Genomic DNA, 57,671 nt, shown 5'->3' with positions numbered 1-57,671 from the left:
ATCCATTTTACCGCACAACGGATCAATCATAAAAATGAACAATTTCAATATACACCGGTAGCGCGCTATGCACTGCTGCCAGTGGCCAATTCCCATAGCAGCTACGCTGCGAAACCCCTGACGGTAGACGCACTGCGTACATTGTATTTCAAAGAGGAAGGAGCAGCAGCCACACCGGAAAAAGCAGTGGTATATAACCGCCGCGAGAAATCCTGCGCCCCGGTTACCTTCGCCGCTTTCTACGGCGCCGCCTTTGAAGATATCAAAGGGAAACAGGTGCCGGGCGACGACCAGCAACTACTGAAAGCCGTACAGGAAGATCCCGCTGCGATATCCTTTAATAATCCGGGTTTCATCTATGATCTGCGCAACCGTAAACCGGTACACGATATCACCGTGATACCGCTCGACCTGAACGGGAACGGACAGCTCGAAAGCACGGAAGAATTCTACACCGATCTGGATATATTGATCAACCGGCTGGAAACAGCACCCCCGCCGGGTATTCCCATCGAGGAGGTCGTGCTGAGTTATGACCGCTCCCTGAATAAACAGAAACCCGTGATACAAGCCTGGGTGCAATACATCCAGACCGCAGGGCAAGGCCAGTTACATCATTTCGGTTTCCTGGCTACCCAGCCGGCAACCGCCAGCAGATAACAACGGAAGCTATATACTCCGGTAAAGAGGCGTTATCCCGAACAATACTGGTGGGTGTTGTAGGATGACCGCCTCGCCAGCCGGAGATCATTACCTGACTTTATTTGTCCTATGAGAACGCCTGTTGCTCATCAGGGAACAACTAATGAGAAAAGGCGTAGTAACGTAAACGCTTATACTTTTTTCGGAAAGCCTAATTTTATCATGAAGGAACCATCTGTTTTCAGGTAAGGCTCCCAGTGCCAGCAAGTCCCGGTCGCGCACCGGGGCTTCTTTTTTTACAACGTTATGTGAACGATTTAAATCCCCGGTGCTATGACCTTGTCTGGAATGCCATCTGCAGCAACAGTGTACTGGTGAATGCACATAATTCAATCTGAGTATAAATTTATCAGCCGCTGAAAAAAAATATAACGGTATGGTATATACGAAATCTGTTCCCTGCCGTTATTATGACAATATAACTTGCCGGTTACCTTGTTGTTCCCTGTTAGCCACGCCCGGTCATCTCGCGCCGGGAAAATTTTTTTTCATTTTGTTATGGAAAATATTTTGCTGCGCCATCTAACTAATAAACACATTTACCATGGACTCAGCTAAAATCCCGGGGAATGATTTCCTCGACATCCTTTTCGAAGGAAGAAACAAAGACTATGGGGCTTATGCATTACGCAACCGTTATGACCGGCGTGTACGCAATGCCGTTATGGGCACCGCTTCTATTGTATTGGTAGTGATGGGTGGATATGTGCTGAATAATACATTAATGGCGCGGGACATCGTGGACAAACCCCTTAGTCTTGTGCACGAACTCCCTAACATGATTGACGTGGAAAAGCCGCTTCCAGATCCGGTTTTACCGCCACCGCCGCCGGTACAGGCAGTACCGCCCCCAGCCGCGCCCACTGTGGATTTCGCCAGCCTGGTGGTGGCGCCTGACAAAGACGTAAGCCCAGACGAACAACCGCCGCGCATCAAAGACATCGGTGACAAGGCCATCGGTTTTGAAAACAAGGATGGAGACCCGAATGGCCGCCCCGAAGGATTGGATGATCTCAGAGGTCCCACCACAGGCGTTGTAGATGTGCCGGTAGCTCCAGAACGAGAAGAGAGGTTCACTTTTGTGGAGTTTATGCCGGAGTTTCCTGGTGGTGAAGCGGCGTTGATGAAGTACCTGAGCAAGAACTTACGGTACCCGAATATGGCACAGGAAAGTGGTATTCAGGGAAGCATATTCGTTCAGTTTGTGGTGAACAAAGACGGTAGCATTTCAGAAGTAAAGACAGTGGGTGCCCATAAAGGTGCTGGTCTGGAGGAAGAAGCTGTCCGCGTAGTGAGTAAAATGCCTAGCTGGAAACCAGGCAAACAAAACGGAAAGGCGGTAACCGTCATCTTTAATCTGCCGGTCACTTTTAGACTCGATAATCAATAGCACCGGCCTGCCATCCATTTAACCTGAACACCTATACGCTCCGTTACCCGATTCCATCATTTTTTATTCATTTAACCTTAAAAAAAATTGCAATCGACTGATTGTACGGGCACCGCCATGACCATGTACGTCAGTTTCCTTTCCGCTGTTCTCATACCTATGCGTGTCCCGGCCTGTATTTTGCGATCTGCTTAATGCGGCCGGGATTTTTAGTTTTCTTATTAGAAAATATTCAAACATTTTTGTTTTGTGTAAAATAATAATCAAAAAATAAAGCGTTTGATATATAAACAACTAAACAAAATAATTATTAATTTAACGGCCGCTTAGTTCTCTTCTTCAGCACTATAAACGGATTTTTAGTATGGAAGCGCCGGTAAACAACTCGTTGCAGCAGTTTAAGAACCTTGTTGGCACAAAGTTCCAGCTGTATAACAGTCTCTTCACCTCTTTGCCCTTTCACCGGGTAGAGAAGACGGGCATCTTTCTTTCCCTTTTCCTCCTCCACTGCGAGGAAGGATATGCCCGCGGGAATAGTCCCCAGACCATTATGGACTCCTTCTTTGAACAGTATACTACGTATACGGACGAGCAGCAACGGACGGACCTGCTGTTTCGCTTCGTACAGTACGCAGAAAGGCAGGTGGTACTGTTCGACGCCCTGGAAGATGCCGCATTCCGCTATATCCGCGACCTGGAAGGCGCCGGCACCCTGCGCCACCTGCAATCGGAAGTCATCCAGGAGCAGGCACAGGCCAAACTGAAGGAAAAACTGAAGCATTTCTCCGTCCGCCTTGTGCTGACGGCCCACCCTACCCAGTTCTATCCCGGCGAAGTGCTCGGTATCATCAACGACCTGGCCCGGGCGCTTGTGGAGGAAAATACCTCCGAGGTGAACATGTACCTGCAACAGCTGGGCAAAACACCCTTCTTCAAAAAAGAGAAGCCCACACCCTATGATGAAGCCATCAGCCTGGTGTGGTTCCTCGAAAATATATTCTATCGCGCCGGTGGCCGTATCCTTTCTTTCCTGAAAGCACAGTTCCCCGGGGCCGTCAGCAGCAGCAACCCGGTTATCCGCATGGGCTTCTGGCCCGGTGGCGACCGTGACGGCAATCCCTTTGTGAATGCCGCTACCACCGTGGAAGTGGCCGCAGCCCTCCGTGCTTCGATCATGCGCTGTTACTTCAGGGAGGTACGCAACCTGAAACGCCGCCTCACCTTCAAGGGCGTGGAAAACGTGGTGGCCGCACTGGAAGACAAACTGTCGCGCAACCTCTTCACCGCCGGCCATAAAGCGGATATCAGCCGCCAGGAAATACTGGACACGCTGGCGGATATACGAAAAACAATCGTGGAGCAGCACAACGGACTATTTGTACACCTGGTGGATAACCTGGCCAGTAAAGTGGAAATCTTCGGCCTCTACTTCACCTCCCTGGATGTCCGCCAGGACAGCTCTGTCCATGAGGCGCTCATAGCCGCCGTGGTCGACAAAACCGATGCGCTCCCGAAAGATTATGCGTCCCTCAACGATGCAGGCAAAATCAAAGCCCTGCTTAATATCAGCAAGGCCGTTGACCCGGCGTTGCTGGACACGCCCCTGCATCAGGACAGCCTGCGCACCGTGGCCGCCATCAAACAGATACAGGAGGCCAACGGCGAAGAAGGCTGCCACCGCTATATTATCAGTCATTCTACCAGCGAGCTCAATGTAATGGAAGTATATGGCATGTTCCTGCTCAGCGGCTGGCAACGGGAGTCCATGACCATCGATATTGTGCCGTTGTTTGAAACCATCGATGACCTGCGCCACGCCGGACGAGTGATGAAAGCGCTGTATGAAAATGCGGAATACCGCGAGCACCTGCGCCGCCGGCAATGCAAACAAACCATCATGCTGGGTTTCTCCGACGGCACTAAAGACGGCGGATACCTCATGGCCAACTGGAGCATTTATAAAGCCAAAGAAGAACTGACACGCATCTCCAAAGAATACGACGTGGACGTGGTGTTCTTCGACGGCAGGGGAGGTCCTCCCGCCCGTGGCGGAGGAAAAACCCACCAGTTCTATGCCTCTATGGGCCGCAACATCGCCAACCGGGAAATACAACAGACCATACAGGGGCAGACCATCAGCTCCAACTTCGGTACCGTGGACGCCGCCCAGTTCAATATGGAGCAGCTGGTACACGCCGGTATTACAAATGAGCTGTTCTCTTCCCGCGAGGTGACCCTCACCGAAGCGGAGGAAGACCTGCTGCAGTCCCTTGCTGATGCCGGGTATGCGTCTTACAACAAACTGAAGAACCATCCTTATTTTCTGGAATACCTGGACCATGCCAGCCCGCTGCGGTATTATGCTGAAGCCAATATCGGCAGCCGTCCAAGTAAACGTAACGCCAATGCAAAGCTCAACCTCAATGATCTGAGGGCCGTGCCTTATGTCGGCGCCTGGAGCCAGTTGAAACAAAATGTGCCCGGTTACTATGGTGTGGGCAGCGCGCTCAAACACCTTGATGAACAAGGCAGATGGCCGGAGCTGGAGCACCTGTACCAGCATTCGCTGTTCTTCCGCACCCTGCTCGATAACTGCGAAATGGCCATGAAAAAGAGCTATTTCCCGCTTACCGCCTATCTGGCCAAACATCCGCAGTACGGGGAGGTATGGCAGGCGATTTATGATGAGTTCGAGCTGACCAAAAAGTTCCTGCTCCGCCTGACCGGCGAATCAGAACTGATGGAAGCCAGCCCGATCGACCAGTTGTCTATCCAGATGCGGGAGCGGATCGTACTGCCTTTGCTCACCACGCAGCAATACGCGCTGACACGCCTGCGTGAGCTGGACGCTGATCCCAATAACGGCCATGGCCGTGAAACGTATGAAAAACTGATCATGCGTTGCTCCTTCGGTATCATCAACGCCGGCCGTAATTCAGCCTAAGAATTACGAATTACAAATTACGAATTACGAATTGAGGGCTTGCTTATGGGTAGTTTACTTGTTAAATCTGCCAGAAAGCGGGCCCTCAATTCGTAATTCGTAATTTGTAATTCGTAATTGTTCCCTACTTTTACATCTCCTTTAGCTTAACTACACTTCAATATGGCAAACAGCTTATATGACTTTGGAATGATTGGCCTGGGGGTAATGGGCCGGAACCTGTTACTCAACATGGCGGATCATGGCTTTTCCGTGATCGGCTTTGATAAAGACGCTGCTAAAAATGCCGCGCTGGAATCTGCCGCAACTCCCGGAACAACCGTGAAAGGAGTTGCAGAGCTGGCTACCATGGTACAACTGCTGGAACGTCCGCGCAAGCTGATGATGCTGGTACCTGCTGGTCAGCCGGTGGATGATGTAATTGAATCCCTCATCCCGCTGCTGGAGCAGGGCGATGTGGTGATAGACGGGGGGAACTCCCATTATACTGACACTTTACGCCGGGTCCAGTACCTCCGCGAAAAAGGCATCCACTTTATGGGGATGGGCGTTTCCGGTGGAGAGCAGGGCGCCCGTACAGGCCCAAGCATTATGCCGGGCGGCGATCTCGACGCGTATGCCAAGGTGAGGCCCATGCTGGAAGCCATTGCGGCCAAAGTAAAAGACACTCCCTGCGTGGCCTACCTCGGTAAAGAAGGTGCCGGCCACTACGTTAAAATGGTGCACAACGGTATTGAATATGCCATTATGCAACTGATCAGTGAAAGTTATGCCCTGTTGCAGAAAGGCGCAGGACTCAATAACGACGAGCTGCACCAGGTATTTGCAGAATGGAACAATGGCGCATTGCAGTCATTCCTCGTGGAAATCACCGCAGACATCTTCAAACAACAGGATGATAAAACATCCGCCCGTTTGCTGGACGTGATCTCTGATAAAGCCGGCTCCAAAGGCACCGGCAAGTGGACTTCACAAGACGCGATGGAACTGCCGGTGGCAGTACCGGTGATAGACACAGCGGTAGCGATGCGTACACTCTCGGGCTACAAAGACCAGCGCCTGGAAGCTGAAAAGCTGTACACCGCGCCGGACCAGACCATTCATGTAAGCCGTGACATGTGGATCAAACAGGTGCATGATGCCCTGTATTTCGCCACTATCCTGAGCTATGCACAGGGACTAGCCATGCTGCACGAAGCTTCCCGCGACCTGCAGATGGAAATCCCGCTGCCGGAAGTAGTGAAAGTATGGAGAGGCGGTTGTATTATCCGCTCTTCCCTCCTGGAAGTGTTCACACAGGCCTACCAGCAAGACGCCAACCTGGCCAATATCCTGCTGGACAAAGGCGTGGCCTACCTCGTACAGTCTGTGGAAGCCAACACCCGCAGCGTGGTGGCACAGGCGGCACAAGCCGGTATACAGGCCGCAGGCTTCATGTCTGCCCTGTCTTACTTCGACGCGTTCCGTACCGGCAGAATGGCGACCAACCTGATACAGGCCCAGCGCGACTATTTCGGTGCGCATACTTACCAGCGGACAGACATCCCTGGTACTTTCCACACCGAATGGCAGCGTAACAACTAATAAAGTTCATTATTAATTTAATATATGCAGATCCATAAACGCCCTCCTGCTTCCATCCTCTTTATTTTCGGGGGCAGCGGCGATTTAAACTACCGAAAACTAACACCTGCGTTATACAATCTTTTCCTCGACGATTGGATGCCCGAGCAATTCGCTATTGCCGGTTTGGGCCGCAGCCCGTATTCCGACGACGATTACCGTACCCACCTGCTGGACGGTATCACCAAATTCTCCCGCAGAAAAGGTGAACAAAACGGCCACTGGAAAGATTTTAGTCAACATGTGACTTATCTCCAGATGGACGCGGAAGATGCTGCTGCCTATTCCAAGCTGGCCGATTTCGTGAAGCAGAAAGAAGAGGAATGGGGCGTACATCCTAACGTTATCTTTTACCTGGCGGTAGCGCCGCAGCTGGTGCCCAATATCGCCACCCGCCTCGGTAACCTCAACCTGTGCAGTGACAAGCACTGTACCCGCATCGTGGTCGAAAAACCATTCGGCCATGACCTGCAAAGCGCTCACGAGCTGAATGAGCTGCTGGCTTCTAAATTTACCGAAGAACAGATTTTCCGTATAGACCACTACCTGGGCAAGGAAACCATCCAGAATATCCTGGCTTTCCGCTTTGCCAATGCGCTCTTCGAGCCGGTATGGAACCGTAACTTCATTGATAACATCCAGATCACGGCAGCAGAAAGCGTAGGCCTCGAAGGCCGTGGCGGTTATTATGAAAGGGCCGGCGCCCTGCGTGATATGGTGCAGAACCACATCCTGCAGGTCCTCTGTATGATCGGTATGGAAGCCCCCGTGTCTTTCGACGCCAATGAAATCCGGAATAAAAAAGTGGACGTGCTTAACGCCATCCGCCGTATTACACCGGATAAAGTGCACGAATTCGCAGTACGCGGTCAATATTCTTCCGGTTGGAAAAGAGGGGAAAAAGTAGTCGGTTACCGCGAAGAGAAAGGAGTAGACCCTAAATCCAACGTGGAAACCTACGCGGCAGTGAAATTCTACATCGACAACTGGCGGTGGCAGGGTGTGCCTATCTATGTGCGCACCGGTAAATACCTGAACCAGAAAGCGACCAATATCATCCTGCAGTTCAAGGAAGCGCCTCACTACGCGTTTCCGCAGGAAGCAGCCCAGACATGGCGCCCCAACAGGCTCACGATCAGCATTCAGCCGGAAATGGATATCCGTATCCGCTTCCAGGCCAAACGTGCCGGTCAGACCATGACACTGGACCCTGTAGATATGACCTTCAATTATGAAGACGCCAATGGCGAACATGCACCGGAAGCATACGAAACCCTGCTGCTCGACGTGATGGAAGGTGATGCCACCCTCTTCATGCGCGGCGATCAGGTAGATGCTGCCTGGAAAGTGATCATGCCTATCCTGGAGACATGGGAAAACCGCACCCCGCAAGACTTTCCGAATTATGCCCCGGATTCATGGGGACCGGACGACGCGGACGCCCTTATCGCCAGAGACGGACATACATGGATTAATTTACCTTCTAAATAATTACGAATTACGAATTACAAATTACGAATTGAGGAGCCGTTTTCAGGCAGTTACTTAGTAACCATTTCAAAAGTGGACCCTCAATTCGTAATTTGTAATTCGTAATTCGTAATTCCTGATTTTATGGAACTACACATCGCCAAAGATCCCGCCCAGCTCAGTGAAAACGTGGCTGCCTGGATCAGCAACTATATACAGGAAGTATTACAGGACCAGGAAAAGTTCACCTTTGTACTGTCCGGCGGTAATACCCCCAAACAGTTATACTCGCTGCTGGCAAAACCTCCTTATGCCGAAATTATTCCGTGGGAAAAAATACATTTCTTCTGGGGCGATGAACGTGCTGTGCCCTTTGAAGACGAACGCAACAACGCCCGCATGGCTTATGACGTGCTGCTGGACAAAGTGCCGGTAAATCCTGATAATATCCATGTAATGCGCACAGACATTGGCCCTGAGCAGTCTGCCCTTGAGTATGAACAAATACTGCGTAAATATTTCAAGGATGAAGAGCTGACCTTTGACCTGGTGTTATTGGGAATGGGTGACGACGGTCATACCTTGTCCCTCTTCCCCGGTATGCCGGTGGTGCATGAAGAGGAAGCCTGGGTGAAAGCATTTTTCCTGCCTGCGCAGGACATGTACCGTATCACGCTCACTGCTCCGGTAGTGAACGATGCGGCCTGTGTGCTGTTCCTGACTACGGGCGCTAATAAGGCGCTCACGCTGAAGAGCGTAATAGAAGGCACTTTCGACGCTGATAAATTCCCTTCCCAGCTGATCCGTCCGCAGGAGGGTGAGCTGCACTGGTTTGTGGACGAGGCAGCTGCTTCCGCCATGGAACTATGATAATATAATGCCTGCTGATTCGCCTGATATGTTTGTTGCAGGAAGATAATTTTGACTTGGAGAGATTTATATATTGCACCAAACAAATTATTTTTTATTCAGTAATTAACCGTTACTTTAATGCGATAAACGCATCAGGCGAATAAGTAGTAATCATGTTATTCTCAGTTTTATGTTTGATAAGCCCATATATGATGCACATTTGCACATTATTGACCCCAGGTATCCTTTGATCCCCAACAACGGATACGTTCCCCCTACCTTTACTGTTGACGATTACCGCGAAAGAGTGGCAGCGCTTCATTTGAATGTAACCGGCGGCGCAGTGGTGTCCGGCTCTTTTCAGGGTTTTGACCAACAATACCTGCTGGCGGCCTTAAACGCATTGGGGCCGGGTTTTGCAGGCGTTACACAAATCCCTGCCAATACAACCGACGAGGAAATCGTCGCACTGCACCATGCGGGCGTACGCGCTGTACGCTTCAATATTCAGCGGGGCGGATCAGAAAGCATTCAATACCTGGAACAACTGGGTAAAAGGGTGTATGACCTTGTTAAATGGCATGTGGAGCTGTACGTTGATTCCCGGCAACTGCCCGGTATTTCCACCACGCTGCATAAGCTCCCTAAGATCGTGATCGATCACCTGGGCTTGTCAAAAGCAGGCTTCAAACACCTGCTGCCATTGGTGGAAAAGGGCGCGATCGTTAAAGCTACCGGCTTTAGCCGCTGCGATTTTGATGTGGTCACCGCCATGCGGCAAATCACCGCTATCAATCCGGCTGCACTGGTATTTGGTACAGACCTGCCATCAACGAGGGCGCCTAAACCCTTCGCACTGGCAGATCTGGAGCTGATTACCAAAAATTTCCCGCTTTCACTGGCAGAGAAAATTTGTCGCGATAACGCCCGCGCCCTGTATCAGTCATAAGTTTCCTGATTATTTAATTCGGACAGGCCGGAAATACGCTATATCCCGAAATTCCAGGTGTCTGTCGTCACGGTGTCCAGCTGTTCCTTCAGATGGGCAGGTATCTGGCCTTCCAGCAGGAAACCCTGCGGGGTGCTGGGATAGATATCTTCAAAAGTGCGGATCTGGTTCATGAACACCCGGCGGAAGATATGCCGGCGGGTAATTTTATGCGGGTCGGGAAGACCGATGGCAGCTGTCAGTTCCACGGCGCTCTCAATGGTGTCGCGGTGATAGTTGGCCACCCGTTGTTTTTTGTCATCCACTACAAGGCCGGCGGCCAGCCATTTGTCCTGTGTGGCTACGCCGGTAGGACAGCGGTTGGTATTGCACAGTAACGCCTGTATGCAGCCAAGGGCCATCATCATGGCGCGGGCGCTGTTGCAGGTGTCTGCCCCTAAAGCCAGTGCCCGCAGCAAGTGGAAGCCTGTCAGCACTTTACCGGATGCAATGATTTTTATATGGTGACGGATGTTGAAACCTGTCAGCGTATCATGCACAAAAGCCAGTCCGTCCATCAGCGGCATGCCCACGGAGTTGGAGAATTCCGGCGGCGCAGCGCCGGTACCGCCTTCTCCGCCATCTACCGTAATAAAATCAGGGTAGATGTCTGCCTCCATCATCGCTTTACAGATGGCGTAGAACTCCCGGTGCTGGCCGATGCACAGCTTGAAACCGATTGGTTTGCCGTTGCTCAGCTCACGCAGCTTTTTGATGAAAAGCATCATCTCCCGCGGACTGTTGAAGGCCTTGTGGAAAGGAGGGGAGTAGACGGTGGTATGTGGTTTTACGTGGCGGATAGCGGCTATCTCAGGAGTGTTTTTAGCTGCCGGTAAGATACCGCCATGGCCAGGCTTGGCGCCCTGTGAGAGTTTTAACTCAATCATTTTTATCTGTGGCAGCACGCTTTTTTCTGCAAACAGTTTGTCAGAGAAATTACCATCTTCATCGCGGCAACCGAAATAACCGGTACCAATCTGCCAGATAATATCGCCTCCCTGTTTCAGATGGAAATCGCTGATGCCACCTTCACCGGTGTTATGCGCAAAATTGCCGATTTTGGCACCTCCGTTCAATGCCTCTACTGCATTGGAACTGAGCGATCCGTAGCTCATGGCGCTCACATTGAAGATGCTGGCTGAATAAGGCTGGCGGCAATCACGGCCACCAATGACCACCCGCGGGTCTTTATTCATCGTGTCAAAATCGTGCGGCTGTATGGAATGGGCCATCCATTCATACCCTTCCGCATATACGTTGAACTGTGTACCGAAAGGCTGCGAGTCCAGTTCCCGCTTGGCCCGTTGATAAATAGTGGACCGGTCTACCCGGTTCACCGGGCTGCCGTCAATATCACTCTCCACAAAGTACTGGTAGATCTTAGGACGCAGAGCCTCCATCCAGTAACGCATACGCCCGAAAATGGGGTAGTTGCGGATGATAGCATGTTTTGTCTGCATCATGTCCATGGCCCCCATAATAATGAGCGGCAAGACAAGAATGAGCAACCAGTAAACCCAGGGAAAAAAGAAACCAAGACCAATGATGAGAATCAAGCTTGCAATCGAACATCCAATAAACGCTTTTGCCATAAAATAAATCGTTTAATCGTTAGGCTACTAAAGTTAAATAAAATATCCTCAGAACGGTGCCGTCATACTGCAATCGATTAACAAAAGCATCCGGCCTATTGTTGCAGCCAGGGGCCTGCTGTACGCTTATTTGTATTTATGGCGGATAGGTTTTATATTACACGGATGCTATGGAGGGTGATAGACACGACCGGTACCAATGCCATTTTCATCCACCTGTATTCATAACCATTGTAGCATTCATTTTTATCGTTTTTTAATTTATTCAAAACATGATCAGGCATAAGTTTTTAGGGAAACTCATGACAACGGGACTGTTGCTCGCCGGCACCTCCGTTTTTGCCCAGACCAAAAAAGCTGCTCCGTTTGACGCTACCCGCTTGAAAACCAGCTGGGAAGTGGGGGAAAACAATTACCAGGGAAAAGCCAATTTCCTGTCTACCTTCACGTTTGTCAACACCAGCGACAAACCCTTTCCAGCCAAAGGCTGGGAGTTGTATTTCAACTTCGTGCGTACGGTAAAGGATGGCGTTTTGCCGGGGAATATAAAAGTGGAGGGCATCAACGGCGACCTGTACCGCTTTACGCCCACAGCGGATTTTGCCGGCATCAAACCGGGAGATTCCCTGAAGCTGGGCATCGTAGGCGACGCCTGGGCTGTTAACTTCACGGATGCCCCGGCTGGCCTGTACCTCGTATGGGACGATCAGAAAGAAACGGGCCTGCCCATAAAGGACTATACTATCCGCCCTTCTACTACCGCGAAACAACTTATGCGTTATCCCGGCGATAAAACAGCCGTTATAACGCCAACGGATATATTTAAACAGAATGCTGCCATTAAGGACATACCTGCTTCGCAGCTGCCATTGATTTTCCCCACACCGGTGTCTGTTACCGCCTCCGGCGGGACGCTGGTGCTGGATGCTCCCCCGGTGGTCAGGGCAGATGCCGGCCTGGAGGCAACAGGCAAATTCCTCGAAAACGAAATGACGGTTTTGCTGGGCAAACGCGCTCCCGGTAAAAAAACGGTGACCTTCCAGCTGGATAAAAGCCTGGCCGCCAACGCCTATACACTGAAAGTGACGCCTGAAGGCGCTGCCATCACCGCTGGTAGCGACGAAGGCGCTTTTTATGCCATTCAGTCCCTCAAATCCCTGATAGCACCTGCTGCATGGTCTGCGGTGCAGAAATCTGTCAGCATTCCCGCTGTACAGGTGAGCGACCACCCGCGCTTCAACTACCGCGCATTCATGATAGATGTGGCCCGTAACTACCATAGTAAACGTGACCTGCTGCGTATCCTCGATGTAATGGCGCTGTATAAACTGAACGTATTGCACTACCACTTCAGCGATGATGAAGGCTGGCGCCTGGAAATACCTTCCCTGCCGGAGTTAACGCAGGTCGGCGCCAAACGTGGCCACAGCACCGACTGGAAAAATATGCTGCCGCCATCTTATGGTTCCGGCCCAGACACCAGCAACGCTGCCGGCTCCGGTTACCTCACCCGCGCCGATTTTATAGAAGTGCTGCGTTATGCAACGGAAAGGCATATACGTGTACTGCCGGAAATAGAAACGCCGGGCCATGCCCGCGCTGCGGTAAAATCCATGGAGTCCCGCTACTATCGCCTCAAAGCGGCTGGTAAAGACAAAGAAGCCGCCGAATACCTGCTCTCTGACCTGGAAGATAAATCCGAATACCGCTCCGTACAGAACTGGAACGACAACGTGATGAACGTCGCCCTGCCTTCTACCTACCGTTTCCTGGAGAAAGTGGTGGATGAACTGCAGTCCATGTATAAAGAAGCCGGTGCGCCACTGACGGCTGTGCATATGGGCGGTGACGAAGTGCCTCATGGCGTGTTCGAAAAATCCCCTGCCTGCCTGGCCCTTATGCAGCAGGATAAAAGCATCAAAAATGTGAACGACCTGTGGTACTACTACTATCGTAAAGTGAATGACCTGCTGAAAGCCCGCGGACTGGAAACAGCCGGCTGGGAAGAAGCCGGTATGCGTAAAACCACGATCGATGGCGAAGCGGCCAGCATTCCCAATCCGGACTTTGCCAATGACAATTTCCAGCTCAACGTATGGAACAATGTTATCGGCGGCGGACAGGAAGATCTGTCCTATCGCCTGGCGAATGCAGGCTACAAAATTATCCTGTCCGGCGTGAGCAATTTCTATTTTGACATGGCCGCCATGAAATCCTTCGATGAACCGGGATTCTACTGGGGCGGTTTTGTGGATGTAGACAAACCATTCTATTTCATTCCTTTCGATTATTATAAAAACTCCAAGGTAGATGGCAGAGGTAATCCCGTAACACCTGCCATGTTCGTGGGCAAAGACAGGCTGACAGGCTTTGGGCAGTCCAATATCCGTGGCCTGCAGGGTTTGTTGTGGAGCGAAACCGTGACCACTTCCGACCGGATGGAATATATGATGCTGCCTAAGCTGCTCGGTCTTGCAGAAAGAGCATGGGCGCAGGACCCGGCATGGGCCACTGAAAAAGACACCGCCAGGGCTGATGCCATGTATGCACAGGCATGGAGCGTGTTTTCCAATGTAATGGGCAAACGTGAAATGCCAAGACTGGACTATTACAATGGCGGCTATAACTGGCGTATTCCTACTGCCGGCGTATCTGTAGACGAAGGCACTGTAAAAGTAAATGTGCAGATGCCAGGACTGGTGATTCGTTATACTACTAACGGTGAAGAGCCTACGTTAAAGAGCCCGGTATACAACGGCCCCATCCAGGCCGGTGGCAAAGTAGTGAAAGTAAGGGTGTTTAATACCCGCGGCCGCAGCAGCCGTACTACTACCGTGAAAGTGCCACAACCCAGCGCGCAGCTGAAAAATAACAGGAGTTAATTACGAATTACAAATTACGAATTACGAATTGAGGGCTTCTTTTATAGAGCAGTTATTAAGTAACCGTTCCATAAAAGAAGCCCTCAATTCGTAATTCGTAATTCGTAATTTGTAATTCCTGTTTGCCTCTTATCCTTTTTTTCTAACGCCGTTTTCCCTTTTTTGTATTTTGTTCGTTCAACCCATAACAACCAAACTGTGCGTACCATTCCACGTCTCTTGTGCCTTTTATGCTGTATAAATGTATCGTTGGCGGCAAAGGCTCAGCAGCAAAAGAAAAACGAATCATTCCATCTGCGGATAAAGAAAGCCACTTCGGCCGTCAAAATTGACGGTGTCATTGATGAACAAGCCTGGCAGGATGCAGACATAGCCGGTAATTTTCATATGGTGCTACCAATGGACACCAGTGCCGCCAGGCTACGCACCGATGTTCGCATGACTTACGATCAGCAGCACATCTACCTGCTGGTGGAAAGTTATACGCCGGATGCCGGGCCGTATATGGTGGAGTCGCTCAGGCGGGATTTCGCTTTCCTGAAGAATGATAATTTCCTGCTGTTTATGGACCCTTTTGATGATCAGACCAATGGCTTCTCTTTCGGCGCCAATGCAGCCGGTGCGCAATGGGACGGGTTGATGTATGACGGTGGCAAAGTGGACCTTAGCTGGGACAATAAATGGACTTCCGTCGTAAAGAATTATAAAGACAAGTGGGTTTTTGAAGCGGCTATCCCCTTTAAGACGATCCGTTATAAAAAAGGCATTACACATTGGGGCATCAACTTCAGCCGTAACGACCTCAAAACCACGGAGAAGTCCGCCTGGGCGCCGGTACCGCGGCAGTTTGCCACCGCATCGCTGGCCTATACCGGCAGCCTCGACTGGGACACGGTGCCGCCCGCGGCAGGTCCTAACATCTCCCTGATACCATATCTCCTGGGCGGTATAGCCAAAGATTATGACAAGGGCACGCCTGCCAAGTTCCGCCGGGACGTTGGCCTCGACGCCAAGGTAGCAGTAACTTCTTCCTTAAACCTCGACCTGACGGTTAATCCTGACTTTTCCCAGGTGGACGTGGACAAACAGGTCACTAACCTGGACCGTTTTGAACTGTTCTTTCCAGAAAAAAGGCAGTTTTTTCTGGAAAACGGGGACCAGTTCTCCAATTTCGGCTACAGCACCATACGGCCTTTTTTCTCACGGCGTATAGGCCTTGGCGTGCCCATTCATTTTGGCGCGCGATTGAGTGGCAAGTTGAATAAAGACTGGCGCCTCGGAGTGATGAACATGCAAACAGGCAAACAGGAGGAGACCGGTTTGCCGGCACAGAACTTTACTGTGGCTGCTTTGCAGCGCCGGGTGTTTTCCCGCTCTAATGTGGGCTTCATATTTATCAACAAGGAATCACTGAATTATGATCCCTCCAAAGTGGAAGACAAACCTGTTTATTCCCGGTATAACAGAAACGTAGGCCTGGAGTACAACCTGGCCTCTTCCAATAACTTCTGGACAGGCAAAGCCATGTTGCTGAAGTCGTACAGCCCTGGCAGGACCGGTCATGACTTTGCGCACGCAGCCAACCTGCAATATACCAGCAAAGTGTGGAACATCAGCTGGCAGCATGAGTATGTAGGGCGGAACTACAACGCCGAAGTGGGTTATGTGCCGCGACAAGGCTATATTAAAGTGATGCCACAGGTGACGAGGCTTTTCTTTCCGCAGTCAGGCGCTGTGCTGAGCCATGGGCCGCAGGTGACGAGCACCTGGTTTATGGACGAGAATTTCCACCGTACCGATAATGAATCCATGCTGAACTACGGGATCGTTTTCCGCAAGCGTAATACCCTGAATATATGGGCTTCCAACACGTATATACAATTGCTGAATCCTTTCGATCCGACCAATACCCGTAAAGACAGCCTGAAGACAGGCACCCGGCATAACTGGAACACCGTCGGCGCGGATTATGTGTCCAAGCCCCAGAGCCTTTTCACCTACGCTTTCTCGGCGCGGTACGGCGGGTACTACGAAGAGGGCACACGGTTGATGACCAATGCGGAGCTGGGCTATCGTTTCCAGCCTTATGTGAGCATTGCGCTCAGTGCCAACTATAATGATATACGGCTGCCACAGCCATGGGGCAATAACTCTTTCTGGCTGGTAGGCCCGCGGCTGGATGTAACGATGACGAATACACTGTTCTTTACCGGTTTTATGCAGTACAACGAACAGCAGAAAAACATCAACCTGAATACCCGCTTTCAGTGGCGGTACCGCCCGGCTTCCGATCTGTTTATAGTATATACGGATAACTATTTGCCGGAGCCTTTTTATGTGAAAAACAGGGCATTGGTGTTGAAGCTGGTATATTGGTTTAATATTTAGCGACTAACTTTGTCGGATATACGTTTTTATAAATTTATACGCCCTTCGTCTACGCTCTTCGTCTACAGTCTACGCTAACCTATACACTGCACCTGCATTTTTCGCCTGCACGCTTCGCCCACGCGTTCCGACGGGCCTGTCCCTTTATTCAATCGATTTCTACAAAGCTGTCGTAATTGCCCCATTGGTGCCTCTTTTTACCGTTTTTTGTTAATAAGCAGATGTTTAGATCTCATTAACATTTCAATTCGCAATTCCATCTATCATTGTGATCGAAAAAACACAATGGCCGCATCCTAAAAAAACTAAAACAGCTCAAAACATCAGAGTTTTCATTTACTATCGTTGTGAATACAACCCCCTGCGGTTTTTACTGTGGGGATTTTTCATGTCCCTAAAATTATCGTGTATGCAATGTCATCTAAAACTGTCGCTTTTGTTTTCAGTAGGATTCCTGATGATAGCGCAGCAGGCGTCTGCGCAGGCATTTACCACTATTTCAGGCAGGGTGAAAGGAGGGAAAGGCCAACCGGTATCGGTTTCATGGTGGAGTGAGCCGGGCGTGCTGCCGGCAAAAAGCCAGGATACCTTACTACAGAAAGACACTTTTTGTTTCCGGCTGCCGGCGGAACCTATGGCGGTACTATTTTTTTACCTGGATGCCGGCGGGCCGCGCAACTTTTATGGCACACTGCGGCCTGGTGACAGTCTCTCACTGAATTTTACCGATGATACATTAATACTGGCAGGAAACGGTGCACCGGCCTGCCGGGCGCAATATCTCTCGCGCAGGGCGCAGGAGCGGGTGTCACAGCCGGTAAAGGATGATGTGCCTTCCCGGGTGGCATGGTACCGTCAGCAAATGACGGCCGCGGAAGCGGTGTTGCAAAATTATCATGACAGCCTTCCCGCATCTGAGTATGCGGTCGTACGGGCCAATGTGCTCGGGGAAACCGCTGCCAGGATGATAGCCTGCCTCTGGCATGCTTCACCGGAAGGGATGGCTGTGGCTGAACAGGCTTCCCTGTACCGGCAGGCTATCATGCCCGCTTTGCCGGCCATTGTTCCTTCTGATACTACGGCCCTGGCTATACGTTATCTGAATTACCTGCTGCAGAAAGCGGAAGCAGATTATTTTATGCAGCAGCACAGTCAGTGTACCGACCGGGAGATCTATGACTGGATCAAATCACATTATACGGGCATCCTGCGGGATAAACTGCTGGCGCATCAGTTGCTGCAAAGTCTTGCTGCCGGTGGACAACAGGAAGTGTTGGCAAATTGTGCGCAGGATTATCTGTCCATCGTGCAGCATGCTGCATGCAAGCAGGCCATCGCAGCCAAGTACGGAAAAATAAAGAAAGGTATCAGCAAAGGTATGCCGGCACCGGCTTTCAGCCTTCCGGACAGCGCGGGCCACCCCGTCAACCTGAATTATTTTGCCGGTAAAGTGGTGCTGCTGCATTTCTATGACGCAGACGACCAGTTGCTGCCTTCCCTCTCGGAAATCAATACCTGCTTCAATAAAGAAGAGGTGGTATTTGTACATATCAACTGTAACAGCAACGCCTCTCCGAAGTATCCCGGCGTACAGCTGTGGGCCGACGGACAAATTGCCACTGTGCTGGAACAGTACAACATCAGCCGTTATCCCGCGCTCATCGTGGTAGGCAAAAACGGCAGCATCTATGCAACAAGGCCGCCAGACCCCACTGTCGACCACGGCGCAGCACTTGCTGACATCATCTATGCAGCATTATTGCAGTAGCCCCATTTTTCTGCTTATATCCAATATTTTATCTGTTCACACGTTAAGAAAAAGTACGCAAAACAACCGCATCAGCGCCATTGACCCGCAGCCGATTTTTAGAGAGAAACCCGTTTAAATCAGTTTACTAATATTTATAATAAAATATATATATGGGAAATCTGGTTTAATCTTAGTTATTATCGTAAATTCAATATATAACCGTTAAGCCCCTCTATGCCACATGCCAAAGCGTTATTTTGATCGACTACAAACCATTGATTACCTAATCAGGATCAAAGGGACCGGTAAACCCGCTCAGTTAGCCAAGCGGCTTCGTATTTCCGAACGAACACTCTATGAATTCCTCAAAATGATGAAGGAGTTAGGTGCTCCCATTGAGTACGACCGGTACAAAGAAAGTTATTACTACTCAGAAAAAGGTGGATTCAACATCCGGTTCTCCAAGAACCTGGTTACCGCCGCTGGTGCAGTAATGATGCTCCTCCTGATCAATCTCTGGTAAAAAGTCGGCGCCCGGATTCACCTGACAGATCACCGACAGGTAATCACTGCGCTTCAGCCGCCCCCAGTGGGCCTAAGATTTACACCAGCAGGCCTACCCCTGTTAGTACGAATCTTTTGTTACATCTTGAAAAATGGACAGCCAACAGGGAGTCGCATTCCTGTCCTGTCCATTTTTTTATTAAGCTTAAAATCTTTACAAGTGATTAACAAATTCCTGCTTTATTCCTCTCATATTTACTGAGATGAATAATAACCCCGTTTGCTCCCTAACCGGCTCAAACCGGGGTCCCATATAAAAAGACTTTTTTATAACGCGGTTTAGATTAGATTTTAGATTACACGCAGGTTTCTCTCCAGTCACCTGCTTCTTTCTTATATTCACAGACAATCTTATCGCAAATCGCTACCAAAACAAATCTTATGTCCCGTAATTATTTTACGCTCCGCTGCGGTGACCAGCATGAAAAGATACCGTACGATGAGCTGCAGTACCTCGAAGTGATGAACGACCACATCCTGCTACACCTGCAGGAGAAACGCCTCGCTACCATGGAAACGCTTGACTGGATCATGTCCCAGCTTCCCATGTCTGCATTCCTGCGCGTACATCAATGGTTCGTAGTGTCATATCGCCACATTACCCGGCTGGGGGAAAATTACCTGATGATCGGTAATGTCAAAATCCCTGTCAGTCAACAGGCCCTTGCATCCCTCTCCACCGCTATGGCCGGAAAGGTAATGGAAAGCTGATAAGGATATCATGATAACTTCCTGTAATAACAGGCAACCGGACGACCAATAACCGTTCTTCCGGTTGATCTCCTCATGCCCATACCCGTCAGCGATTTGAATTACCGGATAGCTGACAATATCTTGCCCGCCACGCCATTGGCATCTTCATCATAGGCATGTCCTCCCGGCAATACCAGCTTCCTGTAATGCGCAATCGTAAGATCAGCCAGGTTAAAATCCTTCTCCCCGGCCCCAAATACCAGCAACACCGGCTTGTCAGCAATACGGTTCATCTCAGCAGTGACGTTCATCCCCTTGCTGGACGACCTGCCCAGCATATCGGAAATATGCACCTCCATATCTGTAAAACGGGAAGGAGATAAAAACACGACCTGCGTCACCTGGGAGGAAATATTTTCCGGTAGCTGATTGTAGATGAAAGGCAACACATCGGCGCCCAGGGAATACCCAATTAGTATCACCCCGTGATTGCTGCTCCAGGCCGACTGGTAATAGCGGATCAACTCCGCTACATCCGTGGCCGCCTGCTGAGGCGTTTTTTTATTCCAGAAATATTTCAGTGCATTCAACGCCACTACCGGATAGTTGTGCTGCTGAAACGCTTCAATCATGTTGGCGGAAAACTTCTTCATACCGCCATCTCCGGTAATGTAAAGAATAAGTGGCGCTGTACTGCCGGCAGGAGGCGCTTTTACCTGCACGGGCAATTTGTTCACATTGGTTTGCGCGGGCAACTGTAAAGCGGAACATAATAATACTCCCATCAGCCACCACCTGCCTGTCTGTAATAAATCTCTGGTTAGCATATACAAAGATATCTCCTTCCTCCAAATCAAAATCTGTTCCGTACTCAGGGCTGCATCACCTTACTGAGGGCTACCGGTAGCTGGATCAAATCAAAATCGTGTTCGTAAATCAGGTACTTGTTGGTCCACATGGTGGCATATTTGTCCTTGAACTCCCGCAACCCCTGGTAATGCCGGAAGAAGCGGAGTTTCTCATAGGCATATTTTACCATCTTTTCGGCGGTGTTCTCCGGTTGACTGATACCGGACATGGGCACCATGCCCAGGTTGAGGTATTGCAGGCCCTTGTCCTGCGCGTCCTGTATCAGCGCAATGATCAGCGCGTCCATCACGCCGCCTGGCGCATTGGTACGCTTACGTATCAGGTCATAGGTACACTCGCCGGGCGCATAATCCGGGATGATATTGAGGAAGGCGGCAATGTTGCCGTCCGCATCGGTAACAGTGATCACGTCCTGGTCGCGCATAGCAACTGCATCGAAAAGTCCCTGCGAAAAAGTCATCTCCTTGACTTCATACTGCTGCAGCCATTCATCGCTTACTACTTTCAGCGCGGATAACATGGCGGTGGACTGCGGCGCCGGATTCAACCGGGTCACATAACCTTTGTTGGCCAGGCTATTGAGCGCATTACGCAGGGACTTTTTGTCCTTGCCGCTCAGCGTAAAGTCACGTATGTCCATAATGGCTTCCTGCCCGATCAGCATCTTTTTCTTCTTCAGTTGACTGAAATAATAGGTGCTGTCTTCATCTACCCGGTAAAAAGCAGGCCGCAGGCCCATCTTCTTACATTGTTGTTCAAACTCTTCCAGCAGCAACAATTTATTGTCTTCACTACAAACCGGTTCTTCCAGCACAATAGCAAAACTGCTGGCTACCCGGTAAGCAATAAAACCTTCGTACTGATCGGATACGTACAGGATTTTATCTTCTCCCACTTTAAAGTAGTCCATGGGAGAATCCCCATACTGGCTCAGGTAGAAGCGGGCTTTCTCCAGCGTGGTGTTGTTATGTTTTGATACATGCAGGTACGGTCTGATGATCGTATAAAACAGGAAGGCCCATGAGCTGACGCCCAGTACCCGGATGGCCGACATAAATTCGCGCGCAAACCGTGTTACAGGCTGCAAGCCATCATCTTCCAGCAGCATAAAGCAGTGGAAAGCATGCCGCAGGGACTGTTGCCAGGTGAAGTCAATACCAAAGTGTCTTACGTTCAGAAAATAAAAGCCGATGGTGCCGAAAAACAATACCAGCAGGAAAGTGGCTACCGCTGTAACCACACCGATATTGACCAGTTGCGGATTGCTTTTTACGCGGTACTGGCGGGCGGTGACCAGCAGCAGGAAACTGGTTACCAGCGCAAGGCTGGCCTCTTCATAGTCCAGTGCTTTGCCGATGTGGCCAAACACGGACAGCAACGATACACATAACGCAACGATCCACGCGCTGCGCAGCCCTCTGAAAAGAAAGGTGGCCGTCACCAGCAGGATAAGCCCGGAAAATACGACCAGCAGATTGGAGGCATGGATAGATGTACCGGGGATATAAGCCCGCAGCAGATGCATACGGTAGGCTAACGGTGGCGTTAGTACGGAGAATATGTTGACCATTCCCAGCAGGAAAATCAGGATAGGAGGCAACAGGCGCAGCACCAGGTCGCGGCCTTTCAGTGCAAAGGCCACCATACCGGCGGCCAGCGGCAACCAGAATTCAAACAAACGGAACAGCAGCGTTATCTCTAACGCCTGCAGGGTGCTGTAGCCGTAGTTGCTGAGCAGGTAAGCCAGCGACAGCTCAATGGCCCCCAGTCCGCGCAGGAAGGGAGAGATAATCAGGAATATAGTGGCTACGATATAACCTACGCAGGCCGCTTCCAGCGACGGGGTGACACCGGTGGCCAGCATACTGAGATAAAGATGCGCCACGCCGGCCACTTCTATCAGCACCGAAGCCAGCACCGTGTAAGTGAAAGAAGACAATGACAACTGAAAAGTAAACATCTCGTCCACTTTGTGCGCCGTGGCCGGAAAGTACCGTATCAGCAGTTGATAGGCTCTACCTTTGGTTTGCATGGACCGCACCAGCCATACTACCAACGCCAGCAAAGCACAGATGGCTGCGAGGCCCCAGCCGGCATCTTTCATGCTGCCGGTATGCAACATGGCATACATCACTACCGGAATACCTACCAGGAAAACCGAAAGAATACCAATAAAACCGTAGATGCCGGAAGCCTGGTGTATCTGCTGTTTGTGCACCTGTGCCCGTCGCAGGCTTTGCGGCACATAGGCCAGTGAACTAATGCCACCGGCGGGCAGGAATACGGACAACAGGTTCCGTTTCAGAAAAAGTTCGGTGCCCAGGTAAGTACTTAGTCGGGAACCGACCGACCGGAAACTGAACACGTACATCAATGCCTGCAACAATATGTAGATGCCCGTTACAGCAACGCCAATTATTATCCACACCCGGTCGGCCCTTTCAATAGCCGGCACCAGTGACTTCAGTTCGTGGCGTTGGGAACGGAAAAAATAAATCGCCAACAGAATAAATAACAGGGCTAACAGCTCCTTCCAGTGGAGCTTACGCAGAAAAGCCGCAGACAGAAACTTTTTTTCAAGAGGCATGGTAAATGGTTATACTTGATTTTGTCGTCAACCACAAAGTTAACCTGCCCAATGGTGTAAATATCTGCGCCATAAAGAGTTTAAGCGGATTTTAATATCTGCATTATTCCATTAATACGATTTTTTCTGTATGTATAGTTTGCCCATTTTCATCCAGAAACTGTAAGAAATAGATACCTCTCGCCAGATAAGTGGGGATGTCCAGTTCATAGTAATTGCGGGTAGGCAGCGGCTGCTGGTACTCCTGTGTGAGGATGCGCCTGCCGGGGACATCCAGCAGGGCGATGGCTTTGACGTGAAGGCCGGCGCCATAATAGATGTGTACTACCCGGCCACGTACCGGATTTGGCCATACGGTGATATCGCCTTTGGCGTTTTTGCCTTTTACGAGACGAACAGGCCCGTAGAAGTAACTACCGTCGGTCATGATAACTTTAATTCTGTAGAAGATAAATTTATCATTGGGTTGATAGTCAGTACCGGCGTAGCCAACGGGGAAATAGCTGATACCGCCCGGCGCACTGCTTTTTACAAAGCCGATGGAGTCGAAGTTGGGAGTGCCGGCGTATTTACGTTCAATGGTAAATCCGGCGCAGAAATATTCACGGCCGGTGATCCAGCGCAGCAGCACGCTGTCAGCATTGCTGCTGCTGCGAGCGGCTTCAAAGTATTGCAGGGTGGTCGTTTCCGGGCTGTTGACTGTTTCTGCCACCAGGCTGGTAAAATAATTGGTGGTGGTCAGATGTTGGAATGCCCTGACGCCGTAGGCTGCCTGGTTATCTGGCCCGGCGGTGGAAAAGATATTCGGTGATACCGGTGCTGCCCGTTGTGCTGCCACGTCCCAGCCGGAGGGAAGATACCGGGCCAGGTAGCTGGTGTTGCGGTTAGCTTCATATACCGGGCCTTCATCGCCCAAACCGTGCACCAGCCACAGGTTGATAGCTGCGTCCGGTTGGGACACATCTATTTGCCAGGTTTTGTTGACGCTTGTCAGTAATAAGTTACGACCGGTAGTCAGGTCCAGGAAGGTGCTATCTGTAACGCCTACACGAAAATCTGCGGTCACGCCTTTGTTGGCCATGGCCGCCGGTGTAAAGGAAGAAGGCCTGGTACCGACGGGAAATACGACTGTACCGTCGGATGCGGCGATCTGTTTACGGTACAGGAAGCCGCCGCCGGTGACGATAAAACGCTGCGGAGAATAATGCCGTATATCTCCCGGCGTATGGTGCCCAACCACGAGGTTCCAGCCATTTAGGAAAATATGTCCTTTTCGTATATCCAGCACGTTTACCACTTTCATATCGCTGAGATCATCGAGTATGAGGCCCGGAGAGCTTTCCACGCTGAGATTTGGGAAGCTGGCGCCTGTATTCATTACCGCGCTGAAGCCGCCGGTGATGTGCTGGTACAGCGCCGGATCGGGCTGGGCGAAGCGGAATAGTCCACCGGCAGCACTGAAGCCGTCAATGCTTTCATCATGGATCGTAGCGTTGTTGCTGTTACGCCAGCGCAGCCCGAAGAAATTTACCACGGAACCGGATGTGGAAAGAATATCCCCTTCATTGACCATATCCCCGAAGATACTGATGGTGTCTTTGCCGAAGATACCTACCCGCGCATCGGAATGCAGCCACGTGGCTGCCTGCCCCGCCATGGTGGCGGGAAATAGTAAGAGAAGCGATATGTATAACAGGTTCCGGATAAGATTTTTTTTTAGGCCGGCTAATAGCCGATGACCGTGAGAAAGACCTTATGTGTTTTGTCAGTGTCTTGTGCCATGCCGTTTAGGATCGTCAATCCGGCGTTGCCGCGGATGATGACCATATTGACGGCAGTCACCGTGTAACTGGTCACGATGGGAATGGGAGCATCCGAAACGCCGCTGCCGGTACCACCCAGGCCGGTAGCCTGAATGCTCAGGATATTGGTGAAACCGGCATTGGAGATATTGGCCGTAACGGAACCTCCGCCAGCGTTGTACAGCGTGTCTGCCCATATCTTGATGGTATTGGTGAGCGGAGAGGAACCGCTTTTGTTATAAAACAAGGGGGCAGTGGCCGTGCGTACTACGTTGCCGGAAGCATCCACGCCGATACCGGCGGCACTGGCGGTAACGGGCGAAGCGCTGGTAAGGTTTTGCAGCAATACCCCTGACGTATTGGCCACGCCGCTTGTTACGTGCAGGGTGGCGGAAGGCGAGGATGTGCCTATGCCGACATTGCCGGTTGACGAGATGGCCACGCGTTTGGTATTGTTGGTCCGGAATACCAGGCCGGTGGCGTCGGTAGTGCCGATGAACCTGGTGAGCGTATCGGTGCCGGCATTGCCGGTCAGTTTCCAGTTACTACCGGTGACGGCTATACTATCAGCCAGCTGCGACCAGCCTCCGTTGCGCCGTACCATCACGCTGCTGGCGGGGATATAATAGATCAGCATGCCATTGGGGGAAGAGGAGAGCGGTGCCACGGTGGTGTCCTGTATGCGGGGAAGCAACAGGCCTTGCGACTTCGCTCTGATTTCCAGCAATGCTGATTTGGTGGTGGCCGAGACGGTATCACTGAGCAGCAGCTGTTGCGCCTGCAGACTCTGCCACAGCAGCAACAGCGCGCAGCCATGCAATATGTATTTCAGCATAATAACAGTTTAGCACCAGTAATGTATCGTTGTCTATTTCTTAATGACCCACCAGTTGGTGCCGTCTGTCTGAATGGTTACATACGTGTAATTGTTGTAGATGGTATAACTGCTGCCGCCTTCAATTTGTCCGCCGGTGGGCTGGATCACTACGCTGTTGTCGATGCTGCCGCCGGTTTTTTTGATGGTGTATACGCGGCCAACGATATTGGTGCCTGGTGGCAGCGTGATGGTCACGGAGCCGGTAGAAGCGTTGACCAGTACGGTGTTATCTGTTTCGGTGAGACTGCCGGAGCTGTTGACGGACCGGATATTCATAGACATTGATCCGCTTACCTGCAGGGTGGAATTGGCGCTGACCGCGCCGCCAATATTGGCGCCTTTGCCCACGGCGAGGGAATCGCGCAGGGTTTTGTTGCCTGCAAAAGTCTGCGTGGAATCGTTGACCACCCCGCGCGCAGTGGTACTGGCATCGGGTACGTTGATGGTGAGGCGGTTGGTGGCCGATGTGCTGTCTATATTGACATCAGTACCATTTTTACCTGTGAGAAAAGAGATGGCAGGTCCGGTTTGACCATTGATCTGCCGTATGCCGACCGAGAAAGCGGTGGAGTCTACCAGCCTGTTTTCAATAGCGCCGGTGGTGGGATTGCGGAAAAGCACGCTGGTAGTGGCGGTGCTTACATTGGGCGGTGCTGTGGCCAGTGTGACGTTACCGGTAATGTTGGCGCCACCGCCGGTGATACGCAGGCCGTTGCCCACTGTTGCCGCGCCGGTTACGCCGAGGCTGCCGGCCATACTGGCGCTGTCGCGGAATGTTTTCACGCCCGCGAAGGTTTGGCTGGTAACGGACACGCCGCCCGGATTAGTCGCGTCCGCGGCCACCATTTGCAGGGTGCCTGTGGCGGGGTCCAGCGCCAGGCCGTTGGCGTTGGTGGGCGTATTGACAAAAGCGCCGATGGTGATCGCCTGTTGTTTGCTGCTGAAACTGGCCCAGTCGGCATAGGTGAGCAGACCGGTTTTCTGCGTGGTGCCGTTCACGATGGGAACGTTCATAGTAATGGTACTATCGGCGGCGGTAGTGGTAACGCCGTAAGCTGCGTTGGCGGTATCCGCCTTGATGGTAAATCCCTGTCTGGCTACGCCGTTGAGCGTACGGATTGCGTCATTAAACGCGGCGGCGGAGAGGTTGCGCTGATTAACGGTGCCGGTGGCCGGGTCGATGACAAGGACGCTGATCAGCGAGGTGCTGGTGGGCACCTGTTTAAGGGCAACGTTCTGGTTAGCGGCAATGCTGATGGCTTCTGTGCCGTTTGTCCTTACAGATAATGGCTGATTATCGGATGTGCCGATATAATTGGCCGTGGTGGTGCCGGCGTTGCCTTTGAGTTGCCAGCTGCTGCCTGAAACAGCGAGGCTGTCGGCCAGTTTGGCCCAGTATCCGCCGCGGCGTACCATCAGGCTTTGGGTGCCGGTGAAGTAGATGATCATCCCGTCGGGGGCGGTGGTGAGCGGCGCCAGGGTGGTGTCCGGAATCCTGGGGAGGAGCAAACCCTGACGAAGGCTTTCCAGTTCCAGGATGGAAGCCTTGTTGATAGTGGCCGGATTATCACCGATTTTGAGCTGTGCCCGTACGGCCGTGGACGCTAATAGCAATAGGAACAGCGCTGCCAGGCGAAGAGTTGTGTAATGATTTTTCATGCACAAGAAAATTTAGGGTTGAGTGGATAATGGAAACAATGCGGTATAGGGCCCTGATTGGGGGCTGTGCAGTGGGGGGATGCGGAGAGATATGCAGTAACTAATTCAATATAAATATACGCTTTCCCGTTAGGTTACCATCAAAAAAATATCCCGGCCGGAGCCGGGATATTTACAACAGACAGGGCCGTTTGCTGTTGTCTTATCATTGTAGAATTTGCCGCTTAGTGTTCTTCCTTGTTGTAGGGTACCACGAGTACGGGTATACGGGCGTGACGGATAATGTATTCCGCCGTACTGCCTACCAGCATGTGGTTGAGGCCGGTGCGTCCGTGGGTGCCTACCACCAAGATGGCATGTTCCCCGTTGTGGGCCTCGTCAAGTGTTTCATTTTTTGGATTGCCGGTCGTTACACGGATGTTGATATTGGCAGCCGGGTATTTGTTTTTGTAAGTCTGAAGAATGTCTTCTGCTTCTTTAATCCTGCCTGGTATGTCATCGGTAAATACGGGACCAGCTTCCGGCAGGCCGAGGCCTATGCCGATTTCGATCACGGTGAACAACGTAACGGAAGCCTGCATTTTTTCAGCCAGCTCAACGCCTGTGTTGATCACCTGTTCGGAGAATGGACTCAGGTCGACTGCGATCATGATTTCTGCCATATGCGGTGTATTTATGTGTGAATAATTATTCGTTTATTATAGCTGTCAGGCTTTGATGGCGTCCCAACAGAGATCGAACGTAATACTTGTCCGGGTTTTTGTAAGGGCCGTGCCACTGTAGTGCGTTTGTTTCACCAGTTCGTTCATGGAGCCGATGATAAAGGTGATCAGCAGGTCCTGGTCCACATTTTTGATCAGTTGTTCCGTCTGCCCTCTTGCTATCAGCGCATAAAACGGTTCCGCCAGCTGTCTTGCCTTTTCCCGTGTGGCTGCGGTGATATAGGGAGAGTGGTAACACTGCTCCAGGAAAATAAACTCTTCAAAGTTCTGCAGCCGGTAGCGGAGTATGTTCATCCAGATATGCCGGAACCCGGGCTTGAACGGCTGCTGCGCATCATATCTCCGGAAGGACACCGCAATGGAGTTCTCCCGGCAGGTGGCAAATAATGCGTTGATCAGCGCATCTTTGTTATCGAAATATACGTACAGGGTGCCGGTAGCGATGCCTGCTTCTTTGGAAATATCTCCCATGGTCATGCCTGCCAGTCCCTTTTTGGCCACCAGCTTCAGCACGGCCCTGAAAATACGCGCATACTTCTTATCGTCTTTCAGTTTCACCATACAAATATAAGTGAATATTTATTCACTAAAAAAGCTGTTTTAAATGTTTTCTAAGACTCATTGAAACGTGTTTACAGGTACCTGTGAGAAAAATGGAAATGACGTTATAGCAGCAAAAAAGAGAGGGGCAAAAATAACCGGGGAAATCAGGATAACAGGCAGTAGAGGAAAAAATAGCCGTTGAGCAACCCATCACGATCAACCCCCGTAGTTTATACCACAGGGGTACTGTAGTTTGTTGATTAAATCACGCTTTGGAAAAACGTTGGTTTAACCAGCATATTAAAATTAGTCAACCATTGATTAGAAAAATCCAACTGGCCTGGACAAGCCGATTGGGGTTTAGCTGAGATATTTGTTAGATGTATGCATTTCATTTGTTACTATTTTTCATAACGCAGTGTTAGTACCGTAATATTACTGGCAATCCCCACTGATTTAGTTAATAGAATCTAAACGTCTCCGGATTAACAAATGGAAACGCTGTTGAGATCGACTGAAACCCTTTGTGGATAAGGATTGATGGGATTTGTATATTTATCCACACTTATTAACAGGTATCCACACACGATATCCACATAGATGTTGATAACTGATAAAAACCTTGTCTGTAGGGATGATGGTATTGCTGGTTGACTATCTGCAGGCGGCAAATTACCGGTTTATCCACAAATGTTATCCACATACCTTGTAGCGTCGTCTGGAAATGCAGCCTGGCAGGTATTTGTTTTTTCAGTTGCCGGAAGGAAGACCGTGAAATACCCTGCTGACGCGCGATAGCCGCCATCTCAATGCCATAATGACGCTGAAAAGGTGGCTGTGGACTGCTGACAGCCTTCCATACTATGGCGAATACCCGGAATGCATGGATTGACGGGGAGTCGCGGTCAGCCGCCAGCCGCTCTTCCGGGAAAGCCTTGCCTGAAGGCGGTTAACACCCGGGACACGGTCACGCACCTACGGACTGGCTCCTATCCGGCCCGGCATGGACACCTGGGTGAACTATCGCCCGTTACCGGCGAAAAGCTCTTCCCGTGACTTTATCATACGTCTACCTGATTCCCTGTATACTGCAATGCTATTGCGTTGGAGAATCCCAATAACATTACTGTGGAGAATACCTGATATGCTTTTTCATGATCGCGTGGATAACTGCGATAATGATGCAGGATGAATTGCTCAAAAACACTGCTGTGGAGAATAATCATATGTTCCCTTAGTATTACAGGAAAATAACTGCGATAATGATGCATGAAGGCCAGAGCGAATATTGTTGATCTACAATCACCGACAGTTGAAAATGAAACCTAAAGCCCTTATTTTTAAACAGAACGGCAGGAAGAGAAATGCAATTCACCCGGACGAAAGGTGTAAAGTCCTGAAGGACCTGACTGCGACCATATGGCAGATGTCAGCCGGGAACTGTTTACATCAACGGTGATCAAAGCCTCGGAGCGCTACGCCGGGCGAAGTAAGCAAGTTAATCCTGCAATAACACTTAAAACAGCGTTACACAATGACCAGGGAAGAATTAGTTGAATTGGTGAAAAAGATATCCGCCGCAGCGGGCACCGAAGAAGAGATCGGCAATATGCTTGATTTGCTGGAGAAGCATGTGCCCGATCCCAACGTATGCGACTATATCTACTGGGAAGACCTTACGCCGGAAGAAGTGGTGAATAAAGCACTGAAATACAAACCTATCCGGCTTTAACAACCACGGGACAGCAAATGGGAATAGTATCAGTTGCTGCAATGATATCTCAGTAAAACCGCAAAAAAATACCCTTGCTGTGACAATGCAGCAAGGGCTTTAAAAACATTCACATGTCATCTGCAGAAAGATAGAGCTACTGACAGATGTTGATAATCAAAATTGAAGCCTAGTAATATGTTGAATAAGATGAATACTAACCGTTGAAAAAGTTATCATGCAGGATGCAAGTGTTAACTTCTGTTATCGAAGATAGAAATTACATTTTGTAAAATTGGTTAACCATTCGTTAACGTAAGCGTATAGCCTTGAATGCTATCCTTTTCTTATATCATTTTCCCTTTCCCTGATATCATTTTCCAGCCGCTTGCACATGCCAGTGCTTATGTATATTTTTTGACCGGTGCTATAAAAATCCAGCGTTATGAAGCGACTTGTACTGTTGTTATGGACGGTATGTTGGTATCCTGCCCTTTTTGCCCAGGATATGCCAGATATGTGGACGAAATCCGGCGGTAACAACCCTGCCCATCCGGGCCTGAAATGGTTCACCGGAGCCAAATTCGGCCTTTTTATCCACTGGGGGCTGTATTCTAAACTCGGCGGCCGCTGGAAAGACAGCAGTTACTACGGCAGCGGTGAATGGATCATGAACCGCGCAAAAGCGCCGGCAAAAGAATATGCAGCCGTCGCTAAAACCTTTAACCCACAAGGATTTAACGCAGAGGAATGGGCCAACACCGCCAGTGAAGCGGGCGTGAAATACATGGTCATCACCGCCAAACATCATGAAGGATTCAGTATGTACGATTCCAAAGTGACCGACTTTGATATCGTAGATGCGTCGCCGTATGGCAAAGATCCCATGAAAGCGCTCTCCAAAGCCTGTCGCGATAAAGGCATCCGGTTCGGCTTCTATTACTCCCAGTTCCTCGACTGGCACGAACCGAACGGTGGCGGCAACAGCTGGGACTTTAAAACCAAAGACAAGGACTACCAGCAGTATTATCGCACCAAATCCATCCCGCAACTGAGAGAACTGCTCACCAACTACGGTCAGCTGGGACTGGTGTGGTTCGACATGCCGGGCGGCCTCACCCCGGAGCAGACCAAACAGATGATTGACAGCCTGCGCCTGCTGCAGCCCAATTGCCTGTTCAGCAGCAGGGTAGGCCACGGCCTCGGCGATTACCGCGATTTCGGGGATTCTGAAGTGCCTCCGGTGCCTATCACCGGCGCATGGGAATCTATCTATACCCACAACGATTCCTGGGGATACATTCAACATGACCTCAACTTTAAATCTCCCAAAGAAATTATACAACTCCTTTCCAATGTAGCCTCCAAAGGAGGTAACCTGATGCTCAACGTAGGACCGGACGGCGATGGCAAATGGCCGCAGTACTCCATCGATTATCTGAAAGCTACCGGCAGATGGTTAAAACAATATGGTGAAAGTATCTATGGTACTACCTATGGACTTATCCCTGCGCAGCCCTGGGGCGTTACGACCAGCAAACCCGGCAAGCTGTTCCTCCATGTATGGGAGATGCCGGCCGACCGCCAGCTGCGGGTGCCCGGCGTGGACGCAAAGGTGAAGTCCGTTAAAATACTGGGCACCGGTACTACACTCAACTTCCGGCAACAACCAGGGGAAACCACTGTGCAACTGCCTGTAACGCTGCCGGATACACGTAATACCGTATTGGTGATGGAATACGGCGGCAATCAATCAGACCGTTCCCAACTGCGCACACAAACTGTCAGCAGCCAATATCCACAGGCGGAAATACCCACTGTATGGGCTATCTATAACGGCGCTGCCAAAAACAAACTGTTTACATGGTCACACTATTTCGGCGACTGGAAACATGATAACCTCGCCTATGATATGACCACACCGGAAGATGCACTTGTGTTTCCGCTGGACATACAGGACGCGGGAGATTACAGGATCGTCCTGGAATATGCCTGCGAACAGGCCAGCGCTTCACAGCAGGGCGTAGTAACGCTCAATGGCCAGCAGCTGCCTTTTCTGACACTGTTTACCGGTCAGTTCGACAGCCATAAGCCCATGATGTTTATCCGGCACGCCATCGGTATCCTGAACGTAGACAAGCCGGGGATCAACAACCTGACCGTAAAACCGGTGTCAGGCAATCAAAAGGAATTGTTCCGGTTGCGCAAGGTCATCCTTCAACCGGTGAAATAAGGACTGCTAAATTTATAGTGACCAATGAAAAAAACGATGCCCCTGCTATTGACAGCAGGTTTGTACGCCACGCTGGCAACTGCACAGACAAAGATGCCGGCCCGCGACTGGCTGGTGGACCCAAAAGGGTTTACCGCTACCGCCACGGAAAAGGGAAAAGAAATAGTGCTCAGTAATGGTTTGCTGAGCCGCAGTTTTCGTACTGCCCCCAACGTTATTTGTACCGATTTCCGCAACCTGGTGAGCGGAGAACAGCTGCTGCGTGCCGTAAAACCTGAAGCCCGCCTTTTTATCAACGGTCGCGCATACCAGGTAGGAGGCGCTGCCGGCCAACGCCAGCAGGCTTATCTGTTGCCCGGATGGCTCGGCAACCTGCAGGCCGGTGACCATGATTTTGTATATGCCGGTCATCAGATTACTGACCTGCAACCTGTGCTTGACTGGAAAGCCAACCGCTGGTGTTCCAATCCCCGTCAGGCTACCGGCAAAGCCGTGATCTTTACCTACAAAGCACAGGCGCCGGAGCTACAGGGCGTTACTGTAAAAGTGCATTACGAAGTTTTTGATGGTATCCCACTGCTGGCCAAGTGGCTGGAGGTGACTAACGGTACCGGGCAAACGTTGAAGCTGGACCAGGTTGTCAATGAAATACTGGCCACGCCGGAAGAAGAGTCAACTGTTGTAGGAAGCCCGGACAAGATAAAAACGCCGCATGGCATTTACGTGGAAAGCAACTATACGTTCAATAACTCCATGACCGCTTCGCTCAGCGATCAGACCACACACTGGAAAACGGACAGCACCTATACCTCACAGGTGAACTACGATTTACAGACACCCTGTTTGCTGGAAGTACATCCCAAAGTGGCGGTAGGTATTACAATGGCCGCAGGGGAACATTTTGAATCCATCCGTACTTACGAACTGCTGCTCGACAGTTATGACAGGGAACGTAACGGGCTGGCCAAACGCCGCATGTACCGGATAGTGGCGCCATGGACCACAGAAAATCCCATTTTCATGCATTTGGTCAGTACTGACCCGATGAAGGTGAAGAATATCATCGATCAATGTGCGGCTACCGGCTACGAAGGCGTGATCCTCAGCTTCGGCAGCGGCCTCAATATGGAAGACACCAGTGCAGCCAATATCGCCAAATATAAAGCCCTGGCTGATTATGCCCATAGCAAAAAGGTGATGCTGGGCGGTTACTCCCTGTTTTCGAGCAGGCGTATCAGTGATGAAGACGATGTGATCAATCCTGCTACCGGCAAACCCGGTGGCGCTTTCTTCGGCAACGCCCCTTGTCTGGGCAGTAAATGGGGCCTGGGCTACCTGGATAAACTGAAACATTTCATTACCGCTACCGGCTTCGATATTTTCGAAAATGACGGGCCTTACCCCGGTGATGTCTGTGCTTCTGCCACGCATCCGGGGCATAGTGGCAAAGACGATTCCCAGTGGAAACAAATGCAGCTGCAAAAAGGGCTGTACCATTTCCTGAATGCCAAAGGCGTGTACGTCAATGCGCCTGACTGGTACTTTATGGACGGCACCAATAAAATCGGTTTGGGCTACCGCGAAGTGAATTTCTCACTGCCAAGGGAAGAACAACTGATCCTCAACCGGCAGAATATTTTCGATGGCACCTGGGAGAAAACACCTTCCATGAGCTGGGGTTTTGTGCCGCTGAGCGAATACCAGGGCGGCGGCGCCGCTGCCACGCTGGAGCCGCTTAAAGACCACCTCGATGCGTACGAGCAACTGATGATGCAATACTATGGCGCCGGCATACAGGCATGTTACCGTGGACCGCGGTTGTATGATACCGATGCCACGCGTCAACTGGTGCAGCAGGTGATAGGCTGGTACAAAAAATACCGGGATATCCTTAACACCGATGTGATGCACCTGCGCCGTGCCGATGGCCGTGACTGGGATGGTATTATGCATGTCAGTTCCGTATTGCCACAGAAAGCCATGGTGATGCTCTATAATCCCACCACCGCGCCGGTTACCCGGGAAGTGGCGCTGCCGCTGTATTATACCGGGCTTACACAAACAGTGAAAATAAGAGAGAAAGAAGGGGCTTTAAAAACGTATAGCCTTGACCGTCAGTATACCGCACATGTGAAAGTGACTATCCCGGCGTCCGGGTATACCTGGCTGGTAGCAGAGTAAACATCAATCATGAAATTTTTTAATTACAACTTATGAAGAAACTGACATTCGCCGTTATTACGCTGCTGTGTTGTCTGCAAATACAGGCGCAGGCGCAACAGAAGAAGCTTTTCAACGAAACGCCGGAGCAAATGGAAAAGCGCCTGTCCTGGTGGCTGCACGACCGCTTCGGCATGTTTATACACTGGGGCCTGTATTCCCTGCCCGCCCGCCATGAGTGGATTAAAAACTATGAGCGCATCACAGACAGCGCTTATCAGAAGTATTTCGACAACTTCGATCCCGACCTGTATAATCCGCGTGAGTGGGCCCGCATGGCCAAAGCCGCCGGTATGAAGTATGCCGTGATCACGACCAAGCACCATGAAGGTTTCTGTCTCTTTGATTCCAAATACACCGATTATAAAGCTACAAAGACAGCTGCCAAAAAGGACCTGCTCAGGGAATGGGTGGACGCTTTCAGGGCAGAAGGACTGAAGGTCGGGTTTTATTATTCGCTTATTGACTGGCATCATCCGGACTTTACCATCGACAGGGTGCATCCGCAGCGTGTCAGTGATCCGAAGGAATACGAAAGACTCAATAAAGGCCGTGACATGGAAAAGTACCGTACTTATCTGTTTAACCAGGTACGGGAGTTGATGACCAACTACGGAAAGGTTGATATCCTGTGGACAGACTTCTCTTATCCGGGCGCGAATGGAAAGGACCATAACGACTGGAATTCGGTGGAGCTGATCAAAATGGTGCGTAAGCTGCAACCGGGCATTATTATCAATGACAGGCTGGACCTCGGTGAATATGATGATGGCGGCGATTTTGCGACGCCGGAGCAATACAAGGTGTCTGAGTGGCCTACCCGTAACGGCAAACGGATACATTGGGAAACCTGTCAGACCTTCTCCGGCTCTTGGGGATATTACAGGGATGAGACTTCCTGGAAGGACAACAAACAGTTGCTGGTGTTGCTGATAGAATCTGTCAGCAAAGGCGGCAACCTGTTGCTCAATGTAGGACCTACTTCCCGTGGCCTGTTCGATGCCCGTGCGCAGGAGCGCCTGCAGGGCATGGGCGCCTGGATGAAGGTCAACGGGCGTTCCATCTATGGTTGCACAGAGGCGCCTGCCGGTATTCAACGGCCGGATAATACCCTGCTTACCTATAATCCCGACACAAAAAGGTTGTATGTGCACCTGCTCGATTATCCGTTACAACGCATAGAGCTGCCGGGACTGAAAGGCAAGGTAAAATATGCACAGTTCCTGCATGACGGATCTGAACTGAAAATGAAAGAAACCGATAAAGGCGCATTGGCCATAGATGTGCCGGTACGTAAGCCGGACGTGGAAATTCCGGTAATCGAGCTGATGCTGGAGTAGTTCCGCATCTGTACGCAATGAGTATGAAAACGCAAAAGCGGAGGGCTATAATAAGCCTTCCGCTTTTTGCGTTTTTTCAACTATCAGAAAAAAGACTTCTTTTTGTGAGAAAAGGTATTATTTTTATTGTACCATTTCTTTTTGTTAAACATTCGGAATGAAGCTATTAGTCAGGGATTAAGCACATACATGACACAACCGGTGCCTTAATCAGCTTCAGGATGCCGGAACTCCGGGCGTCCCAATGTCATCAATACAGCAATGGAGCAACCATATCCGTTTATTATTCAGCCAGCTGAACAACGGTGACCGGGTGTAATCGTTAGTAACGGGAACGTATATACCAGGTAGCGGAAGAACGGCGGCGAAACACTAAAACCATTAAAACCATATTTTTCCCGGATTAAGCCATAGTCGGCAGCCGGGGCCGATGAAGTAAAAAGTATTCATTACTGTAAGGTTGTCAGAGAAGTTCATCAACCAATTACGGAACAGCAGCAATGGTAGAAGCATACAAGAAGCCCTATGTTTTTCCCGGGTGTACATCAGCCCGTACCAGAAAACCAGATTTGAAAAAACAGATAAGGAAGTAGAAAAACGTGCAGAAATGGTTAAAATGTAATATATATGATTAAATATAATTTGTTAGAATTGCAAAAATAGCAGGCTTTCAAAAAGCTGATAACTAGTTGATTGTAATTCAGTTAATCCTTAATTTGTTGATTTAAACCACGTTAGTTGTTAGTTTTTACTCTAATATTGAACAAATTGTATATTAATATTTATTGAAAAACCATATACGTATCCGATTGACTGCTGATAGTAATTGTTTCAAATTTGTTTGGGGTATGGAAACCGTGTGAACTTTCCATTATGCAAAATATTCAGCCATACCAGCTTCCAGACTTACGGTTAAAAATGGAAGATTTTCATACGAAATATACATAACCCAAAAGGAATAATATGAAAAAAGTGGGGCCTATAAATGCTGGTCATTTAGGAGAAGGGGAGATTTATGAAGTGACAGCATTGCATAGCGAATCAACGAACATGTTACAACAATTAGCTAAAGATATCTGTAACCTTGTTTTTATGGATATAGAGATACCTGGATTGACTGCAATTGAGGCTGCCAGTATTGTAAAAGCTGCGTATCCCGACATAAACGTGATTTTGCTGACTTTAAATGAGAAAGGTAAATCCCTGACCGAAATGCCCGTCCGGGAGGAAGGGTTTGAGGCGGACCATATACCGCCCGTGTCTTTGACCGAGTTCATTTCGCAAGTCTACGAAACAGCGCTGCAATCTAATATGGTGGCAGTAAACAAGGTATTGGCGTTTTTCCGGAAAGAACGCGGAAGTACTCATGATCCTTATGGATTATCACCCCGTGAAAGAGAAATCCTGCGTTGCCTGGTCAATGGTGATACTTACAAGCAGATCGCCGAACACTGTCATATCAGTGTGGGAACGGTCCGCTCGCATATCATGAACATCTACCGCAAACTTGACGTGAATTCCCGTTCCAATGCCATCGTGAAAGCCATGAAAGAACGGCTGGTATGAACTTTTTCGGTTAAATGATGACCTGTGCCATGAAAGTGCAACCGGTGTAAGTACTGGCGCCTGTGCCTGAAGCCCTCAATGGAAACCGATGTTAATGCCAACCCTGGTATGCGGGCCAAATGCATATAACCCATACCGGTAACCTAATCCTTTTCAATGAAAGACATGTGTCAACAGCAATGTGACAAAACGGAGAGCCTGTAAGCGCTTACGCCGACAGGGGGAGCTTTTGCATATACCTGCTGCGCATGGCCATCATCGATGAAAGAAAAGTTGCTTTAGAGCAGGTGCCGTTCCACCATCTGGCGGACGGCGTGCCTGCTTCTGCCGGAGGCTTGCCACAGAGGCCGTTGATTACTGTACCGATCCGCGCCCATCAGACGGATCAGCCATGATCATGGCCATCACGGTTTAAAAAAATACCGATAAAAGACAAAATAATAGTGAAAGTTATGCAACCGTTTGCATAACTTTCACTATTCTATTTCAGGCCTGCTGTAAAAACACGTTATGAGACAAAAACAGCTGCCGGAAAATAGCGTCAACAACCAGATTCAGGATCGCTTTGAGAACTCCGTAATACAATGAATTGCCATGGCAATGGCGGTAACGGCGTTTCTTTTGACCAACAATTTTTGACCAACAACGTATATGAAAAGAACAGGATTTTGGTGGATGTTATGGTGCCTGTTGTCGGGCGGTTACTTTTGTCAGGCACAACAATCAACCCGCCTTACCCAGCACTGGGAATATCTCCGGGGAGACCTCGGCGGCATCTGGGAAGCCGTAAGGCCCGTCGCTGACGGCAGCCCCGAATCAGTGCCCCTGTGGCAACCGGTAACCCTGCCACACTGCTTCAACGCCACGGACGCCGTAAGCCCGGAAGAAAACTACTACGAAGGCCCCGGTTGGTACCGCTCCCTGCTGGAGATTAAAAATCCCTACGCCGACGGGCGTACGCTGCTGCATTTTGAAGGTGCAGGGCAAAAAACAGCGGTATACATATATACCGACAAAGTAGGCTCCCATACCGGCGGCTACGATGAATGGACCGTTGACATCACTGATGCGGTAAAGCAGTTCCTGCAATCGCCGGAAGCCAAACGCTTTAAAGGAAAGGTACCGGTGTCCATACGTTGCGACAACACCCGCGACCTCGAAATGATCCCTTCGGACATGTCAGACTTTAACGTATACGGCGGATTGTACCGGTACCTCAATATCGTATATACGCCGGCGTTATCATTCGAAACACTGCATATACAAGCCGTTACAGACGCCGCCGGCAGCAACGGTACCCTCACCATCAGCGCGGCATTCCGTAATCCCGGCCACATCAGCCGTGGCACACTGGAACTGCGGGTATCCGACCCGCAACATAAAGTGGTAAAAGAAATCCGTCAGGACATCGATATATCTTCCGGTGAACAACAACTGGCAGGCGTCTCCCTGAAAAAGCCGGTGTTATGGTCACCCGACCAGCCCCGTCTGTATACGGTGGAAGCCCGCCTCACCTCCGCCGCCGGTACCGCCGAATGGAGAGACCATACCGGCTTCCGGCACTTTGAATTTGTGAAACAGGGGCCTTTCCTGCTCAACGGCAAACGGCTGCTGTTGCAAGGTACGCACCGCCATGAAGACCACGCCGGCGTGGCCGCCGCCATGACGGAAGACATGATCCGGAAAGAAATGCTGCTCATTAAAAACATGGGCGCCAACTTCATCCGCCTGGGGCACTATCAGCAGTCCCGTATTGTATTGCAACTGTGCGACAGCCTCGGTATCCTCGTATGGGAAGAAATTCCCTGGTGCAGAGGCGGCCTCGGTGGTGATACATACAAGGAACAGGCACGCAGGATGCTGACCAACATGATCGGCCAGCACCGTAACCATCCTGCCGTCATCCTCTGGGGGCTGGGCAACGAAAACGACTGGCCCGGCGATTTCCCGGAATTCGATAAAGGGAAAATCCGTGCATTCATGTCGGAACTGAATACCATGGCGCATCAGCAGGACAGTACCCGCAAAACCACCATTCGCCGTTGCGACTTCTGTAAGGATATCGTGGACGTATACTCGCCCTCCATTTGGGCCGGCTGGTACCGCGGGCGCTATACGGAATACAAGTCCGAAAGCCTGAAAGAGATCGCCCGGGTGCCGCATTTCTTCCATGCTGAATGGGGCGCCGATAGTCATCAGGGACGCTTTGCGGAAGAGCCGGAACAGTTCATCAAACAAATAGCTACCGGTAAAGGCGCTGATGAACGCACCGGTGATTTTGCGCTTACCGGCGGTAATGCAAGGGCCTCCAAAGATGGCGACTGGTCTGAGTCTTACGCGGTGAACCTGGTGGACTGGCACCTGAAGGAACAGGAAACCATGCCTCAGTTGACCGGCACGGCCTACTGGGTGTTTAAAGACTTTTCCACACCGTTGCGGCCGGAAAACCCGGTGCCTTATGTTAATCAGAAAGGCATTGTGGCCCGCGACCTCACGCCGAAAGAAATATACTACGTGTTCCAGTCGTACTGGACCAAAGCGCCCATGGCACACATTTACGGCCACGGCTGGCCCGTACGCTGGGGCAGGGAAGGAGAAGCCAAAGAAATACGGGTGTATTCCAACTGCACGGAAGCAGAGCTGTTTGTAAACGGTAAAAGCGCCGGCATTAAAAAACGCAACAGCCAGGACTTTCCCGCAGCAGGCCTGCGTTGGCAGGTGCCATTGCAGACTGGCGCCAACCAGATAAAAGTGGTGGCCCGCCAGGGAAAAGAAAGCGTTACGGATGAACTCAGCTGGCAATACCAGACCGCCGCCTGGTCTAAACCTGTAAAACTGGTACTGGAAGAAGATAAATCCTTTGCCGGCGATCATCTTCGTAAGGTGCGTGTAAAAGCTGTAGATGAAAAAGGCGTGCTGTGCCTCGACGCGGCCAACGAAATCACCTTCTCACTGGCTGGCGACGGTCAGCTGATCATTGATCAGGGCACTGCCGGCGGCTCCCGCAAAGTACAGCTGGCTAACGGCCAGGGCTGTATTTTCCTGCGTACTGACAAACCTGCCGGCACCGCTGTAATAGCCGTTGCTGCTAAAGGCATGACCTCCGGCTTCACTACCATTACCTATTAACTGTACTCAAACACGATGTGCTCATGAAAAAAATTTTTACCGGGATAGGGCTGCTGATTTTTTCGTGGCAGGCCAATGCCGCCACCCCGGCCGATTCCCTGCTGAAGCTCTGGTACCGACAGCCTGCCCGGCAATGGGTAGAGGCGCTGCCCGTGGGCAATGGCCGCATCGGCGCGATGGTCTTCGGCGGCGTGCAAAAAGAAGAACTTCAGCTCAATGAAGGTTTTCTGTGGTCCGGCACGCCACGCAACGGCGACAACCCGCTTGCAAAAGAAACACTGCCACAGATGCGTCAGCTGCTCAACGAAGGCAAATACAAAGAAGCCGACAAGCTTGCCAAAAAAATGATGGGCACCTATAGCGCGCGTTACATTACACTGGGGAGCCTTTTTATTGAAACCGACGTGCCGCATAACGCTGAAAATTATTACCGCGAACTAGACCTCAACCGCAGCGTCAGTAAAGTTTCCTATACGGTCAACGGTGTGCATTACACCCGGGAAGTATTTTCCAGTTATCCCGCGCAGTTGCTGGTTGTCCGTTATACCGCCAGTAAACCGGGCATGCTGCGTTTCCATACCAGCTTCGCTAACCCGATGCCACATACGAACAAGGCGCTCAACAACCACTACATTGTGATGAAAGGCCGTTGCCCGGAATATGTGGCTAGCCGCCCTTATGAAGCCAAACAAATTGTTTACGGCGATAAAGGCATCAACTATGAAGTACACATCGACGCCCGCACCAACGGTGGAAAAGTAACAACCGATACTGCCGGTATTACCGTCAACGGTGCCACCGAAGCGATGTTGCTGGTGTCTGTCGGTACCAGCTACAAAAGCCCGGAAGACTGGGCCGGCGATCCCGCCGCCGCGGCGATGGCGCCACTGAAGAAGGCACAAAACGCTTCCTACACAACGTTGCTGAATACACACCTGGCAGATTACCAACGATTGTTCAGTAAGGTTGCCCTCAACCTCGGTACGGATGGCGGAGAAAAACTACCCACGGATGAACGGCTGAAAGCCTATACCAGCGCCGGCGGCAACCGCGACCCGCAGCTGACCACGCTACTGTACCAATATGGCCGCTATCTCATGATCGCCGGTTCCCGTAAAGGCGGCCCTGCGCTTTCCCTGCAAGGCCTGTGGAACAAGGAGATGCAGCCACCATGGGGATCTAATTACACGATCAATATCAACACGGAGATGAACTACTGGCCTTCCGAAACCGCGAACCTGTCAGAATGCGGCCAGCCACTGTTTGACTTCATCCATAAAATGGCCAAACGCGGGCGTGTAACCGCTGCCGTTAATTACGGTGCCTCCGGGTGGACCGCCCATCACAACACAGATATCTGGGCGATGACCAACCCGGTAGGTGGTTTCGATTTCAGCGACCCCAACGGAAATCCCAAATGGGCAATATGGCCCATGGGCGGGGCCTGGCTGAGCCGCCACCTGTGGGAACACTACCTGTTTACCGGCGACAAACAACAGCTGGCACAGATGTATCCCGACCTGAAAGGTGCTGCGGAATTTATGCTCGACTGGCTTATTAAAAACGAAAACGGTCAGTGGGTGACCAACCCTTCCACTACACCTGAAAATAATTTCCTCATAGACGGCAAAAGGGAAGGTTCTGTCAGCATTGCTTCCACGATGGATTTGTCTATCATTCACGACCTGTTTACCAACACGATACGTGCCGCCACAGTGTTGGGTAAAGATGCTGACCTGATCGCCAGAATGAAAGACAGGATGAAAGATATGTATCCCTTCCACGCTGGGCAGTATGGCCAGCTGCAGGAATGGTATAAAGACTGGGACGACCCGAAAGACAGCCACCGGCACGTCTCTCATGTGTATGGTCTCTTTCCGGGCAACTTCATCAACCCGCGCCGGGACGCAACGCTCGCCGCAGCGGCCAAACGCAGCCTGCTGCTGCGCGGTGATGGCGGCACCGGCTGGTCCAAGTCCTGGAAGATCAACTGGTGGGCGCGCCTCGAAGATGGCAACCACGCCTATACAATGCTGAACAAACAACTGTTTCTCGCCGGCGGGCAGGAAGTGAGCGTAGCCGATAACAGCGGCGGTTCTTATCCCAACCTGTTCGATGCCCATCCGCCTTTTCAGATAGACGGTAACTTCGGCGTTACTTCCGGCATCACTGAAATGCTGGTACAGAGCCATGACGGCGTCGTTCACCTGCTGCCCGCCCTGCCCGACGTGTGGCCTTCCGGCAGCGTAAAAGGTTTAAAGGCACGCGGTGGTTTTGAAGTCGATATGGAATGGAAAAACGGTCAGCTCACCCATGCGGTGGTACGTTCATCACTGGGCGGTAACCTGCGCATACGCACGGCCAGTCCGGTGAAGATCAATGGCGCCGCGCTTCAACAAGCCTCCGGTATCAACAACAATCCTTTTTATCCCTTGCCCATACCAGTAAAGACAGAAGTGAAAGACGCCTCCAAACTGGCGGAGCTGTCACTTAAAAAAGTATATGAGTATGATGTGCCTACCGTGGCTGGTAAAACCTACGAGATACAATGACTTTCAGAAAAACGATATTAAGTATAGCCGTTGGCGTTATATCCTCTGCCGCTGTTGCACAGGTGAAGGGCGATGACGACGGTATCCTTGCACAGCAGGCGGCCAGCCGGGATAAAGCGGCCATAGACAGCGCAGTCAGCGGCTGGTGGACCGCCTCCATGAAAAACCACGACCAGCGTATCGCCTGGTGGCGTGAAGCACGCTTCGGCTGCTTTATCCACTGGGGCGTATATTCTGTGCCAGGTGGCGAATGGAACGGTAAAAAAGTGGAAGGTTATGCCGAACACCTGATGCGGAAGGAGAAAATCAGCCGGCAGGAGTACGCGCAAAAGCTGATACAGCACTTTAACCCGGTACACTTTGATGCCGATGCCTGGGTGAAAATGATCCGTGACGCGGGCATGCGCTACCTCATTATTACCGCCAAACATCACGATGGCGTGGCTATGTATCCCACCGCCATCGGTGATTACAGTATCGGACAGTCGCCTTTTAAACAGGACCCCATGGCAGCCCTTTCTGCCGCCTGTAAGAAATATGGCATCCGTTTCGGGTTCTATTATTCCCATGCGTTTGACTGGGAACATCCGGACGCTCCCGGCAACGACTGGGACTATAATAATCCCGGCGGAGATAAAAACCTGCATGGCGGCGGCAACTGGTACGACGTACATCCGGAACTGCTGCCCAAAGCGGTAAGGTATGTCAACGCAAAATCCATTCCGCAGATTCAGGAACTGCTACGCAAATACCACCCGGACATCCTTTGGTTTGATACACCGCACAAGCTGCCGCTGAGTGAAAATATCCGCATCCTGGAAGCTATCCGCGCGGTGGATAAAAACGTGGTGGTGAACGGAAGACTGGCGCGTACCGGCAATATTTCCTTCGGCGATTATAAAAACACTTCCGACAGGCCGGCAGAGTTTTATCCGGTCACCGGCGACTGGGAGGCTATCCCCACTACCAACGAATCGTATGGGTATTCCCGTTATGACAGCAGCCATAAGCCGGTAAGCTTCTTTATCCGCCTGATGGCCAAAGCGGCAGCCAAAGGAGGCAACCTGCTGATGAATATCGGGCCGGAAGGCGATGGTACCATCGACCCGCGGGACACCGTCATTCTCCATGGCATTGGCGCCTGGATGCAGCAGAACGGAGAGAGTATCTATGGCACTACTGCCACACCATTACCTGCGCAGCCCTGGGGAGAAAGTACCCGGAAAGGCAATAAGCTGTACCTGCACGTGTTTCAATGGGGAAATCCCTTGTACGTGGGAGGACTGTATGGAAAAGTTGAAAACGCTTACCTGCTGGCCAGCAAACAACCTGTTAAAGCAACCCGCATAAATCCGAAAGACCTGAGCATTGTGTTACCGGAAACGGCACCGGACAGCATTAACAGCGTGATCGTCCTCGAGATGAAGGATATGAAAGGCGACAGTGTACGTGTACTCGATACCCACCGTCTGACAAACGTGCTGCGGGCGTTCGATGCCACGCAACATGGCAAAGGCTTCTCCTTTGGTGACGGTAAAAAGGCCGCGTACTATGTACAAGGTTGGAAAAACATGGACCAGCACCTTAGTTGGAAAATACGGACTACCCGTGACGCAGTATTTAGCATTGGCATCAAGTACGCTACAGACCTGCCTCCGGGCAATGCCTACGAAATCCGCATCGGTAAAAATGTGATCAACGCTGAAGTGAAATCTGCCAGGAAAACAGACATCGTAACACAGGCCCTGCAAGACATCAGGCTGCCCGCCGGGGAATATGAGATCACTATCAAGCCTAGCCGGATCAGCGGGCAGGAGTTAATGAAATTATTCGAAATCACTATGCAACCAAAATGATCGTTATGAAAAAACAATCCCTGATATTGACGGGCTGTTTGCTGCTGGGCCAATTACTGGCCAGGGCAGGCGAGACGGACCAGTTTATAAAATCGCTGAAAGCCAGTGCTGCCACCGTTTATCAATCAGGCGGCGCAGTAGCGCCAGCTACGGTAAAGGTAGTACGTAACTGGTCCGGCGAACTATGCGATGTACGTGTAGTCAACACCGGTAGTCAACCAATACAGCTGAAGGAAGTGGTGCTGGGTGCTGTGGGAAAAGTGCTGGCACCCTCCACCCCCTTTTATGCAGAAGGTTTCCAGATGCTGACACAGTCGGCTGGCACGCTGGCGGCCCCCAGGGCCCTGGGTAACTATACCGATGAAGGCCACTATAAGATACCCAAGCCTGACGGCTACCTGGCGGTATACAACCTGTTGCGCCTATATCCCGCAAAGGACGCACAGCTGCTGCTGGGATATACTTCCAGCAACCGTTTTGTAGGCAAGTTTTATCTGTCTGCCGATACCATCAAAGCGGTGGTGGACCTGGAAGACCTGGAACTGGCGCCGGGCAGGGAGTTTAAGCTGGAAGAGCTGATGGTGCTCAGCGGTAAAGACGGCAATAACCTGCTGGACCGCTTCGCCAACCGTATTCATCATTTTCATCCGCGGCTGGAGTTTAAAGCGCCGCCTACCGGCTGGTGCTCGTGGTATTGTTTCGGTCCTAAAGTAACCGCACAAAATATTTACGATAATCTCGATTACATCAAAACCAATATCCCGGCGCTGAAATACATCCAGCTGGACGATGGTTATCAGCCACATATGGGGGACTGGCTGGAAGTGGGCAACTCTTTCGGCGGCAATGTGCAGCAGGTGTTGCATACCATCCGTGATAAAGGATTTGAGCCGGCCATATGGGTGGCGCCTTTTATCTGCGACAGCAATTCCACTATCTTCAAACAACATCCGGACTGGCTGGTGAAAGACAAGAGCGGTAAGCCACTACGCAGCGACCTGGTGACTTTCGGCGGTTGGCGCCTGAAACCATGGTATGTGCTGGATGGCACACATCCCGAAGTACAACGGCATTTTGAGCAGCTGTTCCGTACTATGCGCAATGATTGGGGCGTGACTTATTTCAAGCTCGACGCCAATTTCTGGGGCGCTATCCATGGTGGTGTTTATTACGACAAGCAGGCCACGAGGGTAGAGGCTTATCGCCGTGGTATGGAAGCGGTGCTCAAAGGCACGCGCGATGCGTTTATCCTTGGCTGTAACCATCCGCTGTGGCCTTCGCTGGGCTTGGTACATGGCTCCCGCAGCAGTATGGACATCAAACGTACCTGGACGGTATTTGAAAAATCCGGCCGTGAAAACCTGTACCGTTCCTGGCAAAATGGCCGCCTGTGGTGGAACGATCCCGACTGCCTGGTGCTGACCGGTAACATGCCTGATAATGAATTTAATTTCCATGCTGCGTTGATATATGCTACCGGCGGCATGTTGCTCAGCGGTGATGATCTTACGAAAATAACGCCGGAGCGGTTGAACATGCTGCGTAAAGCGGTGCCGCCCACCGCCAGGGCTGCGGCTTTCAGCAATACGGATTTTGAAGTGGGGGAAGTGAACACTACTACAGGAAAAAATATTATCTTCCTCAATTGGCAAACATCTCCCAAAAAACTAACGGTAAAACTGGACAAGCCCTGTGAGGTGCTGGATTACTGGACTGGGAAGAGTTACGGCCGGCATACCGGCAGCTTTACCATGGAAGTGGGCGGGCACGACGGAAAAGTATTCACCATAAAGCGCTGATAACCTCAGCGGTACGGGCAGCAAAGGAGCCAAAATGTCTTCTTTGCTGCTTTTTCATGAAACAAATGTTTTATAGCATGCGGTACATCTTACTCTTCTTGTTGTTGTTTGCCGGGCAAACACAGGCGCAGTCTCCCTTTCTAAAGAAAGTGCTGCAAGACACCAGGCCGGCTATTACAGAGCGGGCAGCCTGGGCCATGCAACAAACACCGCTGACCATTACAGCGTTTAGCTGTGACCGTAGTGCCGGCGGCAAACATGACTTTTATTCGGAAGGCGATTACTGGTGGCCCAATCCTGCGCATGCTGACAGCCCGTATGTGCAGCGCGACGGGCAGAGCAACCCCGATAATTTTGTGGAGCACCGGCAGGTGATGATCCGCTTCAGCCGCATTATGGGCGCGCTGGCAGCGGGTTACGTGGCCACTAAAGACAAGACCTACCTGCAGCATGCGTTGGTACATGCCCGTGCCTGGTTTGAGGAGGAAGCTACCCGGATGAACCCCAGCCTGCTTTATGCGCAGGCTATCAAAGGCAGGGCCACCGGCAGAGGGATCGGTATCATCGATACCATTCATCTGCTGGAAGTGGTGCAGGCATTGCACATTATGGAAAAGGCAGGTATGATACCGCCGTCAGACCTGGCGGCTTTTAAGAGCTGGTTTACGGCCTATCTTACCTGGATGACCACACATCCCTATGGTAAAGATGAGATGAACGCCAAAAACAACCATGGCACCTGCTGGGTGATGCAGGTGGCCGCTTTTGCGAAGTTCACCGGTAACAGGAAGTGGACCGACTTCTGCATTAACCGGTATAAGACCGTGCTGTTGCCCGCCCAGATGGCAGAAGACGGTAGTTTTCCACAGGAGCTGCGGCGTACTAAACCTTACGGCTACTCGCTGTTTAACCTCGATGCCATGAGCACTATCTGTCAGCTGCTGAGCGATAAAAAGAATGACTTGTGGCGGTATACAACAGAACAGCGTAATATGGCCAAAGGCATCGCTTTCCTGTATCCCTATGTAAAAGATAAAAGTACCTGGCCTTATCCCAAAGATGTGATGTATTGGAGCGAGTGGCCGGTGGCGCAGCCCTTCCTGCTGTTTGGCGCAGCCGCTTATAACAATACTGATTATTACCGTCTCTGGCTGATGTTAAACCATGACCCGGAGGTAGAAGAAGTGCTCCGGAACTTGCCTGTCCGTAACCCCGTTATTTATTTGTGATTTAGGATTTTTTTTAATATCTTTAGGTTCCTATGAAATAAAAACTTTAGAGGTATGAGTTGGATGAACGACTTATATGTTATTTACCAGAAACTGGATGCCAACAGTTGTGAAGCGGTGAAAAATGACATTCTTAAAGCCCAGATGGATGGCTGCAGCAGGGGAGAGATTTACTTCCTGGTATTGCAGCAGCTGGTGCGTATAAAAAGGGAAAAAGCGCCTGTATATGAATTGATTAAAGAGGAGGTGGAAAGCTTTATCCATTACAGCAGTAATCCGTATAGGTTATCCGCCTAGTTCTTCTATCAGCTTCTGCACTTTGACATAATTGGGAGCCTGGGGTGGTATTTTGAGTAGCCAGTCCAGACATTCCTGCTTGTGTCCTTCCTTAAGATAGCTCAGTCCCATATAAAAAGCGGCTTCATATTTCAGATCGTTGCTTTGTTGGTACACCTGTACCAGATCTGCCCTGGCCGGCTCCAGCTGGTTCAGGTCAACTTTGCTTACGCCGCGGTAATAGCGGGCGTAGAGGTTATTGGGATGTTGTTGCAGTACTTTATCGAGGATGATGATGGCATCACTGAAGTGGCCACGGTTGAACTTTTCGATGGCTTCGCGCGGTAGCCGGAGACTGTCGGTGTCTGGTGCCAGCATTTCAGTGGAAGCAAACTGGCGGTAGATATTTTTCCGCCAGGGGCTGATGTAGAGCATAATGGCCACGCCGGCGGCGAACAGGGCGATGAGTATAACGGTGTTGCGGATAGGCGTGGGCGTGCTTTCCTTCAGTGAAAACCAGGCGTTACGGCGGGAAAACAGCTGATGCAAGATGGCTTCGCGGTCAGGGTCTTTACAGATGCGCTGTGCCAGCAGCCGGCGGAACAGGTCAAATCTTTTTACCTGTTGTTGCAGTGTAGTATCGGTTTTCAGCCGGGCTTCGAAGAGTTTATTTTCTGCTTCGGGCAGCAGGCCTGACAGGTAACGATCGGCTGTTGATAGGTCTTCTGCGGCCATGCTACCGGATTTCAGCCGGGCGTCGAGGTCTTTGAACAGGGAGAGGTAGCAGGCCTGCCTGGTGGCAGGTAAGTCCTGTACCGGTATTTTCGTGGCAACAGCAATGTCTTCCTGGAGGCAGTCAGTGAGCGACCAACTCAGTAATTCCCGGCAGGAGTCGTTAAGCTGGAGATATAAGCTATAGGCGAGCCTTCTTTTTTCGCCTTCCTTCAGCACGTCTTCTATATCGATCATATCATCGCGGGTGAGGGCGGCATTTTCTTCCGCTTCCATACCGGCAATGCGTTGTCCCCGCTTCTCCAGTTCGCGCTCCCATATACGTTTGCAGAGCAGTTGCAGAAAGGGCTCAAAAGAGCTTACCTGCAACGGATGACGCCGTGCATAATAGTAGATGTCCATCAATGCTTCTTCAAAAATATGGGCTGCGTCTTTGACAGTGCCGCTTTTCTGCAGTATGAAACGTTTCTCTTTAGAGGCGAAACGTTGGTAGATATCATCAATTATTTCGGGGGTATGATGCAGCAAGCCCTCAATGTAGTCCTGGTCGTAGTGTATTTCGGGTGACATACCTATCGTTTTTGCCATTTCTGTCTGTATTAAAAATATTAAACCTTCCCGAGGTGGCCTAATTATTTATTGTGTGCGCCGGCTTTTGTATCTTGCCGGTTATACCGATTTTCCAGCCACAGGACAGTAACTTTTTGCACCTATGCCAGCTATTGATGAGCTGATTATACGTTTTATCCAATCTCCGCACGATCCTGCCTTACAGGAGGCCATCGCGGCTTTTGTTGCTGAAAGCCCCGAGCAGGCCCTTTACGTGGAAAACAAGCTGGCAGCATGGCTGACAGCTTCAGGCGCGCCTGTTGTTGCGACCACTGCGGTGAAAACAACAGCATCGCCGGCTTTCCTTTCTGTCAGAAAATGGGTGGCGGCTGCGGTCCTCATTGCGCTGGTGGCAGTACTGATGTTATGTTTCCGTCAGACAGCGCCCCGCAAAATGTTTTCTCATGTCAACAATACCGGCCGGCTGGATTCATTACGTCTTCCGGGTGGTTATATCATACTGAACAAAAACGCGGCCATTTCGTTCGACAGCAGTGACAAACAAGCTGTTTATGCCGTAGTATCAAAAGGGGATGTCTTCTTTGATCTCAACACCAATACTTCGTGTACGGTGCTGGTGCCCGGAGATTACCGGCTGGAAACGACTGCTGCGGCCTTTCATGTGCACGCGTCTGCCAAAGGCGCGAAAGTGTTCGTGACCCGTGGCGAAATCGGCATTTCGGGGAACAGGCCGGACACTATGATGCTCACTGCCAGCATGCAGGGAACGCTGGAACACCAGAAAGCGCCTGCCCGGAAAAAACTGGCCAGCCAGGCACCACTGGCATGGAAAACAAGACAGCTCTCATTCCGCAATGTGCCGGCAGCCGAGATACTGGATGCCGTTTGCAGTTTTTATGATATCCGGATCACGGTACCCCCTTCTGCTGAAAGCCGTTGCGAGAAAAAACTCACCATCAACCTGAACAAAAAAACAGAAAAGGAAACCATTGCGTTGTTACAACAAAGTTTGTCGGCGCATCTGGTAAAAGACACTGCGGCCACTTATTACTTGACGCTGAAATAAGGCAACAAATATCCGTCCGGCGCCGGAAGGCCGGGCCGCTGAGGGGTGGGTTAAAAGCGTTTGGAATGCGTACAGTACAGAGGGTATGGCAGTGTTACAGGTTCAGTCCTGCATGCAGTCGCAGGAGTACCTGTTTTAAAGAGGCGATGTCTTCTTCTCCTACGATTTCAACGTAGCTTGTTTCAATTTCCTTGATAGACTCAGAGGCTTCTATCAGCAGCATTTTTCCCATATCGGTGAGGAAGATAAGGGCGGCGCGGTTGTCGGTGTCATGTTTGCGGGTGGCAATGTAGCCTTCTGCTTCCAGGTTTTTGACCACCTTGCTCATCGCTTGTTTGCTGATACGGGCTTTTTTAGCCAGTTCATTGTTGATAGTGCCTGCATCGTCAATGTTGATCAGGACCACCATGTCGCCGGGGCGGAAGTTCTTGTAGCCCCGGTCCAGCAGCCTTTCTGTCAGTCGCTGGTCGAGGTCTTTTTTCACGAGGCTGAGCAGCCGGCCCAGGCTGGACTTTCTCCTGGCCAGGGATGCTTCGTACCTTTCTTCTGTTGTACTCATAAATACTGTGTAGGTTTGGTATGTTGAAACAACGAAGGGCTGACATGTGGTCAACCCTTCGATCAAATATGATTATGGTAAAGAACAGTGCTGTTTGTACACGTAATCAGCCATTACGGTATGGTCTCAAATATGCTTTCTGCTCTGGCGTAGCATCTCAGTCCGACGATGGTATTGCTTATCCCCACCCTTACTCTTTGTGCAGACCTGATGCTGGTAGATGTCAGTCAATCAGAGCCTAAAGCCCCCGCTATGCCCATTTCCAGGCCTCTCAGCTCTGCCAGTCCGCGCAGGCGGCCGATAGCGCTGTAACCCGGATTGGTTTTTTTCTGCAGATCGTCCAGCATCTGATGCCCATGGTCCGGCCGCATTGGAATGGAAACATTGCGGCGTTTCATGGTGACCAGGATGTTTTTCACCACGGCAAACATGTCTACGTCGCCTTCGAGGTGATTGGCTTCGTGGAAGTTGCCCTGTGCGTCACGTTGTGTGCTGCGCAGATGGATGAAATGGATATGATCGCCCAGCCGTTCGATCATGCCCGGCAGATCGTTATCAGCGCGCACACCGTAAGAGCCGGTACAGAAACACAGTCCGTTGGAAGCGTAGGGAGCGGCGATCAGCAGCTCTTTGGCATCCTGCTCAGTGCTCACGATACGGGGCAGCCCAAAAATCGGGAACGGAGGATCATCCGGATGGATGGCCAGTTTCACGCCCACCTCTTCGGCTACCGGTGCTATCTGTTGCAGGAAATAGAACAGGTGCAGCTTCAGTTGGGTGGCGTCAATACCTTTGTATTTGTCGAGTGCCGCCTGGAACTGTGCCAGGGTGAAGCTCTCTTCGGAGCCGGGCAGACCGGCGATAATATTTTTCTGTAACAGCTGTTTGGATGCTTCGGTCATGCTGTCGAAATGTTCTTTCGCGCGGGAGACTTCCTCCAGGGTATAGTCTTGTTCTGCACCAGGACGTTTCAGCATGAACAGGTCGAACGCCATGAAAGCTGCTTTTTCAAAACGCAGTGCCCTGGAGCCATCGGCCACCTCGTAATTCAGGTCGGTACGGGTCCAGTCCAGCACCGGCATGAAATTGTAAGTCACTACGTAGATACCGGCAGCAGCGAGGTTACGGATAGATTGCTGGTAATTGGCAATATATTCCCGGAAATTGCCGCTCTGCGTTTTAATATCTTCATGAACAGGGATGCTCTCCACTACAGACCAGGTAAGGCCCGCGGCTTCGATCTCCGATTTACGCTTTAAAATTTCTTCTGTCGTCCACACTACTCCATTGGGTACATGGTGCAATGCTGTTACGATACCAGTAGCACCGGCCTGTTTTATATCAGACAGGCTAACCGGATCATTGGGCCCGAACCATCGCCATGTCTGTTCCATTCTCAGCATAATGCAATATTAGTTTTAGTAAAATCCAGAACTTGTGAATCAAACCCCAAAAATAGAATCTATCAGCAGATAATCAAAGTTTAAATAACAAAAGCTGTGTGTTGATTTTTGTGTTTAGGTGATCAGTACGATCATGAGGTCCATCACGTTGGTTTGTGTAGGCCCGGTAATCAGCAACCCGCCTGCTTTTGAGAAGAATGTCCAGGCGTCCTGCCGCTGTAAAAAATGTGGTGCGTCGAGTTGCAGGGCAGCGGCCCGCTCCAGCGTATGGCTGTCAACGATGGCGCCGGCGGCGTTTGTAGGCCCGTCAGTGCCATCCGTACCGGCACTGAGGAGAGTAATGCCTTCCTGTGCTGCAAGCCTGATAGCTGCGGCCAGTGCCAGCTGTTGATTGCGGCCTCCTTTTCCGTTGCCGGTGACCTGTACGGTTGTTTCCCCGCCGGCGAGCAAACAACCGGGGCGTGGTCCCTGCCAGGCAATGGCGGTTGCTGTCAGCATGTCGGCCACCGTATGGGCGTCGCCGGTAGTATCGGCGGCCAGCACCTGCGGATGGTACCCCAGTTCGCGCGCCTTGTCTGCCGCGGCTTCCAGGGCGATACGATTGGTGCCGGCAAGATAGTGATGTACCTGCCTGAAAAAAGGACTGTCTGCCTTGGGCGTATCGGAGATAACACCGGCAATGCCATTTTCAAGGTAACGACGCAGGGCGGGCGGCAGTTGCGCCAGCAGCCCGTACTTTTTCAGGACGGCCATGGTATCGGCAAAGGTGGACGGGTCAGGTACTGCCGGCCCGGAGCCGATCACGCTCAGATCGTCGCCCACCACATCACTGAGCACCAGGGCACATAACGTGGCCGGGTATATGTTTTGTGCCAGCCATCCGCCCTTTATTTTAGAGAGATGCTTACGCACGATGTTCATTTCTTGAATGCCGGCCCCACTGTTCAGCAGCAGGGAGAACAGCTGTTGTACGTCTGCCAGTGAACTGCCTTCCGGCACATCGGCCAGCAGGGCCGAAGCACCGCCCGACAGCAGCAGTATCACCAGGTCGTCTGCCTGGGCTGTTGCCGCTATTTCCAGGAACCGCCGCGAAGCCTCCAGGCTGTATTCGTCCGGCACGGGATGACCGGCTTCCAATAAGGTGAGGTGTTGCAGCGGCAGGCCATGCCCGTGTTTGGTGACAACCAGCCCCTCAGGGCGCATATGCCTGTCCAGCACCTTCTCCAGCTCCTGCGCCATAGCTGCCGATGCCTTGCCTGCGCCCAGCACGATCAGCCGCCCCTGTGGGGACAAAAGATATTCATCTCCCGAAATAATAAGGGTGGAAGGGTCTTTTATCTGCACATGACGGCGTATCAGCTGAACAGGATGTACAGCAGATACCGCATGCATAAAGATGGTTTGTATGTCGCTGGTAGCTGAAATGATAATACCTTTTGGTTATGGGCGTGTAGCCTGTTGACGTTGCCTTTTCTTTTCCATCTTTTCTTCCAGATGCTCTTTTTTGCTCATCTCCCAGTCGTTCCATTTCTTATACTGGGAAGCGGTAAGCACCGTCTTGAAACGCTGGCTGCGCTCAGATTCCAGTGCTTTCAGCTGTTGCATTCTTTCTTTTTTGGACAATCCGGTATTGGCGTGGATAGCATCCTTGCGACGGATAATGTCAGTATTGATGGTGTAGATCTGCTGGTACTGGTCCCGGCTGAGGCCTACCTTTCTGGATATTTTGTCGCTGATCTTATCGGCCCTGCCTTCTACGCCCCAGCGTCCACGGTTATTGGTGCTGTCCTGGGTTTGTGCAGCGGTGGTCAGCCGGATGCCGGTCAACAGGCAACACAGCAGCAGTACCGTGGGAAGCGAAAATATCTTCATAGTCAGCTATTATTAAATGAAATTTAGACAAACTTAATGGGTAAACCCTTGTCAAATTATCCCTTTTTCGTGTTAATGCAAAAACTATTCATCGCTACCACTCATAAAAAAAAACAATAATTACTAACACCTCGGGCAATCATTTATTACATTTAAGACCAGCAACTGAAAATCTGAATCGAAAAAAAACCGAACATGAAAAGAGCTTTTGAGAAACCCGGGAGGGCACTGCTGTCCCGTGGCGTCGCCTATGCCCTGAACCGGCACCGCAGCAAGCTGTTGGTGTTCTCGCTACTGTTGGCAGGCTCCTATGCCCATGCACAGGAAACCTTTCCGGTAAACGGAATTGCGGACCCTAAAGACAGGTGTTTCGCTTTCACCCACGCTACCATCGTTAAAGATGCGCAGACCACCCTCAGCAACGCTACGCTGGTGATCCGCGACGGTAAAATTATAGATGCCGGCCCCGCTGCTGCCATCCCTAAAGACGCAGTGGTGGTGGATTGTAAAGGAAAGTACATCTATCCTTCCTTTGTAGACATCTTCAGCAACTACGGCCAGGCCGACGCAAAACGTATTAGCGGTGGCTGGAACGCGCCGCCACAGTTTCTTTCCAACACTAAAGGCGCCTATGGCTGGAACCAGGCCATCCGGAGCGAAATAAATGCAGTGGACCTGTTCACCACCGATGAAACCAAAGCCGCTACCCTGCGGGAAGCCGGCTTCGGAACAGTGGCCACCCAGCAGATGGACGGCGTGGCCCGCGGCACCGCCGCACTGGTGACCCTGGCCGGCGACAAGGAAAACAAAGTGATTGTCCGCGAGAAAGTAGCCGCGGGCTATTCATTCGACAAAGGCAGTTCCACACAGAACTATCCCAACTCGCAAATGGGATATATCGCCCTGTTGCGCCAGACTTACCTTGACGCGCAATGGTACAAGTCGCAACCCGCCAAAGAAGGCGTAAACCTCAGCCTCCAGGCTTGGAACGCCAACCAGCAGCTGCCCCAGATTTTTGAAGTAAAAGATAAATGGGATGCCCTGCGGGCAGATAAAATAGGCGATGAATTTGGCGTACAGTATATCATCAAAGCCGGCGGCAACGAATACCAGCGCATTGCGGAAATTGCGGCCACCAAAGCCACTTTTATCCTGCCGCTGAATTTCCCCGGTGCTATCGACGTGGAAGACCCCAGCGATGCCCGTTTTGTATCACTGACAGAAATGAAACACTGGGAGATGGCGCCCTCACAGCCAGCTGCTTTTGAGAAAGCCAATATCCCGTTCTGCCTCACCGCAGCAGATCTGAAAGATTTGAAATCATTCCTGGGCAACGTACGCAAAGCCATCGAATACGGCCTGAGCGAACAAAAAGCGCTCGATGCCCTCACCAAAACGCCCGCCACCACACTGAAAGTATATGATAAAGTAGGCAGCCTCGAAGCAGGCAAACTGGCCAACTTCCTCATCACTTCCGGCCCGGTGTTCAAAGAAAATACCCTCATCCTGCAGAACTGGGTCCAGGGCAACCGCTACCCCGTTAAGCAGGACGCATGGAATGATATACGTGGCATCTATACCGTTACCCTTTCTCCGGGCAACAGCCTCACACTGGACGTGAAAGGCACCGCCTCCACACCACTGGTGGCCGTATTACAGAAAGACACCATCCCCGGCCGCATCGATGTCAACGGGAAGTTGGTGACCCTGTCTTTGCCGCTCGTCAAAAATGGCCGCAGCAATGTAAGGCTCAGTGGCCTGATCGGTGAAAACGGCTGGTCCGGCACCGGGGTAGACACCAGCGGCGCCACCATAAGATGGAACGCCGTATTTGCGCGTACCGCCCCCGCCAAAAGCGATTCCGCCCGGAAAGGCGCTCCGGTGGACATGGGACCGTTGTATTATCCGTTTAGCGGTTATGGTTGGGACAAACAACCGCAGCAACAGGATATCCTGATTAAAAATGCTACAGTATGGACCAATGAAAAAGACGGTAAACTGGAGAACACCGACGTACTGGTACGTGGCGGCAAAATCGCGCAGATCGGCAAAAACCTGTCAGCCGGTAATGCCCGCGTGATCGACGGTACCGGTAAACACCTGTCTGCCGGCATCATCGACGAGCATTCCCACATCGCTATCTCCAACGGCGTAAACGAGTCTTCACAGGCTGTTACCGCTGAAGTGCGCATCGGCGACGTGCTCAATCCCGACGATGTGAACATCTACCGTCAGCTGAGCGGCGGCGTTACTGCCTCCCACCTGCTGCATGGCAGCGCCAACCCCATCGGTGGCCAGTCACAGCTCATTAAACTGCGCTGGGGCCAGGATGCGGAAGGTCTGAAAGTAACCAACTGGGACCCCTTCATCAAATTTGCATTGGGGGAAAACGTGAAACAGTCCAACTGGGGCGAACGTAATACCGTACGTTTCCCGCAAACCAGGATGGGCGTGGAACAGGTATATGTAGATGCGTTTACCCGTGCCCGTGACTATGAAAGGCAGGGCGCTGGCAAACGCCGCGACCTGGAATTGGACGCGCTCGTGGAAATCCTCAACGCCAAACGTTTCATTACCTGTCACTCTTACGTGCAAAGTGAAATCAATATGCTGATGCATGTGGCTGACAGCTTCCATTTCCGCATCAACACTTTCACCCA

The 57,671-nt window shown here is 51.1% G+C and carries 39 protein-coding genes (2 of these 39 only partly in view); 26 read left to right on the top strand and 13 right to left on the bottom strand.

All coding sequences use genetic code 11. The features are described from left to right. The 7 genes from ACTJJS_RS23555 to ACTJJS_RS23525 all read left to right on the top strand — a co-directional run. Positions 1–660, top strand: partial view of a hypothetical protein gene (locus ACTJJS_RS23555; RefSeq protein ID WP_440665466.1) — the 3' portion only. Its footprint begins 210 nt before the window's first position; the window shows 660 of its 870 coding nt (coding positions 211–870); the start codon falls outside the window, past its left edge; the stop codon is at positions 658–660. Positions 661–1,246: 586 nt separating this feature from the next. Beyond that, positions 1,247–2,092 carry an energy transducer TonB gene (locus tag ACTJJS_RS23550; protein ID WP_440665465.1) on the top strand — a complete coding sequence of 282 codons (846 nt, stop codon included), beginning with the start codon at positions 1,247–1,249 and terminating at the stop codon, positions 2,090–2,092. Positions 2,093–2,456: 364 nt separating this feature from the next. Continuing rightward, positions 2,457–5,036 carry a phosphoenolpyruvate carboxylase gene (locus ACTJJS_RS23545; RefSeq protein WP_440665464.1) on the top strand — a complete coding sequence of 860 codons (2,580 nt, stop codon included), beginning with the start codon at positions 2,457–2,459 and terminating at the stop codon, positions 5,034–5,036. Positions 5,037–5,198: 162 nt separating this feature from the next. Continuing rightward, positions 5,199–6,620: an NADP-dependent phosphogluconate dehydrogenase gene (gndA, locus tag ACTJJS_RS23540; RefSeq protein WP_168871601.1), complete on the top strand. Its 1,422-nt coding sequence runs from the start codon at positions 5,199–5,201 to the stop codon at positions 6,618–6,620. 24 nt (positions 6,621–6,644) lie between these two features. Further along, the gene (zwf, locus tag ACTJJS_RS23535) at positions 6,645–8,150 is read left to right on the top strand and encodes a glucose-6-phosphate dehydrogenase (protein ID WP_168871602.1); all 1,506 of its coding nucleotides are present in this window, start codon (positions 6,645–6,647) and stop codon (positions 8,148–8,150) included. Positions 8,151–8,273: 123 nt separating this feature from the next. Then, on the top strand, positions 8,274–8,999 hold the full coding sequence (pgl, locus tag ACTJJS_RS23530) for a 6-phosphogluconolactonase (protein WP_168871603.1): 726 nt from the start codon (positions 8,274–8,276) through the stop codon (positions 8,997–8,999). A 172-nt stretch (positions 9,000–9,171) separates the two neighbouring features. Next, a complete protein-coding gene (locus tag ACTJJS_RS23525) occupies positions 9,172–9,930 on the top strand; it encodes an amidohydrolase family protein (RefSeq protein ID WP_440665463.1) in 759 nt (252 codons plus the stop codon). Between the two features lie 38 nt (positions 9,931–9,968). On the opposite strand, the gene ACTJJS_RS23520 is transcribed toward ACTJJS_RS23525, so the two are convergent. Then, the gene (locus ACTJJS_RS23520) at positions 9,969–11,432 is read right to left on the bottom strand and encodes an FMN-binding glutamate synthase family protein (protein ID WP_440665462.1); all 1,464 of its coding nucleotides are present in this window, start codon (positions 11,430–11,432) and stop codon (positions 9,969–9,971) included. Positions 11,433–11,833: 401 nt separating this feature from the next. On the opposite strand from ACTJJS_RS23520, the gene ACTJJS_RS23515 reads away from it, so the two are divergent. The 5 genes from ACTJJS_RS23515 to ACTJJS_RS23495 all read left to right on the top strand — a co-directional run bounded on the left by ACTJJS_RS23515 (position 11,834) and on the right by ACTJJS_RS23495 (position 19,856). After that, positions 11,834–14,443 (top strand): family 20 glycosylhydrolase, encoded by a 2,610-nt coding sequence (locus ACTJJS_RS23515; protein ID WP_440665461.1) that lies wholly within the window; start codon positions 11,834–11,836, stop codon positions 14,441–14,443. A gap of 249 nt (positions 14,444–14,692) precedes the next feature. Further along, positions 14,693–16,831, top strand: a complete 2,139-nt coding sequence (locus tag ACTJJS_RS23510) for a DUF5916 domain-containing protein (RefSeq protein ID WP_440665460.1) — start codon at positions 14,693–14,695, stop codon at positions 16,829–16,831. Between the two features lie 409 nt (positions 16,832–17,240). Continuing rightward, on the top strand, positions 17,241–18,599 hold the full coding sequence (locus ACTJJS_RS23505) for a peroxiredoxin family protein (protein WP_440665459.1): 1,359 nt from the start codon (positions 17,241–17,243) through the stop codon (positions 18,597–18,599). A gap of 352 nt (positions 18,600–18,951) precedes the next feature. Then, complete coding sequence (locus ACTJJS_RS23500) at positions 18,952–19,104, top strand: hypothetical protein (protein WP_235021499.1); 153 nt, start codon at positions 18,952–18,954, stop codon at positions 19,102–19,104. Between the two features lie 422 nt (positions 19,105–19,526). Continuing rightward, positions 19,527–19,856: a LytR/AlgR family response regulator transcription factor gene (locus ACTJJS_RS23495; RefSeq protein ID WP_440665458.1), complete on the top strand. Its 330-nt coding sequence runs from the start codon at positions 19,527–19,529 to the stop codon at positions 19,854–19,856. Between the two features lie 101 nt (positions 19,857–19,957). Here the strand turns inward: ACTJJS_RS23495 and ACTJJS_RS23490 are convergent, their stop codons facing one another. The 7 genes from ACTJJS_RS23490 to ACTJJS_RS23460 form a co-directional block, all read right to left on the bottom strand. Further along, entirely contained in the window at positions 19,958–20,665 is a 708-nt protein-coding gene (locus tag ACTJJS_RS23490; RefSeq protein ID WP_440665457.1) for an AcvB/VirJ family lysyl-phosphatidylglycerol hydrolase, read from the bottom strand. 44 nt (positions 20,666–20,709) lie between these two features. Continuing rightward, on the bottom strand, positions 20,710–23,295 hold the full coding sequence (locus ACTJJS_RS23485; protein WP_440665456.1) for a phosphatidylglycerol lysyltransferase domain-containing protein: 2,586 nt from the start codon (positions 23,293–23,295) through the stop codon (positions 20,710–20,712). A 103-nt stretch (positions 23,296–23,398) separates the two neighbouring features. Further along, the gene (locus ACTJJS_RS23480) at positions 23,399–24,952 is read right to left on the bottom strand and encodes a T9SS type A sorting domain-containing protein (protein WP_440665455.1); all 1,554 of its coding nucleotides are present in this window, start codon (positions 24,950–24,952) and stop codon (positions 23,399–23,401) included. Between the two features lie 68 nt (positions 24,953–25,020). Next, positions 25,021–25,932, bottom strand: coding sequence for a hypothetical protein (locus ACTJJS_RS23475; RefSeq protein ID WP_440665454.1), 912 nt, complete (start codon positions 25,930–25,932; stop codon positions 25,021–25,023). A gap of 33 nt (positions 25,933–25,965) precedes the next feature. Further along, complete coding sequence (locus tag ACTJJS_RS23470) at positions 25,966–27,633, bottom strand: hypothetical protein (RefSeq protein WP_440665453.1); 1,668 nt, start codon at positions 27,631–27,633, stop codon at positions 25,966–25,968. 224 nt (positions 27,634–27,857) lie between these two features. Then, complete coding sequence (locus ACTJJS_RS23465; protein ID WP_168871613.1) at positions 27,858–28,295, bottom strand: universal stress protein; 438 nt, start codon at positions 28,293–28,295, stop codon at positions 27,858–27,860. 45 nt (positions 28,296–28,340) lie between these two features. Then, positions 28,341–28,916: a TetR/AcrR family transcriptional regulator gene (locus tag ACTJJS_RS23460; protein ID WP_440665452.1), complete on the bottom strand. Its 576-nt coding sequence runs from the start codon at positions 28,914–28,916 to the stop codon at positions 28,341–28,343. 1,516 nt (positions 28,917–30,432) lie between these two features. Between ACTJJS_RS23460 and ACTJJS_RS23455 the strand changes: the two genes are divergently transcribed. The 12 genes from ACTJJS_RS23455 to ACTJJS_RS23400 all read left to right on the top strand — a co-directional run bounded on the left by ACTJJS_RS23455 (position 30,433) and on the right by ACTJJS_RS23400 (position 48,830). Next, positions 30,433–30,630, top strand: a complete 198-nt coding sequence (locus ACTJJS_RS23455) for a hypothetical protein (RefSeq protein ID WP_343747044.1) — start codon at positions 30,433–30,435, stop codon at positions 30,628–30,630. Positions 30,631–31,054: 424 nt separating this feature from the next. Further along, entirely contained in the window at positions 31,055–32,842 is a 1,788-nt protein-coding gene (locus ACTJJS_RS23450; RefSeq protein ID WP_440665451.1) for an alpha-L-fucosidase, read from the top strand. A gap of 24 nt (positions 32,843–32,866) precedes the next feature. Then, the gene (locus ACTJJS_RS23445; RefSeq protein WP_440665450.1) at positions 32,867–35,023 is read left to right on the top strand and encodes an alpha-galactosidase; all 2,157 of its coding nucleotides are present in this window, start codon (positions 32,867–32,869) and stop codon (positions 35,021–35,023) included. A gap of 32 nt (positions 35,024–35,055) precedes the next feature. Beyond that, positions 35,056–36,402, top strand: a complete 1,347-nt coding sequence (locus ACTJJS_RS23440; RefSeq protein WP_440665449.1) for an alpha-L-fucosidase — start codon at positions 35,056–35,058, stop codon at positions 36,400–36,402. A 1,050-nt stretch (positions 36,403–37,452) separates the two neighbouring features. Then, the gene (locus ACTJJS_RS23435) at positions 37,453–37,968 is read left to right on the top strand and encodes a LuxR C-terminal-related transcriptional regulator (RefSeq protein ID WP_440665448.1); all 516 of its coding nucleotides are present in this window, start codon (positions 37,453–37,455) and stop codon (positions 37,966–37,968) included. A 248-nt stretch (positions 37,969–38,216) separates the two neighbouring features. Continuing rightward, a complete protein-coding gene (locus ACTJJS_RS23430; protein ID WP_440665447.1) occupies positions 38,217–38,363 on the top strand; it encodes a hypothetical protein in 147 nt (48 codons plus the stop codon). A 256-nt stretch (positions 38,364–38,619) separates the two neighbouring features. Next, positions 38,620–41,097, top strand: a complete 2,478-nt coding sequence (locus tag ACTJJS_RS23425) for a glycoside hydrolase family 2 TIM barrel-domain containing protein (protein ID WP_440665446.1) — start codon at positions 38,620–38,622, stop codon at positions 41,095–41,097. A 23-nt stretch (positions 41,098–41,120) separates the two neighbouring features. After that, positions 41,121–43,649, top strand: coding sequence for a glycoside hydrolase family 95 protein (locus tag ACTJJS_RS23420; protein ID WP_440665445.1), 2,529 nt, complete (start codon positions 41,121–41,123; stop codon positions 43,647–43,649). Beyond that, positions 43,646–45,505 carry an alpha-L-fucosidase gene (locus tag ACTJJS_RS23415; RefSeq protein WP_440665444.1) on the top strand — a complete coding sequence of 620 codons (1,860 nt, stop codon included), beginning with the start codon at positions 43,646–43,648 and terminating at the stop codon, positions 45,503–45,505. The genes ACTJJS_RS23420 and ACTJJS_RS23415 overlap by 4 nt, the downstream gene beginning before the upstream one ends. 5 nt (positions 45,506–45,510) lie before the next feature. Beyond that, positions 45,511–47,304 (top strand): glycoside hydrolase family 36 protein, encoded by a 1,794-nt coding sequence (locus tag ACTJJS_RS23410; RefSeq protein WP_440665443.1) that lies wholly within the window; start codon positions 45,511–45,513, stop codon positions 47,302–47,304. Positions 47,305–47,381: 77 nt separating this feature from the next. Further along, positions 47,382–48,533 (top strand): alginate lyase family protein, encoded by a 1,152-nt coding sequence (locus ACTJJS_RS23405; RefSeq protein ID WP_247654950.1) that lies wholly within the window; start codon positions 47,382–47,384, stop codon positions 48,531–48,533. Positions 48,534–48,587: 54 nt separating this feature from the next. Further along, positions 48,588–48,830 carry a hypothetical protein gene (locus ACTJJS_RS23400; protein ID WP_168871624.1) on the top strand — a complete coding sequence of 81 codons (243 nt, stop codon included), beginning with the start codon at positions 48,588–48,590 and terminating at the stop codon, positions 48,828–48,830. On the opposite strand, the gene ACTJJS_RS23395 is transcribed toward ACTJJS_RS23400, so the two are convergent. Next, the gene (locus ACTJJS_RS23395) at positions 48,819–50,111 is read right to left on the bottom strand and encodes a hypothetical protein (protein ID WP_440665442.1); all 1,293 of its coding nucleotides are present in this window, start codon (positions 50,109–50,111) and stop codon (positions 48,819–48,821) included. The genes ACTJJS_RS23400 and ACTJJS_RS23395 overlap by 12 nt on opposite strands. Positions 50,112–50,253: 142 nt before the next feature. On the opposite strand from ACTJJS_RS23395, the gene ACTJJS_RS23390 reads away from it, so the two are divergent. Beyond that, entirely contained in the window at positions 50,254–51,177 is a 924-nt protein-coding gene (locus ACTJJS_RS23390; protein WP_440665441.1) for a hypothetical protein, read from the top strand. Between the two features lie 94 nt (positions 51,178–51,271). On the opposite strand, the gene ACTJJS_RS23385 is transcribed toward ACTJJS_RS23390, so the two are convergent. The 4 genes from ACTJJS_RS23385 to ACTJJS_RS23370 form a co-directional block, all read right to left on the bottom strand. After that, positions 51,272–51,736 carry a MarR family winged helix-turn-helix transcriptional regulator gene (locus ACTJJS_RS23385; protein ID WP_168871627.1) on the bottom strand — a complete coding sequence of 155 codons (465 nt, stop codon included), beginning with the start codon at positions 51,734–51,736 and terminating at the stop codon, positions 51,272–51,274. A gap of 227 nt (positions 51,737–51,963) precedes the next feature. Continuing rightward, positions 51,964–53,139, bottom strand: coding sequence for a mannonate dehydratase (uxuA, locus tag ACTJJS_RS23380; protein WP_440665440.1), 1,176 nt, complete (start codon positions 53,137–53,139; stop codon positions 51,964–51,966). 114 nt (positions 53,140–53,253) lie between these two features. After that, a complete protein-coding gene (locus ACTJJS_RS23375; protein WP_440665531.1) occupies positions 53,254–54,537 on the bottom strand; it encodes a glycerate kinase type-2 family protein in 1,284 nt (427 codons plus the stop codon). Between the two features lie 42 nt (positions 54,538–54,579). Beyond that, the gene (locus ACTJJS_RS23370) at positions 54,580–55,011 is read right to left on the bottom strand and encodes a hypothetical protein (RefSeq protein WP_440665439.1); all 432 of its coding nucleotides are present in this window, start codon (positions 55,009–55,011) and stop codon (positions 54,580–54,582) included. Between the two features lie 195 nt (positions 55,012–55,206). On the opposite strand from ACTJJS_RS23370, the gene ACTJJS_RS23365 reads away from it, so the two are divergent. Further along, positions 55,207–57,671: the 5' portion of an amidohydrolase family protein gene (locus ACTJJS_RS23365; RefSeq protein ID WP_440665438.1), read on the top strand. 601 nt of this gene lie beyond the right edge of the window; only the first 2,465 of its 3,066 coding nucleotides appear in the window; its start codon is at positions 55,207–55,209; the stop codon falls past the right edge of the window.

The sequence above is a fragment of the Chitinophaga sp. 22308 genome (assembly GCF_052045305.1).
GTDB lineage: Bacteria > Bacteroidota > Bacteroidia > Chitinophagales > Chitinophagaceae > Chitinophaga > Chitinophaga varians_A.
Note: the sequence above shows the minus strand (reverse complement) of the source record. Positions and strands in the feature narration are given on the sequence as shown.

Bases quoted from the DNA above. Each gene is read 5' to 3' on its own strand.
- ACTJJS_RS23505 (WP_440665459.1), top strand. From the start codon at position 17,241: ATGCAATGTCATCTAAAACTGTCGCTTTTGTTTTCAGTAGGATTCCTG.
- gndA (WP_168871601.1), top strand. From the start codon at position 5,199: ATGGCAAACAGCTTATATGACTTTGGAATGATTGGCCTGGGGGTAATG.
- ACTJJS_RS23465 (WP_168871613.1), bottom strand. From the start codon at position 28,295: ATGGCAGAAATCATGATCGCAGTCGACCTGAGTCCATTCTCCGAACAG.
- pgl (WP_168871603.1), top strand. From the start codon at position 8,274: ATGGAACTACACATCGCCAAAGATCCCGCCCAGCTCAGTGAAAACGTG.
- ACTJJS_RS23385 (WP_168871627.1), bottom strand. From the start codon at position 51,736: ATGAGTACAACAGAAGAAAGGTACGAAGCATCCCTGGCCAGGAGAAAG.
- ACTJJS_RS23550 (WP_440665465.1), top strand. From the start codon at position 1,247: ATGGACTCAGCTAAAATCCCGGGGAATGATTTCCTCGACATCCTTTTC.
- ACTJJS_RS23500 (WP_235021499.1), top strand. From the start codon at position 18,952: ATGATGAAGGAGTTAGGTGCTCCCATTGAGTACGACCGGTACAAAGAA.
- ACTJJS_RS23460 (WP_440665452.1), bottom strand. From the start codon at position 28,916: ATGGTGAAACTGAAAGACGATAAGAAGTATGCGCGTATTTTCAGGGCC.
- ACTJJS_RS23410 (WP_440665443.1), top strand. From the start codon at position 45,511: ATGAAAAAACAATCCCTGATATTGACGGGCTGTTTGCTGCTGGGCCAA.
- ACTJJS_RS23495 (WP_440665458.1), top strand. From the start codon at position 19,527: ATGTCCCGTAATTATTTTACGCTCCGCTGCGGTGACCAGCATGAAAAG.
- ACTJJS_RS23480 (WP_440665455.1), bottom strand. From the start codon at position 24,952: ATGGCGGGGCAGGCAGCCACGTGGCTGCATTCCGATGCGCGGGTAGGT.
- ACTJJS_RS23370 (WP_440665439.1), bottom strand. From the start codon at position 55,011: ATGAAGATATTTTCGCTTCCCACGGTACTGCTGCTGTGTTGCCTGTTG.
- ACTJJS_RS23520 (WP_440665462.1), bottom strand. From the start codon at position 11,432: ATGATGCAGACAAAACATGCTATCATCCGCAACTACCCCATTTTCGGG.
- ACTJJS_RS23475 (WP_440665454.1), bottom strand. From the start codon at position 25,932: ATGCTGAAATACATATTGCATGGCTGCGCGCTGTTGCTGCTGTGGCAG.
- ACTJJS_RS23400 (WP_168871624.1), top strand. From the start codon at position 48,588: ATGAGTTGGATGAACGACTTATATGTTATTTACCAGAAACTGGATGCC.
- zwf (WP_168871602.1), top strand. From the start codon at position 6,645: ATGCAGATCCATAAACGCCCTCCTGCTTCCATCCTCTTTATTTTCGGG.
- ACTJJS_RS23390 (WP_440665441.1), top strand. From the start codon at position 50,254: ATGCCAGCTATTGATGAGCTGATTATACGTTTTATCCAATCTCCGCAC.
- ACTJJS_RS23525 (WP_440665463.1), top strand. From the start codon at position 9,172: ATGTTTGATAAGCCCATATATGATGCACATTTGCACATTATTGACCCC.
- ACTJJS_RS23415 (WP_440665444.1), top strand. From the start codon at position 43,646: ATGACTTTCAGAAAAACGATATTAAGTATAGCCGTTGGCGTTATATCC.
- ACTJJS_RS23455 (WP_343747044.1), top strand. From the start codon at position 30,433: ATGACCAGGGAAGAATTAGTTGAATTGGTGAAAAAGATATCCGCCGCA.
- ACTJJS_RS23545 (WP_440665464.1), top strand. From the start codon at position 2,457: ATGGAAGCGCCGGTAAACAACTCGTTGCAGCAGTTTAAGAACCTTGTT.
- ACTJJS_RS23435 (WP_440665448.1), top strand. From the start codon at position 37,453: ATGTTACAACAATTAGCTAAAGATATCTGTAACCTTGTTTTTATGGAT.
- ACTJJS_RS23420 (WP_440665445.1), top strand. From the start codon at position 41,121: ATGAAAAAAATTTTTACCGGGATAGGGCTGCTGATTTTTTCGTGGCAG.
- ACTJJS_RS23450 (WP_440665451.1), top strand. From the start codon at position 31,055: ATGAAGCGACTTGTACTGTTGTTATGGACGGTATGTTGGTATCCTGCC.
- ACTJJS_RS23425 (WP_440665446.1), top strand. From the start codon at position 38,620: ATGAAAAGAACAGGATTTTGGTGGATGTTATGGTGCCTGTTGTCGGGC.
- ACTJJS_RS23445 (WP_440665450.1), top strand. From the start codon at position 32,867: ATGAAAAAAACGATGCCCCTGCTATTGACAGCAGGTTTGTACGCCACG.
- uxuA (WP_440665440.1), bottom strand. From the start codon at position 53,139: ATGCTGAGAATGGAACAGACATGGCGATGGTTCGGGCCCAATGATCCG.
- ACTJJS_RS23405 (WP_247654950.1), top strand. From the start codon at position 47,382: ATGCGGTACATCTTACTCTTCTTGTTGTTGTTTGCCGGGCAAACACAG.
- ACTJJS_RS23490 (WP_440665457.1), bottom strand. From the start codon at position 20,665: ATGCTAACCAGAGATTTATTACAGACAGGCAGGTGGTGGCTGATGGGA.
- ACTJJS_RS23430 (WP_440665447.1), top strand. From the start codon at position 38,217: ATGGCCATCATCGATGAAAGAAAAGTTGCTTTAGAGCAGGTGCCGTTC.
- ACTJJS_RS23395 (WP_440665442.1), bottom strand. From the start codon at position 50,111: ATGTCACCCGAAATACACTACGACCAGGACTACATTGAGGGCTTGCTG.
- ACTJJS_RS23440 (WP_440665449.1), top strand. From the start codon at position 35,056: ATGAAGAAACTGACATTCGCCGTTATTACGCTGCTGTGTTGTCTGCAA.
- ACTJJS_RS23470 (WP_440665453.1), bottom strand. From the start codon at position 27,633: ATGAAAAATCATTACACAACTCTTCGCCTGGCAGCGCTGTTCCTATTG.
- ACTJJS_RS23485 (WP_440665456.1), bottom strand. From the start codon at position 23,295: ATGCCTCTTGAAAAAAAGTTTCTGTCTGCGGCTTTTCTGCGTAAGCTC.
- ACTJJS_RS23515 (WP_440665461.1), top strand. From the start codon at position 11,834: ATGATCAGGCATAAGTTTTTAGGGAAACTCATGACAACGGGACTGTTG.